We start from the raw sequence: 56,374 nt of genomic DNA, 5'->3' as shown, positions 1-56,374 counted from the left end.
TGGCGCGGCCGGTCAATGTGCGGGTCGAGGCCAGCGTCGCCATCAGCCGCGACGGGGTGGTGCTGTTCGAGGCAACGCGCTTTGCCGACACCGCGCGGCAGGCCGGCAAGCTGACGCCGGTGGATCTGGCCTCCGCCACCGGAGCGGCGGAACGGGCGGCGGAGGCGGTGGCCGAGGCGCTGCGGGCCGCCATCCTTGCCGGCTACCGGCCCGCTCAGCCCGCCATGGTGCGCTGAGCCCGGGCCTTCGACCGCATTGTTTGAGGATCGGCAACGCAGCGTGGACCGGTCCGGCGATTGTTCTGGCCCTCGCCCGGGCCGATATCGGAGCAAACAGCCAGGAGAGCCGACATGTCCCAATACCTGTTCCGCGCCGCCGACGGCGCCACGCCCGACGCCCCGGTCATCTTTCTCTTCCACGGCACCGGCGGCGACGAGAACCAGTTCTTCGAGCTGGCCGGTCAATTGCTGCCGGGCGCGCGCATCGTGGCGCCGCGCGGCGATGTCAGCGAGCACGGGGCGCTGCGCTATTTCCGCCGCACCGGCGAGGGCGTGTACGACATGGACGATCTGGCCGCGCGCACCGGCGCCATGGCCGGCTTCGTGCGCGCGCAACTGGGCCCGGCGCGGCCGTCGCGCGTCGTGGGGCTGGGCTATTCCAACGGCGCCAATATCCTGGCCTCGGTGCAGTTCACCGCCCCCGAATTGTTCGACGCCACCATCCTCATGCACCCGCTGATCCCCTTCGCGCCGCCGCAAGCGGATTTTTCCGGCAGGCGGGTGCTGATCACCGCCGGGCGCCACGACCCCATCGCCCCCGCCGCCGCCACCCAGGCCCTGGCCGATTATTTCGCCGCCAATGGCGCCTCCACCCAACTGGCCTGGCACGAAGGCGGGCACGAATTGCGCAATGAGGAAATCCGCGCCACTGCGGCTTTCCTCGCCACGCCCTGAGCGCCTTATTTCTCACCCCCTCGGATTGAGGGGAATTGCCTATGGAAAAATCTGTGAGGCCGGCCCCTTCGCCTCCCTCCCCCTTGAGGGGAGGGAATGAGGGTGGGGGTTTGGGATCATCCGGGAATCCGATTGATTCATCGAGGAAATTGACGGCGCGGAACCCCCGCCCCTAACCCCTCCCCTCAAGGGGGAGGGGAACGCAACAGCTTCTATTGCGCCTCCAGGCTCACATGTAATCCCCCCTGCTCGGGAGGGGGATGAAGAGACGTTTGGAACCGGACTCCACTTTTCTCCACGATGCTCTATCCTTTTGCCGATAGAACCGATCGGGAGTGCCGCCGTGATCCGAACCGTCCTCCGCACCGCCCTTGCGGCCGTTCTTTTCACCCTGCCGGCGCCGGCGATACTGGCCGCCAGTTTCGATTGCGCCGGGGCCTCGACGCCCTTCGAGCGCGCCATTTGCGACAATCCGGAGCTGTCCGCCGCCGATGAGCGGCTGGACCGGAGCTGGGCCACCGCCATTGGCGGCCTTTCCAAACAGGCGCTCAAGGAATTGCAGGCCGGCCAGCGCCAATGGCTCGATTATGCGCGGCGCGCCTGCACCAGGACCGCCGAGCCGCTGGAGGAGGGCGCCTATGACGAGCGGGGCGTCTCCTGCCTCGTCGAGCTCTTCGACAGCCGCAGCGGCATGCTCGAGGCCAGCCGCATGCTGGAGGGCACGCGCTTTTATCCTCTGGCCCGCCACGCGGCCTGGCCCGATCCCAACGAAGCCGACAATCCCCAATCCTATTGGCCGGTCGCCCATTACGAGATGAGCGTGGCCCAGATCGATGCCGATACCGAGGTTGCGCGGCGGTTCAACGCGCTGGTGCTGGCGCAGGGCGAGCAATTGTCCGGCCTGGTCGAGCCCGGGCAGGGGCCTTTCGGCAATGAGGACGACAGCAGCGACCTCACCGTCTCCATCCTTCCCGCGGAACTGGCCGGCACGGGCCGGATCAGCCTGCGCACCGAGACCTATTGGTACGGCCATGGCGCCGCCCACGGCAATTGGACCGTCTCTTATCTGCACTATCTGACCGGCGAGAGCCGCTGGATGGAGGCGGGCGACCTGTTTGCCGGCGAGGGCTGGCAGCAGGCGCTGCTCGATCTGGCGGTGAGCGCGCTGCGGCAGCAGCATGGCGACATGCTGATGCTGGACGATACGACGTTCATCGCCGACAGCGTTGCCGATCCCATGCGCTGGTCGCTCTCCGACAGCTATGCGCTGATCGTGCAATTCCAGCCCTACGAGGTCGCCGCCTATGCCTATGGCGCGCCCACGGCGAGGATAAGCTGGGAAGCGCTGGAGCCCTATCTCGCCGATACCGCCGATCTGGTACGCTACGGCTATTAGAGCCTTTCACTGTCAAGTGGATCAGCGCTTTCTTGCTCCCCTCCCCCTTGAGGGGAGGGGTCGGGGGTGGGGGTCCTTCGGTGATCCGCCAAACCCACCCCCTCCCCAACCCTCCCCTCAAGGGGGAGGGAGCGCTGGTCGCCGATTCCGTCAAAACATGAAAGCCTCTAGAGCAGTTCAGTTTTTGACGGAATCGGCGACCAGCACTCCCTCCTCGGGAGGAGGGCCGGGGACCTGTCCCCTTCGTCATTGCCGGGCTCGTCCCGGCAATCCACCTTTCCGCATCCCCTTGCGCCGCGCCTATCCCAGCAGGTCGCTCCATTCGGGGTGGCGGCGGAACTGGACGACCACATAGGGGCAGATCGGGGTGATGCGGAAGCCCTCCTCGCGGGCATCGGCGACGGCGGCCTTGACCAGGCGCAGGGCGATGCCGCGGCCCTCGAATTCGGGGGGCACGCCGGTATGGTCGATGACCATGGGCTGGCCGGGGCTTTTCCGGTAGGTCATCTCGGCCTCGGCGCCGGGCGCCAGGCGGATGACATAGCGGCCGCGCGTGGGCCCTTCCTCGCGGATGATCTTGTAGTCGCCGTCGGTCATGGGAAAATCCTTCCGGGAGAAGCGGTCAGGGCAGTCTGGGGCCATATCGGCCGCGCCGCAACCCTCGCCGGCCTCGCCTTTCCTCCGGCGCCCGGCCCTCAGCCCTTCTTGCGGCTCATCTCGATCATGCGCTCGACGGCGGCGCGGGCCGGGGCGGCGATCGGGGCGGGGATGGTCACTTCCTCGCTCATCGTGTGCAGCGACCACAACACGTTTTCCAGATTGATGCGCTTCATGTGCGGGCAGATATTGCAGCCGCGCAGGAAGTCGACCCCGGTGGCCTCGGAGGCCACATTGTCCGACATCGAGCATTCGGTGACCATGACGACGCGGGCGGGGCGGGTCGATTTCACCCAGTCGATCATCGCCGCGGTGGAGCCGGCGAAATCCACCGCCTCGATCACCTCGGGCGGGCATTCGGGATGGGCGATGATGCTGGCGGCGGGATAGGCGTGGCGCAGTTCGGCGATGTCGCCGGCGGTGAAGGTCTCGTGCACCTCGCAGGCGCCGGCCCAGGTGATGATCTTCTTGTTGGTCTTCTTGGCGGTGTTCTGCGCCAGGTACTGATCGGGGATCATGATGACGCTGTCGCCGGCGACGGCCTCGACGATGTCGAGCGCGTTGGAAGAGGTGCAGCACACATCGGTCACCGCCTTCACCGCCGCCGAGGTGTTGACATAGGTGACCACCGGCACGCCCGGATAGCGCTCGCGCATGGCCAGGACGTCCTCCGCGATGATGCTTTCGGACAGCGAGCAGCCGGCGCGGCTGTCGGGGATCAGCACGGTCTTTTCCGGGTTGAGCAGCTTGGAGGTCTCGGCCATGAAATGGACGCCGCACTGCACGATCACCGACTGGTCGACGCGCGTGGCCTCGATGGCCAGTTGCAGGCTGTCGCCCACCACGTCGGCGACGCCGTGATAGATTTGCGGCGTCTGGTAGTTGTGGGCGAGGATGACGGCGTCCTTTTCCTTCTTCAGCCGGTTGATCTGGAAGATCAGCGGCGCGAAGAACGGCCATTCGACCTGGGGGATGCGGTCGCGCATGCGCTCGTAGAGGGCGCCGGTCTCGCGCTCCACGGCCGGGGAGAACTTCAAATCGAAGCTGTCGGCGAGGATGGCCCGCGCCTCGGAAAGCGGGGTTACCGCATTGATCGTCTGCATCACTGGAAACCTCCCGCCGCGACGGGGCGGAACCTAGGGATTTTTGCCCGTCATTGCAATGAATGGCCTTGCACGAACCGGATCGTCCGCCTAACCCTCGCAGCGGACCTTGCCAATCGGGAGACGACGCCATGCCGCAGGACGCCAATGCCATCCGTTCCATCCTCTCGCTCGCCCCGGTGGTGCCGGTGATCGTCCTCGACGATGTCGCCAGGGCGCGGCCATTGGCCGAGGCGCTGGTGGCGGGCGGCCTGCCGGTGCTGGAGGTGACGCTGCGCACCCCCAACGCGCTCAAGGTGATGGAGGAGATGGGCAAGGTGACCGGGGCCATCGTCGGCTCGGGCACGGTGCGCCATGCCGCCCATATGAAGCAGTCGGTGGAGGCCGGCTGCCGCTTCATGGTCTCGCCGGGCGCCTCGCCGCGCCTGCTCGATGCGGCCGAGGACGTGGCCATTCCGCTGCTGCCGGGCATCGGCACCCCCACCGAGGCGATGGCGGCGGCCGAGCGCGGCTATGGCTTCCTCAAATTCTTCCCGGCCGAGGCCATGGGCGGCGCCCCGGTGCTCAAGGCCTTCGCCTCGCCCCTGCCCGACATCACCTTCTGCCCCACCGGCGGCATCGACGCGGCCAGGGCCGGGGCCTATCTGGCGCTGCCCAATGTCATCTGCGTGGGCGGTTCCTGGGTCATGCCGGCCGAGGCGCTCGAGGCCGGGGACTTTGCCCGGATCGAGGCGCTGGCGCGGGAAGCCGCGGCGCTGAAAAGCTAGAGGCTTTCATGTTTTGACGGAATCGGCGACCAGCGCTCCCTCCCCCTTGAGGGGAGGGTTGGGGAGGGGGTGGATCTGACGGATCACCGAAGGACCCCCACCCCCGACCCCTCCCCTCAAGGGGGAGGGGAGCAAGAAGGCGCTGGCGCGGGAAGCCGCGGCACTGAAAAGCTAAAGCCGGCCGGCGTCGGGCGGCGGCGGCGCCTCGCGGGCCGGAGGGAGGACGGGCCGGATGAGTGCTGAAATTCCCGACCACGGGCTGGGCCATTTGCGGGTCGTGCTCACCGCCGGCGCCTATATCGGGCCGGGCCGGGCGGATTTGCTCGAAAAGATCGACCAGACCGGCTCCATCGCCGCCGCCGGCAAGGCGATGGGCATGAGCTACAAGCGGGCCTGGAGCCTGGTGCAGGCGCTCAACGAGGGTTTTGGGGCGCCGCTGGTGCTCTCGAGCCGGGGCGGGGCCGGGCAGGGCGGGGCCAGCCTCACCCCGCGCGGGCGGGAGGTGCTTTCCCGCTATCGCGCCATGCAGGAACACACGAGAAGCGCGATCGCGGCGGATGTGGCGGCGCTGCGGGCGCTGGTCATCGATCCTGCCGGTTGAACATAGCGCTTGCCCGGGGCCGGGTTTTTCGTCATCGATATGTTTGTCAAAACATATCGGAGATCGGCCGTGCTTCGCCTCCTGCTTTCCGCCGCCCTGTTCGTCACCGCCGCCCTGCCGGCCCTGGCCGAAACGGTCCATGTGGCGGTGGCGGCCAATTTCACCGCCGTGGCCGAGGAGCTGGCGGAGATGTTCGCCGCCGAGACCGGCCATGAGGCGGTGCTGAGTTTCGGGGCCACCGGCCAGCTCTATGCCCAGATCACCCAGGCGGCGCCCTTCGGGGTCTTCCTCGCCGCCGATACGGAGCGGCCCGAACTGGCGGTCGCCGAGGGGTTCGCGGTGGAGGGGAGCTTCTTCGTCTATGCCGAGGGCCGGCTGGCGCTCTACGGCCCCGGCCGCGACCTTGCCGATGGCGAGGCGGCGCTGCGGGGCGAATTCTCCAGGCTCGCCATCGCCGATCCGGCCGCCGCGCCCTATGGGCAGGCGGCGGTGGAGACGCTGACCGCGCTGGGCCTCTATGCGGCGCTGGAGCCGCGCCTGGTGCAGGGCGAGAACATCTCCCAGACGCTGCAATTCGTCGAAAGCGGCAATGCCGAGCTGGGCTTCGTCGCCGCCAGCCAGGTGCCGGCCCAGGCGGGCCGATGGCTGGTGCCCGCCGGGCTGCACGCGCCCATCGCCCAGGGCGCGGTGCTGCTCGCCGAGGGCGCGGCCAATCCGGCGGCGCTGGCCTTCATCGATTTCATCCGGTCCGAGGCGGCGGTGGCGGTGATCGAGGCCGCCGGCTATTCGGTCCCCTGAGCGCTGCCGGGCGGGCTCGCGAGCTACAGAAGATTTTGACGCATGGACCTCGTCCCGCTGCTTTCCCCCATCGGCCTCACCCTGGCGCTGGCTTTCTGGGTCACCGTCATCCTGCTCGTGGTCTCGACGCCGCTGGCCTGGTGGCTGGCCCATGGCCGCTGGGCCGGGCGCGAGGTGGTGGGGGCGGTGGTTACCCTGCCGCTGGTGCTGCCGCCCACCGTGCTGGGCTTTTACCTGCTGCTGGCGCTCGGTCCCAGCGGGCCGGGCGGGGCGCTGGCCGGGCTGTGGGGCGCGCGCACGCTGGCCTTCTCCTTTGCCGGCCTGGTCATCGGCGGGGTCATCGCCTCGCTGCCCTTCATGGTGCAGCCGCTGCGCAATGCCTTCGCCGCTATCGGCCTGGAGGTGCTGGAGGCGGCCGACACGCTGGGCGCCTCGCGCCGGCAGCGGTTCTGGCGCGTCGTCCTGCCCCTGGCGCGGCCGGGCTATCTGGTGGGCGGCATCATGGCCTTCGCCCACACCATGGGCGAATTCGGCGTGGTGCTGATGATCGGGGGCAATATTCCGGGCCAGACCAAGGTGCTCTCCATCGCCATCTACGATTTCGTCGAGCGGCTGGAATGGGACAGAGCGCATATGCTGGCCGGCGGCATGGTGGCCTTCGCCTTCCTCGTCGTCTTCGGCACCCTGCTGGTCAATCGCCGCGCCACCGCGCCGCGGGAATGAGCGCTGGCTTCACAGCCGCATTGACGACTAACATGTCAGTTGCTAGGGCAAGCCGGAAAACAGCCGGAGGGCGCAGCGATGCCTGCCATGGACAAGGTGCTCACCGTCGAGGAAATGATGCTGCTGGCGCGCCGCCGCGTGCCCAGGATGTTCTTCGACTATGCCGATAGCGGCTCTTACACCGAGAGCACCTATCGCGAGAACGAGAGCGATTTTTCCCGCATCAAGCTCAACCAGAAGGTGGCGGTGAACCTGGAGGGGCGCAATCTCCGGGTGAAGATGCTGGGCCGCGACATCGCCATGCCGGTGGCCATCGCCCCGGCGGCGACCGGCGGCATGCAGACCGCTGACGGCGAGATCAAGGCGGCGCGGGCGGCGGAGAAATTCGGCATTCCCTTCTCGCTCTCGACCATGAGCGTCTGCTCCATCGAGGACGTGGCGGAAAACACCAGCGCGCCGTTCTGGTTCCAGCTCTACGTGATGCGCGACCGCGACTTCGTCAACCGGCTGATCGACCGGGCCAAGGCGGCCAACTGCTCGGCGCTGATCCTGACCATGGACCTGCAGATCCTGGGCCAGCGCCACAAGGATATCCGCAACGGGCTCTCCACCCCGCCCAAATTCACCGCCCATTCGGTCTGGCAGATGATGCAGCACCCGCTCTGGTGCCTGCGCATGCTCGGCACCGGGCGCCGCACCTTCCGCAATATCGTGGGCCATGTGAGCGGCGATCACGACCTCGCCTCGCTCTCGGCCTGGACCGCCAGCCAGTTCGACCCGACGCTCAACTGGAGCGATATCCGCTGGGTCAAGGAGCGCTTCGGCGGCCCGGTCATCGTCAAGGGTGTGCTCGACGCCGCCGATGCACAGGCCGCCATCGACAATGGCGCCGACGCCATCGTCGTCTCCAATCACGGCGGCCGCCAGCTCGACGGGGCGCCCTCCACCATCCGCGTGCTGCCCGAGATCGTCGATGCGGTCGGCCACAGGACCGAGGTGTATCTGGACAGCGGCATCCGCTCCGGCCAGGACGTGCTGCGGGCGCTGGCCTATGGCGCCAGATCGACCTTTATCGGGCGCCCCATGCTCTACGGGCTGGGCGCGGGCGGCGAGGCGGGCGTCGCCCGGGTGCTCGAGATCATCCGCAAGGAGCTCGACACCACCATGGCGCTATGCGGCGAGCGCGACATTCTCGATGTAGGCCTGCACAACATCTATTCCAACGACATCCCGCCCCGCAACGCCCCCAAACGCGGCTGAAACCCTCAAGCCGAGAGGCCGGCCCCTTCGCCTCCCTCCCCCTTGAGGGGAGGGAATGAGGGTGGGGGTTCGGGATTGTTCGGGAATCCGACTGATCCATCGAGAAAATCGATGGCGCGATCCCCTCAAAGCGCGCGATAATTCCTTCCCTCCCGTGGGCGCAATTGCCCGAACACCGTCCCGGCCAGCGCCTGCAGCGCTTCGGGCGGGACGGCGCCGACAATGGTGCAGGTCACCCGCTCGTCGGCCCAGTAGAGGGCGCTGTCGGGGCCGAAGCGCACCGTTTCGAGCTCGGGGCCGTCGATGCCGCGGGCGGGGGTGATATAGAGCGTGATCCGCTCGCCCTCCGCATTTTCATACATGAGCTGGGCGGCGCGGCCCCCCGCCAGCCCCGGCGCCGGCAGCAGCCGCCCGCCCAGAAAACTCAGCGCCGCCTCGCTGAGATCGGGCGGGACGAGGTCCATGCCCAGCCGGTCGGAGAGCCAGGCCGACAGATGCGCGCCCTCGCTGCCCGCCACCTCCACCGCGTGGCGGCTCTCGGCGGCATAGACGGTATGAGCGCTGACCGCGTCGGCGATCAGCCGGTCATAGAGGGCGGGCGCGGCCGGAACCGGACGCAGCGTCAGGCCGGCGGCGAGCCCCAGGACCAGGGCGGCGGCGATGGAGGCGGCGATGGCCAGGTGACGCCGGCGCCGGCGCGCCTGCCCGAGCGCCAGGCGGTGGGGGTCGAGCCGGGCGGGCACGGCCTCGGCCTCCACCGGCCGGTAGAGCGCGCTGATGGCGTCGCCCTGGCGGCGCAGCGCCGCCAACTCGGCCAGCGCCGCTTCGTCGCCGGCCAGGCGGGCCTCGAAATCGGCGCGGTCCGCTGCCGGGAGCGCGTCGTCGAGATAGGCCATCAGCCGATCGCGGTCGGTATCGCTCATTTGACGGTCCTCAGATGCGGTTCGGCCGGGTGGCCGGTCAGCAGCCGCAGCGTGGCGCGGGCGCGCCCGAGCCGGCTCATCAGCGTGCCCGGCTTGATGTCGAGGATGGCGGCGGCCTCGGCATAGGCCAGCCCCTCCAGCGTCACCAGCAGCAGCGCCTCCTTCTGCTCGAGCGGCAGGGTGTCGATGGCGCGGGCCAGTTCCGCCAGCGCCAGATGGCCGGGCTGGGGCGGGGGCACGCCCGGCTCGGGCAGGGCGTCCAGCCCCAGCGGCGCGGCCCGGCGGCGCCGGCTGCGCAGGTCGTTGCGGTGGAGATTGGTGAGCATGGTGAAGAGCCAGGGGCGCAGGGGGCCGCGCGGGCGGAACAGGCTGCGCCGCGCGATGGCCCGTTCGAGGCAATCCTGCACCAGATCGTCGGCGTGGTCGATATCGTGGGTCAGCGCCCGTGCATAGCGCCGCAGCGCCGGCACATTGGCTTCCAGCTCATCGAGGAAATCGGCCACGCCCGGGCTCCCGGCCTATTCGAGGGCCAGGTGCCAGACGCCGCCGACCCCGTCGCCGGTGATGTCGCCGGGCGCGGCGTCCTCGTACCAGTAATAGAGCGGCATGCCCTTATAGGCCCACATGGCGGTGCCGTCGGTGCGCTCGACCACGGTGAAATCGCCTTCGGGCTCGGCCTCCGCATCGGCAAACAGCGGCGGCCATTTGACGGCGCAATCGTCGTAGCAATTGGAGACGCCCGGCTCGTCATTGTCGAAGATGTAGAGCGTCATGCCATTGGCGTCGGTCAGCACCATCTGGCCGCCGATATCGGTGGATTGGACGGCGCCGTCCAGATAGTCGGCCCCGAGCGCCGGGGCGGCGAAAAGGGCGAGGGCGGCGGCGCCGGCGATGAAGCGGGATGAAAGCATGGGGAAATCCTCCTGTTGCCGAGCCGCGTCGGCGGCTCTGCTCTCATCAACACCGCCGCGCCGTCTTTCATCCCGCTGGAGGCGAAAAAAACCAAGCGCCGGGCCGCCCGGCCGTCTTCACCCCTCCTGCGGCGCCGGCTTTTCGGTCTCGCGCAGCACCCAATAGGCGATGCTGGCCAGCAGCGAATTGATGTTCTTGAGCGCCCGCACCGTCTCGAGATGGATATTGCTGGTGGCGATGGATTGCTGGGCGCCCTCGCGCAGCCGCACCAGATGCTCGGTGGCGCTGGCCCGGCCGGCATCGCCCAGCGAGGCCTTTTCGGCCAGCAGCAGCTTGGCCGAGGCGCGGTCCTCCGACATCAGCACGTTGAGCGCCAGATGCAGGTTCTCCACCACGTGCCGGTGCAGGTCGTTGAGCTCGCGCCAGCCGGCGGGCGAGAACTTCACCTTCTGCTCGGCGCGGGTCTCGGCCAGCTTGACCAGGGTTTTGACCACCGCGTCGCCCACATATTCGAGATTGATGGCGAACTGCGCCAGCTCCTGTCCGCGCAGGGCGTCCGGCCCGTCCGGATGCGGATAGCGGATGCGCGAGAGATAGAGCTTGATATCGGACTGGGCGGCATTGACCGCTTCCTCCAGCCGCTTGATCTCGCGGATCTTTTCCGGGTCGGCGGTGCGGTAGAGGTCCATCACCGGCTCCAGCATGCGCTCGACGATTTCGGCCATGCGCAGCAATTCGCGCTTGGCGCTGGCCAGGGCCAGCACCGGCTGCTCGATCAGCCGGTCGTCGAGCCGCACCGGCGAGATCGACTGGCCGGCCTCGCCCGGGGCGGGGCGTACCAGCTTTTCGGTCAGCCGCGCCATTGGCGTGGTCAGCGGCAGCGCCAGCAATAGCAGCACGGCGTTGAAGGCGAGGTGGAAATTGACGATCTGGTGCGCCGCGCCGGGGCCGAGCCAGTCGCCCGGAATATGGCTGAGCCAGAGCAGGCCCAGCGTCACCGCGCCCAGCGTGGCGCGGAACAGCAGATTGCCCAGGGTGATGCGCTTGGCGGCGGTCGAGCCGGCGCGGGTCAGCACGAAGGCGATGACGCCGCTGCCCAGATTGGAGCCCAGCACCAGCGCCGCGCCCAGCTCGAACGGGATCAGCCCCTGTCCGGCGAAGGCCGCGACCAGAAGGATGAAGGCGACGCTGGAATGGATGATCCAGGTGAAGGCGGCGGCCAGGAGGAAAGCGGTGAAGGGATCGCCGGCCAGATAGGCCACGATATTGGGCAGCACCGGGGCGTCGCGCAGCGGCGCGGTGGCGTCGCCGATCAGGCGCAGCGACACCAGCACCAGGGCGATGCCCACCACGATGCGGCCGGCCTGGCGGATGTCGCGGGTGCGGCCGCGAAAGAACATCATGCCGCCCGCCACCATCAGCAGCGGCATCAGCCAGGCCGGGTTGAGGCTGAGGAACTGCACCACCAGGGCCGAGCCGAGATCGGCGCCGAGCATGGTGGCGAGGCCCACCGACAGGGTCAGCTTGCCGCTGGCGGCGAAGCCGGCGGCCAGCAGGGCGACGGCGGTGGAGCTTTGCAGGAGGATGGCCACGAGGCCGCCCAGGCCCGCCGCCTTGACATGGCCTCGCCTGCCCTGGCTCAGCAGCCGGTTCAGCACCGCCTTTTGCGAGCGCTCCATGCCGGTGCGCACCATGCGCGTCGCCCACAGCAGCAGGGTCACGGCGCCGGCGATGTTGATCAGAACGAGGTACAGATTCATTTCGTACAGGCCTATTTCACCTTTCTTGGTCGTTTGGATAGAGACGTATTCGGGAATCAGATTGTCGACCCAAGACGCGCGATCGGCAATCCCTTTGTTATATAAGGGTTTTATATGGCAATCCTATGCCCTTGAGGTTAAGGATTTCCGCCGGGGCGGCGTTTGTGCCGCGCGTTCCCTTCCGGACCGTCTGGCGGCGCGCGCCCCGATGATGTTATGGCACGCCGCAATAGTTTTTTCGAGGAGCAGGGCATGTTCGTGGTGGGGGGCGAAAGCCTGATCGATCTGGTGCCGGTTTCGGCCGAGCCGGGCGCCGAGCGGCTGGCGCTGGCGGGCGGATCGCCCTTCAATTGCGCCCTGGCGCTGGCGCGGCTGGGCAACGATACCGGGTTCCTCTGCCCCATCAGCCGGGACGAGCATGGCGACCTGCTGCTGGCGCGGCTGGCCGAGGCCGGCGCCGGGGTGCTGCTCGGGGAGCGGGTCGAGGCCCCCACCACAAGGGCGATCGTCACCTTCAACGCCCGGATGCAGGCCAGCTATGTGTTCGAGCGCGGCGCCGACCGGGCCTTCACCCGCGAAGGCCTGCTGGCGGCGCTGCCGCAACGGGTCGAGCTCTACCAGATCGGCGGCTTCTGCCCCATCGAGGCCGAGGACGCCGTGGTGTGGTCGGCGGTGGTGGAGGCGGCGCTGGCGCGCGGGGCGGTGGTCTCCATCGACATCAATGTGCGCGAGAAGCTGATCGGGGACGAGGCCGGCTATCGGGAGCGCCTTTCGGGCTTTCTCGACCGCGCCCATATCGTCAAGCTCTCGGACGAGGACCATCGCTGGCTGGCGCCGGACCGCACCATAGCGGCCCATGCCGCCGAACTGCTCGGGCGGCCCAATTGCGAACTGGTGGTGGTGACGCTGGGCGAGGAAGGCTCGCTCGCCTTTTCGCGCCGGGCCGAGGCGCGGGCAGTTATCTACACCCCCCCGGTCTTCGGCGATACTGTGGGGGCGGGGGACAGTCTCATGGCCGGCATTCTCACCTGGCTGGCCGAGAACGACGCCCTCGCGCCCGGCCGGCTGCCGGCGCTGGACGATGCGGCGCTCGCCGCCATGCTGCGCTTCGGCGCGGTGGTCGCCGGCCTCAACTGCGCCGAGAAAGGCTGCAAACCCCCGACCCGTGCCGAAGTGGAGGCCGTGCTGGCCGAGGCGTGAGGCCGGCCGGCGCTCGTCGATGCGGCTCCGGCGCGCCCCGATGCAGTCGCTTTTGCTAACGATGTGCTGACCTTGGCCCCGGCCTTGCGGCAGCATGCGGGGCCCGGCCGCCTTCACCTCGCAAGCTGTTGATTTCGTGCCCGATTGCGCCGCGCGCCGTCCTCTGCTCAGATCGCGCGTCCCTGCCTGGAGGTTGGCATGAAAAAGCGCTGGTGGGCCGTTCTCGCCCTGGTTCTGGTCGGGATGGTCGCCGGCTCCTACCTGCTCCGCCCGATCGCCGGCCCGCCGCGCGACCTGACGCTGAGCGGCGATGCGGCGCGCGGTCATTATCTGATCAGGCTGGGCGGTTGCGTCGCCTGCCATACCGATGCCGCCAATGGCGGGGCCCTGCTGGCGGGGGGCGCGGCGCTCGAGACCGATTTCGGCAGCTTCGTCGCTCCCAACATCACCTCCGATCCGCAATTCGGCATCGGCGGCTGGACGCTGGCGCAGTTTTCGGCGGCGATGAGCGACGGCATGGGGCCGCAAGGTCATCTCTATCCGGCCTTTCCCTTTGAAAACTATACGCTTATGAGCGATCAGGAGATTGCCGACCTTTATGCCGCGCTGCTGGAAACCGAGCCGGTCGCGGCGCCGGCGGCGTCCAGCCGCATCGCCTTTCCGTTCAATATCCGCACCGCCATGGCCGGCTGGAAGGCGCTGTTCTTCTCGCCGGCCCGTTTCGAGCCCGAGGCGGACCGGTCGGAAATCTACAATCGCGGCAAATACCTGGCCTATGGCCCCGCCCATTGCGTCGCTTGCCACACGCCGCGCAACGCGCTGGGGGCGCTGGACTGGGACCGGGCCTTCGCCGGCTCGCCGGGCGGCACCGGCGGGCGGGCGCCCGCCATCACCGCACCCGCCCTCGCGGCGGAGGGCTATGACGTCGAGACGCTGGCCCAGACGCTCAGGGACGGGTTCACGCCGGGCTTCGATATTCTGGGCGGAACCATGGGCGAGGTGATCGCCGATTCAACCAGCCACTGGACCGACGCGGATCTTTTCGCCCTGGCGAGCTATCTTCTGGCTGAATGATCAAGCACTTGCGCGGATGTCCAACGCTTCGCCCAGCGTCATTTCCGTGTGGCGGCCCCACTTATCCTCGGCCTGCGGAAAGTCGGTACGATAGTGCCCGCCCCGGCTCTCGGTGCGCATGAGCGCGGCGGCGACGACGAGGGTGGCGGAGGTGGTCATGTTGAGATAGGCGCTGGTGACCCATTCGGCGCCCTGTTCGAGCCGGGCGATCTCGCGCAGGGCGCGCCGCAGTCCGTCCGCGTCGCGTTCCACGCCCACCAGCCTGCTCATCACAAGGCGCAGGTCCTGCACCGCAGGGGTGTTGCGCAGCTTCTGCTCGGCCCGGTTGCCCTCGGCCTCGTCCCAGGCGATGCCGCGAAAGGGCGCCAGCGCCCGCGCCGCTTCCAGCCCGCCGATATCCTGGGCGATGCGGGCGCCGAAGACGATGGCCTCGAGCAGCGAATTGGAGGCGAGGCGGTTGGCGCCGTGCAGCCCGGTGCAGGAGGCTTCGCCGCAGGCCCACAGGCCCGGCAGGGAGGAGCGGCCGCGCTCGTCCACCTTGACCCCGCCCATATGGAAATGGGCCGCCGGGGTCACCGGAATCGGCGCGGTCGCCGGGTCGATGCCGGCCTCGAGGCAGTAGCGGGTGACGGTGGGGAAGCGCGCCGATATGGCGGCGCCGAGCGCCTTGCGGGTGTCGAGGAAGACGCGCCGGCCGGCGGCGAGCTGGCGGAAGGCGGCACGGGCGACGATATCGCGCGGGGCCAGTTCCGCATCGGGATGGATGGCGGGCATGAAGCGCTCGCCCCGGTCGTTGACCAGGATGGCGCCTTCCCCCCGCAGCGCCTCGGTGGCGAGGGGCGCCGGGTCGGCGCCGGTGGCGATGGCGGTGGGGTGGAACTGCACGAATTCGGGATCGGCGATCACCGCGCCGGCCCGCGCCGCCATGCCCATGGCGTGGCCCCTGACGCCGGGCGGGTTGGTGGTGACGGCGTAAAGGCCGCCGAGACCCCCGGCGGCCAGCACGGTGGCGCGGGCGCGGATGAAGATGGGCTCGGAATAGCGGTCGCCCAGCCGCCGCCCGTAAATGCCCACGACCCGGCCATCGTCGCGGGCGAGGCTCAGCGCGGTGATGCCTTCGACGACGCGGATCGAGGGCGTCCCGCGCACCCGGGCGACGAGGGCCTGCATGATGGCGCGGCCGGCCCGGTCGCCCTCGACCTTGACGATGCGGCTGGTCGAATGGGCGGCTTCGCGGCCCAGCGCGAAATTACCCAAAGCGTCGCGGTCGAAGGGGGTTCCCCAGCGCGCGAGGTCCTCGATGCGGGCGATGGCCTCGGCGGTGACGGCTTCGGCGGTGCCGTGGTCGACGATGCCGGCTCCCGCCATCTCGGTGTCCTGCGCATGGGCATGGGGGCTGTCGCCCGCGCCCATGGCTGCCGCCACCCCGCCCTGGGCCCAGGCGGAAGAGGCACCGGTTCCCAATGGCTTGGGCGAGAGGACGGTGACCGGCAGGGGGGCGAGCTTGAGGGCGGTGAACAGGCCGGCCAGCCCCGCTCCCACGATCAGCGCGCCGTCGGCATCGAGGGTGTTGTCGAATATGGTCATGTGTGGTCCCCGGCCGCGGGCGAAGCCGCCGCCGCCTTTTGGGCGGCATAGAGCGCGCGCCGGAAACGGGCAAGGGCGGCCGGAAAACAAAACGCCCTCTCCGGCGGGAGAGGGCGAAAAATCCGTCCGGGGGCCGGATCAGGCGCTATAGGCCCTGACGTTCTGGGTCTGCTCGCCCAGGCCCTCGATGCCCAGCCGCATGACGTTGCCGGGCTGGAGCCAGACCGGGTCGGGCTTGATGCCCATGCCGACGCCGGGCGGGGTGCCGGTCGAGATGATGTCGCCCGGCTGCAGGCTCATGAACTGGCTGACATAGGAGACCACCTTGGCCACGCCGAAGATCATGGTCCGGGTGGAGCCGTCCTGGTAGCGCTTGCCGTCGACCTCGAGCCACATTTTGAGGTCCTGCGGGTCGGCGACCTCGTCGGCGGTCACCAGCCAGGGGCCGATGGGGCCGAAGGTGTCGCAGCCCTTGCCCTTGTCCCAGGTGCCGCCGCGCTCGGTCTGGAAATGGCGCTCCGAGACGTCGTTGACCACGCAATAGCCGGCCACGTGCTCGAGGGCGTTCTCCTCCTCGACATAGCGGGCCTCCTTGCCGATGACGACCCCGAGTTCGACTTCCCAGTCGGGCTTGAGGGCGTTCTTGGGAATGACGACGTCGTCATTGGGGCCGATGATGGCGCTGGTGGCCTTCATGAAGATGATCGGCTCCTTGGGGATCGGGGCGCCGGTCTCGGCGGCATGGTCGGCGAAGTTGAGGCCGATGCAGATGAACTTGCCCACATTGGCGACGCAGGGACCGATGCGCTGGCCCTCGTCGAGCCGCGGCAGCAGCCCGATATCGGTGCCGCGGATGCGGGCGAGGCCTTCGGGTGTCAGGGTCTGGCCGCCAATGTCGCCGACAATGCCGGACAGGTCGCGAATGGAGCCGTCGGCGGCGAGGATGGCGGGCTTTTCGGCGCCTTCGGCGCCAACACGAAGCAGTTTCATGGCGGGTCTCCAAAAATACCGTTCTGGCCATACAGGCTGGCATGTCGGCCTGTCGAGGCCGACCTTGGACCGATCCGTCCGGTTTTACGCGGCATCGGGGCGGATGACGCCCTTTTTGAGGATGATATTGCCGTAAAGGCGGCTTTCCCCGGTCTGGACGATGGCGGCGGCCTGGCGCGCCCGCTCGTAGAAGGCGAAGCGCTCGATGGTGGCAAAGCCCATGCCCGGCTCGTGGCGCCGCACGATGTCCTCGAACAGGTCGTAGATGGGCTGGCGGGCGTCCGGATCGCCGACCACCGCCATGCCGATGGCCGCCTCCTCGACGAAATCGTCGAGCGGCATCAGGGTCAGGATGGCTTCGAGCATGTCGGTGGCGGAGATGCCATCGGCGCGGATCGCCGTGGGGCCGAGGAACTCGGCTGGGAAATTGGCGTCGGCGATGACGATCTCGTCGCCATGGCCCATGGCGCGCAGCGTGGCGAGCAGTTCGGGTCCGAGCAAAGGCGGTATGCGCTTGAGCATGATGGGGTTTCCGTGGTTCAGCCGAAGGGGAAATCCGCCGTGTCCGCGGCGAATTCCGCGCCGTCGGCGAACAAGGCGGGGTGGTCGCGGGCAAAGGCGAACAATTCGATCATCACCGCGTCGATATGGGCGCGGATGGCGGCGATCGCCCGGCCCGAATCGGCGGCGAGGATGCCGTCGAGGATCGCCTGGTGCTCGGCGATGGTATGGTTGAGGCGGCGCGGCGTGATGATGAGGCGCCTGGCCCGGTCGAGATTGGCGCGGGCGCGGTCGATGATCGACTTCACCTTGGTGAAGCGCATGGAGCGGAAGATGATGTCGTGGAAATCGACGTCGATCTGGTGGAAGGCGCCGGCGTCGTCCCGGGAGGCGGCCTCGCGCTGGGCGGCCATATTGGCGTGCAGGGCTTGGATGACCTCGGCGTCGTGATTGCCGATCAGGACCCGCAGCGCCTCGCTTTCCAGCCCCTTGCGGATGAGCATGTATTCGCGCACGTCGGCGATCCGCACCAGCGAGACGGCCGAGCCGCGCTGGGGGGCGATATCGACCAGCCCTTCCTCGGCCAGCCGCGCCAGCGCCTCGCTGACCGGAAAGCGCGAAACGCCCAATTGCGTGCAGATCGCGGTCTTGTCGAGCATGGTTCCGGGGGGCAGGGCCATGGTGACGATGGCCTGGCGCAGCGTGTTGGTGACGTCGAGGGTGACGCTGCCGCGCGAGAAAGCACCCTCGGGACGCAGAAAGTCGTAGGAACCGGCTTCCGTTTTCATGCTAACATGTTAGTTAGGGTGCCAATGCTTGACAAGGTCCGTGCCTTTCCGATGCGTGCGCAATCTGGCGGCAAACGATCTTGAGGTAAAGTACCTGGACTCCGGACTGCAAAGGCCCCGCAGATGACTGAAACCATGACCCGCCCAGAGGGCAAGACGCTCGTGCTCAACGCCGCCGACAATATCGCGGTGGCGCTCGCCAATCTCGATGTCGGGGCGGCGACCGCCCAGGGCGTCGCTATCGTGCGGCGGGTTCCGCGCGGCCACAAATTCGCCACCCGCCCCATCGCGGCCGGCGAGGCGATCCTGAAATTCGGCCAGATCATCGGCTTCGCCAAGGAAGGCATCGCCGCCGGCGACTGGGTGCACGAGCACAATTGCGGCATGGGCGGGCCCGACGGCTCGCTGGAGCACGACTACGCCTTCGCCGAAGGGGCGGTGCCGGTGGATTTCGTGCCGGCGGCGCAGCGGGCGACGTTCGAAGGCTATCGCCGCGCCAACGGCTCGGTGGGCACGCGCAACTATATCGGCATCCTGACCTCGGTGAACTGCTCGGCCACGGTGGCCAAGTTCATCGCCGAGGCGGTCAACCGCTCGGGCATCCTCGAGGACTATCCGGAGATCGACGGCGTGGTGCCGTTCGTGCACGGCACCGGCTGCGGCATGGAAAGCCGGGGCGAGGGTTTCGACATCCTCAAGCGCACCCAGTGGGGCTATACGTCCAACCCCAATCTGGGCGCGGCGCTGCTGGTGGGGCTGGGCTGCGAGGTGTTCCAGATCGGCCGCATGAAGGAAATCTACGGCATCGAGGAGAGCGACACTTTCCAGACCATGACCATCCAGGAGCGTGGCGGCACGCGCAAGATGATCGAATGGGGCGTCGAGAAAGTGCGGGAGATGCTGCCCGTCGCCGCCGCCGCGCGGCGCGAGACGGTGGATGCGAGCCATCTGACCCTGGCGCTGCAATGCGGCGGCTCGGACGGCTATTCGGGCATCACCGCCAATCCGGCGCTGGGTCATGCCGCCGATATCCTGGTGCGCCATGGCGGCACCGCGATCCTTTCGGAAACGCCGGAAATCTACGGCGCCGAACATCTGCTCACCCGCCGCGCCGCGACCGAGGAAGTGGGCCGCAAGCTGATCGAGCGCATCCATTGGTGGGAGGATTACACGCGCCGCAACCATGGCGAGATGAACAACAACCCCTCGCCGGGCAACAAGCTGGGGGGGCTCACCACCATTCTGGAAAAGTCGCTCGGCGCAGCGGCCAAGGGCGGCACGACGCCGCTGACCGCGGTTTACGAATATGCCGAAAAGGTCACCGAAAAAGGGTTCGTGTTCATGGATACGCCCGGCTTCGATCCGGTTTCGGCCACCGGCCAGGTCGCGGGCGGCGCCAATGTGCTGGCCTTCACCACCGGGCGCGGCTCGGCCTATGGCTGCAAGCCGGTACCCTCGATCAAGCTGGCCACCAATTCGGACATGTATGCGCGCATGCAGGACGACATGGACATCAATTGCGGCGATATCGTCGAAGGGGTCTCCATCGAGGCCAAGGGGCAGGAAATCTTCGATCTCATGCTCGAAGTGGCCTCGGGTCGGGAAACCCGGTCCGAGGCGCTGGGCTATGGCGACAATGAATTCGTGCCCTGGCAGGTTGGGGCGGTGATGTAGGGCGCCTTATTCCTCCGCGAACCGCACCGCCCCGATATGGGGCAGGTTGCGGTTGCGCTGGGCGAAGTCGATGCCGTAGCCGACAACGAACTCGTCGGGAATGTCGAAGCCGATCCAGCGGGCATCGACCTTGGCCTCGCGCCGCGACGGCTTGTTGAGCAGGGCGCAGACCTCCATGCGGCGCGGATGGCGGGTCTCGAGGATTTCGAGCACGTGCTTCAACGTATGGCCGGTATCGATGATATCCTCGACCACCAGCACGTCGCGGCCGGCGATCTCGCCGCGCAGGTCCTTGAGGATGCGCACCTCCCGGCTCGATTCCATGGCATTGCCATAGGATGAGGCCTCGATGAAATCGACCTCCACCGGCAGATCGATCTCGCGCACGAGATCGGCGATGAAGATGAAGGAGCCGCGCAGCAGGCCGACCACGACCAGCTTGTCGGTATCGGCGAAATAGCGCGAAATCTCGTCGGCCAGCGCCTCGACGCGGGCCGCGATGGCCTTGGCGGAAATGAGCTGGTCGACGGTATAGGGGGTCTGGGTCACGTGCATGGCCTTGCGCTGGGGCGTCATCACCCGGCGTCCGGGTGATCCAGCGGTGTTTGAAGCATCCATGGCTGGCCCGGACAAGCCGGGCCATGACGATTTTCGGGGTTATGCTTCCTCAGCGCGGCAGATCGGTCCGGCCCATCAGGTCGGAATCGATGGCGCGGGCGGCCTGGCGGCCTTCGCGGATGGCCCAGACCACCAGCGACTGGCCGCGCCGCATGTCGCCGGCGGCATAGACGCCCGGCTCGGTGGTGCGGTAGCTCATGGTGTCGGCGAACAGATTGCCGCGCGCATCCAGATCGGCGCCCAGTTCGGCCAGCATGCCCTCCTGCACCGGGCCGGCAAAGCCGATGGCGAGCAGGACGAGATCGGCCCGGATGGAGAAGGCCGAGCCTTCGATGGGCTGGCGCTGGCGGTCGACGCGGGCGCATTCGACGTGGCTGACCTGGCCCCCGGCATCGCCGAGAATGCGCATGGTGCCGGCGGAAAATTCACGGATGGCGCCCTCGGCCTGGGAGGAGGAGGTGCGCATCCTGACCGCCCAATTGGGCCAGTTGGTCAGCTTGTCCTCCAGTTGCGGGGGCATGGGGCGCACGTCGAGCTGGGTCACGGCGATGGCGCCCTGGCGGAACGAGGTGCCGATGCAGTCGCTGGCCGTATCGCCCCCGCCCACCACCACCACATGCTTGCCGGCGGCGCTGAGCTGGACCTCGCCCGCGACGTTCTCCCCGCCATTGCGCCGGTTCTGCTGCACGAGGAAGGGCATGGCGTAGTGGACGCCGGCAAGGCCGCTTCCCTCCACCTCCACCGGGCGGGGGAGTTCGGCGCCGCCCGCCAGCAGCACCGCGTCGTGGTCCTGCCGCAGGCGGGCCAGCGGAATGTCGACGCCGACATTGACGCCGTAGTGGAACACCACGCCTTCGGCTTCCATCTGGGCGACGCGGAAATCGATATGGCGCTTTTCCATCTTGAAGTCGGGAATGCCGTAGCGCAGCAGCCCCCCGGCCCTGGGCTCGCGTTCATAAAGATGGACGTCATGGCCGGCGCGGGCCAGTTGCTGGGCGGCGGCGAGGCCGGCTGGACCGGAGCCGACAATGGCGATTGTCTTGCCGGTCCGGAGCTGGGGCGGCTGCGGCTGCACCCAGCCGGCGCGGATGGCCTTGTCGGCGATGGCCTGTTCCACCGTCTTGATGGCGACCGGCACATCCTCGAGATTGAGCGTGCAGGCCTCCTCGCAGGGCGCCGGGCAGATGCGGCCGGTGAATTCGGGGAAATTATTGGTCGAGTGCAGGTTGCGCGCCGCCTCCTGCCAGTCGCCGCGATAGACCAGGTCGTTCCAGTCGGGGATCTGGTTGTTGACCGGGCAGCCGGTGTCGCCATGGCAATAGGGCACGCCGCAATCCATGCAGCGCGCCGCCTGGTCGGTCACCCGGCTCTCGGCGAGCGGAATGGTGAACTCGCCGAAATGGCGGATGCGGTCGGAAGCCGGCTCATAGCGCGGTTCCTCGCGGTCGATTTCGAGAAAGCCGGTGACCTTACCCATGGCTTTGTCCTATCTGCTTGCAGCGCCGCAGCGCTTTGCTCAACTTTTCTCCGGGTCATCCCCGCGAAAGCGGGGACCTCTGTTTCACATTGCGGGGCCTGCAACGGAGGTTCCCGCTTTCGCGGGAATGACTCGGTGGTTCGGTCTGATGCCGGTGCTATTCCGCCGCCGCCTGCAGGTCCGAGGCGCGCTTCTTCTCCATCTCGAGGATGGCGCGGCGATATTCGACCGGCATGACCTTGACGAAGCGGGGCCGCATCCCGGCCCAGTTCTCGAGAATGTGCCGGGCCTTGGCCGAGCCGGTATAATGCAGATGATTGGAGATGAGCTGGTGCAGGCGCTCGTCGTCGTGCCGGGTCATGTCGCCGGAAATATCGACGCGGCCGTGCCATTCGAGATCGCCGCCGTGATGATGAAGCCGGCGCATCAGGTCCTCTTCCTCCTCGACCGGTTCGAGATCGACCATGGCCAGATTGCAGCGGGAGCGGAAGCTGCCGTCCTCGTCCAGGACATAGGCGATGCCCCCCGACATGCCGGCGGCGAAGTTGCGGCCGGTGGGCCCGATGACGACGACGAGACCGCCGGTCATATATTCGCAGCCGTGATCGCCCGTGCCCTCCACCACCGCGATGGCGCCGGAATTGCGCACCGCGAAGCGTTCCCCGGCAATGCCGCGGAAATAGGCCTCGCCGGCAATGGCGCCGTACAGCACGGTATTGCCCGCGATGATGGAGTTTTCCGGCGCGAACCCGGCCCCGTCGGCGGGGCGCACGACGAGGCGGCCGCCCGAGAGGCCCTTGCCGACATAATCGTTGGCGTCACCAACCAGGTCGATGGAAATGCCCCGGGCGAGGAAGGCGCCGAAGGACTGGCCGGCGGTGCCGCGCAGGGTGATGGCGATGGTGTCGTCGGGCAATCCTGCATGGCCGTGGCGCCGGGCCACCGCGCCGGACAGCATGGCGCCGGCGGAGCGGTCGCGGCTGCGGATGGGCAGCTCGATCCGCACGGGATCGCCGCCCTCGAGCGCCGGCCGGGCCAGCTCCACCAGCCTGCGGTCGAGCACCGCCTCGAGGTGATGGTCCTGGCGTTCGGCGTGGTGGATGGGATCGTCGCCAACGGGCTCGGGCTTATGCAGGAGGCGGGTGAGGTCGATGCCCCGGCTCTTCCAGTGATCGTCGGCGCGGCGCTGGCCGAGCAGGTCGGCGCGCCCGATCAGCTGGTCCAGCCTATGGGCTCCCAGCCCGGCCATCAGCCCGCGCAATTCCTCGGCGACGTAGAAGAAATAATTGATGACGTGTTCGGGCGTGCCCTTGAAGCGCTTGCGCAACACCGGGTCCTGGGTGGCGACGCCGACCGGGCAGGTGTTGAGATGGCATTTGCGCATCATGATGCAGCCGGCGGCGATCAGCGGGGCGGTGGAAAAGCCGAATTCGTCGGCGCCCAGCAGCGCTCCGACCAGGACGTCGCGGCCGGTCTTGAGGCCGCCATCGACCTGGAGGCGGACCCTGGCGCGCAGGCGGTTGAGCACCAGCGTCTGGTGGGTTTCGGCAAGGCCGATCTCCCAGGGGCCGCCGGCATGTTTCAGCGAGGTCAGGGGCGAGGCGCCGGTGCCTCCGTCATAGCCGGAAATGGTGATGTGGTCGGCGCGGGCCTTGGCGACACCCGCCGCCACCGTGCCCACGCCCATTTCCGACACCAGCTTGACCGAGATGTCGGCGGCCTCATTGACGTTCTTGAGATCGTAAATGAGCTGGGCCAGATCCTCGATGGAATAGATGTCGTGGTGGGGCGGGGGCGAGATGAGGCCGACGCCGGGGGTGGAGTGGCGGGTCTTGGCGACGATCCAGTCGACCTTATGGCCGGGCAATTGCCCGCCTTCGCCGGGCTTGGCGCCCTGGGCCACCTTGATCTGGATCTGGTCGGCATTGACCAGATATTCGGCGGTGACGCCGAAGCGCCCGGAGGCGACCTGCTTGATGGCGCTGCGCAAGGGATTTTGCACGCCTTCGGGAAGGGGCCGGTAGCGGTCGGGTTCCTCGCCGCCCTCGCCGGTATTGGACTTGCCGCCGATGCGGTTCATCGCCTGGGCCAGGGTGGTATGGGCCTCGCGGGAGATGGAGCCGAAGCTCATGGCCCCGGTGACGAAGCGGCGGACGATGGCGGCTGCCGGCTCCACCGCGCCGATGTCGATGGCCGGTCCGAGCGGTCTGATGTCGAGCAGATGGCGAATGGCGCGATAGCCGTTTTCGCCCGAGTTCACCCGGGCGGCGAAGCTGTCATAGCGGGCCTGGGCGGTTTCGGGATTTTCCGCCTGGGAGCGGACGGCATGCTGCAGATCGGCGACCACGTCGGGCGACCAGGCATGCTTCTCGCCGCGGATGCGATAGGCGTATTCGCCGCCGATATCGAGCGCCTTGCGCAACAGGGCATCGTCGCCGAAGGCCAGATCGTGCCGCCGCACCGTTTCCTCGGCGACTTCCCTCAGGCCCACCCCTTCGATGGCGGTGCCGGTGCCGAAGAAATATCTGGCGACGAAATCGGAGTTGAGACCCACCGCGTCGAAGATCTGCGCGCCGCAATAGGATTGATAGGTCGAGATGCCCATCTTGGACATGACCTTGAGGAGGCCCTTGCCGACGCTCTTGATATAGCGCTGCACCACCTCGTCGGCGGAAACCTCTTCGGGGTAGTGACCCTCGGCGTGGAGCGAGCGCAGGGCTTCGAAGGCGAGATAGGGATTGATCGCCTCGGCGCCATAGCCGGCCAGCATGGCGAAGTGGTGGATTTCCCGCGCCTCGCCGGTTTCGACCACGAGGCCGGTCGAGGTGCGCAGCCCCTTGCGGATCAGGTGATGATGCGCCGCCGCCAGGGCGAGGAGGGTGGGGATGTCGAGCCGGTCGGCGGCGACCAGCCGGTCGGAGAGGATGATGATGTTGTATTCGCCGCGCACCGCCTCCTCGGCGGCCTGGCAGAGCGCCTCGATCGCCGCTTCCATCCCCTCGGCGCCGTTTTGCCTGGGATAGGTGATGTCGAGCGTTTTCGTCCTGAACTGGTTGGTTCCGATTGCGCCGATGCCGCGGATCTTCTCCAGATCCTCATTGGTGAGCACGGGCTGGCGCACTTCCAGGCGCTTGAGCGTCGACAGGCCCTCGAGGTCGAACAGGTTCGGGCGCGGGCCGATGAAGGAGACGAGGCTCATCACCGATTCCTCGCGGATCGGGTCGATGGGCGGATTGGTGACCTGGGCGAAATTCTGCTTGAAATAGGTGTAGAGCAGCTTGGGCCGGTCCGAGAGCGCCGATAGCGGCGTGTCCGTGCCCATCGAGCCCACGGCTTCCTGGCCGGTCGTGGCCATGGGGTCGATCAGCAGCCTGATGTCCTCCTGCGTATAGGCGAAGGCCTGAAGCCGGTCGAGCAGGGCCGCGCTGGGCTCGGGCGCCTTGGGCGGCACGGGCGGCAGGTCCTCGAGCACGATCTGGGTGCGGGCCAGCCAGTCGGCATAGGGATTGGCGGTGGCCAGCGTCGCCTTGATCTCGTCATCGGAGATGATACGGCCCTGTTCCAGGTCGATCAGCAGCATGCGGCCCGGCTGCAGGCGCCAGCGCTCGACCACGTCCTCGTCGGGGATGTCGAGCACGCCGGATTCCGAGGCCAGGACCACATGGCCTTCCCTGGTCACCAGATAGCGGGCGGGGCGCAGCCCGTTGCGGTCGAGCGTCGCCACCACATAGCGGCCATCGGACATGCTCATCGCCGCCGGGCCGTCCCAGGGTTCCATCAGCGAGGCATGGTATTGATAGAAGGCGCGGCGCTTTTCATCCATCAGCGGATTGCCGGCCCAGGCTTCGGGAATGAGCATCATCGCCGCATGGGGCAGGGGATAGCCGCCGCGCACGAGGAATTCGAGCGCATTGTCGAAGCAGGCGGTGTCGGACTGGCCCTCATAGGAAATCGGCCAGAGCTTTCCGATATCCTCGCCGAAATAGCGCGAATGCACCGAGGCCTGGCGGGCCGCCATCCAGTTCACATTGCCCCTGATGGTGTTGATCTCACCATTATGGGTGGTCATGCGATAGGGGTGGGCCAGCTTCCAGGAAGGAAAGGTGTTGGTGGAAAAGCGCTGATGCACGAGGGCGATGGCGCTTTCGAAATCGGGTTCGGTCAGGTCGGGATAGAAGGCGCCGAGCTGGTCGGCGAGGAACATGCCCTTATAGACTAGGGTGCGGGCCGACATGGAGACGACGTAAAAGCCGTTATCCCCGGCGCTTTCAGGCACCTTATCATAGACGGTGTTGGAAACGACCTTGCGGGCGATGAAGAGCCGGCGCTCGAATTCATCGAGGGTGAGGTCGGGGGGGCGGGCGATGAAGATCTGCTCGATGAAGGGCTGGGTGGCGATTACGCCGGCGGACAGCTTCGAATTGTCGGTAGGCACGACGCGCTCGCCGAGGACTGTCAGGCCTTCGGCGGCGAGGCAATCATGAACGAGAGCGGCGCAGCGGTCGCGCAGGTCCGGGACATTGGGATGGAACACCATCGCCACGGCATAATGGTGCCTGTCGGGCAGGGCGAAAGGCAGCGTCCGGGCGAAGAAGGCATGCGGGGTCTGCACCAATATGCCGGCGCCATCGCCCATCAGCGGGTCGGCGCCCACGGCGCCGCGATGTTCGAGATTTTCGAGGATTTCGAGACCCTTTTCCACCACTTCGTGGCTGGGTCTGTTCCTGATATTGGCGATCATGCCGATGCCGCAGGCATCGTGCTCGCGTTTGGGATCGTAAAGTCCTTGTGCCGCCGGCCGCCCCTTGATGGGGCCGGCGGCCCGGTGTCGTGTGGGGGTTTGGTTCGATCCCGCTGGGCTGATGACCATGATGAATTCCCTTAAACTGAGGCGCGAGGCCGGTGGACGCGAGCGGCGGGCGCATCCCGCCGAAAACTGCGGACAGGTCGGGGTTCGGGTCGCACATCGTACGGCTCGGAGGGCACCTCTGTCCATTCCGGGAAGCGGCTCTGCATCCAAATGGCCGCCTTGCTTCGGGCCCGCATGGGACCCCGCGGCTCCGCCTGCCCTTAAGAGCCTCGGGACCCGCGCATGCGCCCGGCGCGGAGAGCGCGGGCACATGTAATTAAGGCAGGAGTGCTGCCCTAATGCGGCTATTTTGCACGAGTCATGGCTGGCGACAAGCGGAAAAGTTGGAGTTTTAGAAAAAAATATAGGAGATGCAGGAAATACGCATAGGAAAAGTAGGAAAATTTAGTGGGCAGATGGATTAATCTGCTGAATATTTATGCAAAATGGATAATCCGTAGGCATTAATCCTATTTTTATAACGGCATCGGCTCAAATTCCTATGAACATCGATCAGAAAATAGGATTGCTGCGGACGTGCGAAGGCGCGGCCGAAGCCGCGCCCCGGTGCCGCCCTGGGCTGGGCGTCTATTCGAGGTGGGACTTGATGAACCAGAAGTTCTTGTCCAGATCGCGCGAAAAGGCGGTGAGAATATCGGCGGCGTCGGCATCGCCGGCCTCTTCGGTGGCATCGATGTCCTCGCGGACCTGATTGGCCAGCGCGGCGTAGCGCTCGGCCAGGGCCGCCAGATGATCGTCGATCTTGCGGATGTCGGTGGGATAGGCGGCAAGCGTGCTCGTCTTGGCTACGGATTCCTTGGTGCCCAGGGCAATGCCGTCGAGCTGGGCGATGCGCTCGGCGATGATATCGACATGGTTGTCGAGGTCGACGCGCATGGGATCGAGCATTTCATGAACGGCGATGAAGCCGGGGCCGCGCAAGTTCCAATGGGCCTGTTTGGTGATCAGGGCCAGGTCGATGGCATCGGCGAGCCGGGCATTGAGGATGTCGATGACGGCGGACTTGGCATTGGCCTTGAGGGCGATGGAGGGAAGCTTCATGACAAATATCCTTTGACGCTGTGAGGTGCCGGTATAACCGGCCGGAGACTTGGCGGTTCCCGGAGCGCAAGAGAAAGGGCGCAGCTTCCGAAGGAGGCTGCGCCCTTCGCGTTACCGGGAGGTGCCGGTAAGGGGCTTAGTTGACGGACTTGTCTTCGATGGCGGAGGTGCTGCCATTGACCGGAATGGTCCGCGCCTTCTTGCCCTCGGGCAGTTCGCGCTTCAGATCCAGATGAAGGAGTCCGTTTTCGAGGGTGGCGCCCTGAACCTCGACATAGTCGGCAAGCTGGAAGCGCAGCTCGAAGGCGCGCTCGGCAATGCCGCGATGGAGGAACTCGCGCTTGACCTCGCCGCTCTCGGCCGGCTTGGCGCCCTTGACCACCAGGCTGTTCTCCTTGGTCTCGACGGCGATATCGCCATTGGAGAAGCCGGCTACGGCGATGGAGATGCGATAGGCATCGTCGCCGGTGCGCTCGATATTATAGGGCGGGTAGGTCTTGGCCTCCTGCCCCACAAGGGTATCGAGGCGGTTGAACAGGCGGTCGAAACCGACGGTGGAGCGGTAGAAGGGGGAAAAATCGATGGTCTGCATTTCACATTCTCCTTGAGCAACGTGCGTTCTCGGCGAGCGGACCGGACAAAGCCCCCGAAAGCGGCGGGCATGGCGTCCGGCCGGGGCCGGGTCCCCGGAATTCCGGCGGACAGCATTGATGTAGGTGGCGTTTCGGGTCGTTCAAGAGGGGTTTGCCGAGGACGAACGGCAGATGAACGGCAGATGAACGAACCGCTCCGCTGCGGTTCATGAGCGCGGGGCTAGAACCGGCATGCGAGCGCCGCCCAGACCATTCGAGACGTCGCCCGCAACCCCGCGCGGTCCCTTAACCGCCCCCCGCATGGGGCCGTTCGGACAAGAGAAGCCAGCCACCTTCGGGTTGCCGGCTTCTCTTTTTTTACCCTCTGCCATTATGGTCTGGCGCGCAGTCGAGGACGAGACCGGTCGTGACCATCCAAATCGATCCCCATGGGCCAAGGCTGGCCGTTACCCCTGCCAATCCGGTGCCCGAGGGGGTGCGGGCGGGATATTTCGTCACCTCGGACAAGGTGCGGCTGCGCTACGGGCTCTGGCCCCGGGCGGCCGGGCCGCAGCGCGGCACGGTATGCCTGGTGCAGGGGCGCACCGAATATATCGAGAAATATTTCGAGACCATCGAGGATTTTCGCCAGCGCGGCTTCGCGGTCGCCACTTTCGACTGGCGCGGGCAGGGCGGTTCGGACCGGCTGATCGGCAACGGCACGCTGGGCTATGTGGACCGGTTCGAGGACTACTGGACCGACCTGCGGTGTTTTCATGCCGGGATCCTGTTGCCGGATTGTCCGCCGCCCTTCTATCTGGTGGGCCATTCCATGGGCGGGCTGGCCAGTCTTTACGCGACAACGCGCGACCGCATGATGTTCGACCGGGCTTTCCTGTCGACGCCCATGGTGGGGCTTCACGGCATGGATGCGAGCCTGGGGCGCATGGCGGCGCTGGCCGAGACGCTGAGCTTTGCCGGGCTGGGCCGGCTGCCGCTGGCCCGCAGGGGCGACCGGCGGCCCGAGGCCGCCATGTATCCGGACAATCCGCTGACTTCCGACAGGCGACGCTATCTGCGGATGGTCGAGACCATCGCCGCCGATGACGGGCTCTATATCGGCCCGCCCACCTTCCGCTGGCTGGCCACGGCGATGCGGGCCATGCTGGAGGCGCAGCAGGACCGCTTTGCCGGCCGCATCGGCATTCCGCTGCTGATGCTGGCGGCGGCGCGCGACCGGATCGTCTCCACCCCGGCGATCGAGGAGCTGGGGCTGCGGCTGCGCAATGGACGGCATATGATGATCGCCGGCGCGCGCCATGAGCTGTTCATGGAAAGCGACGCCATACGCGGCCAGGTGCTTGCCGCCTTCGACGCCTTCATCACCCGGCAGAGCCGGTAGGCCCCCTCAGGCGGCGTCGATCAGGGCCAGCGCCTTTTCCAGCAATTGCGGAGTGGCGGCGGCGACGACATTGCCGCCCTTTGTTGGCTCGGAGCCGTCCCAGCAGGCGATGGCCCCGCCAGCTTCGCGGATGATGGGCACCAGGGCGGCGATGTCATAGGTGTTGAGATAGGGTTCGATGACGAGATCGGCCTGCCCGGCGGCGAGCAGGGCGTAGCCATAGCAATCCATGCCGAAGCGCTGCAGGCGCGTCGCCGCCTCCAGCGCCTGCCACTTGGCCGCCAGATCGGGGGTGTCGAAGAGGTTCGGGGTGGTGGTGAAGACGCGGGCCGCCTCGAGTTCGGTCTGGCCGCTGGCGCGATTGACCAGCGCCACCTCGCCGCGCCGATAGAGCGAGCGCCCCGGCAAGGCGAGGAACTCCTCGCCGATAAAGGGCTGGCTCATCAGCCCCGCCACCGCCACGCCGTCGACGGCAAAGCCGATCAGGGTGCCCCAGACCGGGGCGCCGGAGATGAAGGCGCGGGTGCCATCGACCGGATCGATGATCCAGCTATAGCGGCTCTCGCCGCTGGTGCCCCATTCCTCCCCGATAATGGCGTGATCGGGAAAGGCCTCCCCGATGACGGCGCGGATGGCGGTTTCCGCGCCCTTGTCGGCCTCGGTCACCGGATCGAAGCCCGAGGCGAACTTGTTGTCGACGGCCATCGGGGTGCGGAAAAGCGGCAGCGTCCTGGCCGCCGCCGCCGCCGCCGCCGCCAGCAAGGTCGTCTCGATGCGGGCAAAATCGATCTCGGGGGCGAAAGACATATCGGAGAGGTTCCTGAGGTGGCGGGACGAAAGCGGGCGCTGGGCAGTTATATCAAACGCCCGTAAAGTTGAAGATGGAGGCGCCGGGCCGGGCACCGCTGCGGGCTCCATCTCTTTGCCGCTATGGCGCTTTTGGAGGATACAGCCGGGTTTTTCCAGCTCGAAGGCCGTTTCCGGCATGATTCATTTTTGCAACAAGCCGCTTTCGATCTGCTGGGGACAGGCAGAGTCGACTTGTGGGACGGGGCAAATAGGTTCATCCAGAAAGGGCATGATGGTCGCCGGAACGCTGGCGCAGGCGCCGCCTCCGGCAAACATCGTTCCTCCCTTGACTGGGGCCGTCTTTGGGGACGGCCCCTTTTTAGGGGCAGCTGCTTCCTATTCCGCCGCCTTTTGCTGCGGGGCGCCATTGCCCGCCAGGGTCACCAGGTCAAGCCCGATCAGGGTCTGGATCAGCCGATCGAGCAGCGATTTGACGTGCTCGAACCCCTCATGCTTTTGCAGCGTCACCTCGTTCATATAGAGATGACGGCTGATTTCGATCTGCAGGGCGTGAACCCCATGCTGGGGCCGGCCATAGGTGCGGGTGCAGAAGCCGCCGGCATAGGGGCGGTTGCGCGCCACCCGCAGGCCCGCGGCGGCGAAGATCGTTTCCACGAGATCGGCCAGGGGCGCGGCGCAGGTGGTGCCGTAGCGGTCGCCCAGGACGATGTCGGGCGCAGCCCGCTCGCCGTGCCGGCCGATGCGCGGCATGGAATGGCAATCGATGAGGACGGCGACACCGAAACCGGCGATGGCTTCGCTCAGCAGCTTCTGCAGGGCCGCATGATAGGGGTGGTAGATGCCTTCGATGCGCATGCGGGCATCCTCGAGGGTCAGGCGGCCGCGATAGATGGGCTTGTTTTCGGCGACGACCCGCGCCAGCGTGCCCAGGCCTGCGGCGACGCGGGGCGAGGCGGTGTTGAAGCGGTCCGAAAGCGGCTCGACGAACATGGTGGGATCGAGTTCCCAGGGCTCGCGGTTGACGTCGAGATAGGCGCGCGGGAAATGAGCCCGCAGCAGCGGCGCGCCCAGATGGGGCGCGCGCCCGAACAGTTCATCGACGAAGGCGTCTTCGGACTGGCGGATCGAGAGGTGGTCGAGGCGCGCCATCTCCAGGAAGCGCGCCGGATAGACCCGGCCGGAATGGGGCGAGTTGAACACGACCGGCGCCAGCAGCCGTCGTGGCCTGATGGTTTCGAATGCCGGTTGATCCCAATAGTCGGACCGCACGCCTGAGCCCCTGAACGGACGGGCTCCCGGCCCGCCAAGTGATTTGCCGTTCTCAAGTGTCACCCGGCGCGGGCGGCTTGTCCAGTTTGTCACGAAAATGCGCGGCAGGGGGAAAACCGTGTGGGCTTGGGCCGCTAACGGTTGCGAAAGCTGCCAACTGGCATAAACATCCCCTTCACGCGACTCACCTGCCGGACCGGCCCAAGGAGTTTTTGATGAAGCGAATTCTGCTCGCCGAAGACGACAACGACATGCGCCAGTTCCTGACGCGGGCCCTCAAGAATGCCGGCTATGACGTGGTGTCCTTCGACAATGGGCTGTCGGCCTATGAGCGGCTGCGCGAGGAGCCGTTCTCGCTGCTGCTGAGCGATATCGTGATGCCGGAAATGGACGGCATCGAGCTGGCACGCCGCGCCACCGAGCTCGATCCCGACCTCAAGGTGATGTTCATCACCGGCTTTGCCGCCGTGGCGCTCAACCCCGACAGCGACGCCCCCAAGGAAGCCTCGGTGCTCTCCAAGCCCTTCCATCTGAAGGATCTGGTGGGGGAAGTGGAACGGCTGCTGGCGGCCTGAGGGGCGCCGGCAAGACCGATGGAGCCGTCAGGATGCGTGCTGAGATCTCGCTGGCGCGGGGACATTCGCATCCGCTGTCCCAGCCACAAGCTGCTGGGCCGACCGCGCCTATGACGCGGCAAGGCTGCGACTAGCTCGCCGAGCGGCAAGCAAAGCCTGTTATTCCATCCAAGACGCCTATCGCGGGCGAAACCATGCCGACTGGGAAGGAAATCGATCCGTCTTTCTGGCCGGCGGCAGACGCTTCCTCCCAAGGCCGGGATACATGTCGTTTTCCCTATCCTTTTCTGAATCTTCGAAAATTGTGAGTAGACCCGCCTCCGCTCCCTCGCTTAGACTTCCCTTTCCGCCAGCCGGGCGGGAACAAAATCAAGAATATTCTCGGAGGTACAATGAAACTCTTTTCCGTGAAGTCGCTGATGGGCGTAGCAGTCGCTGTCGGCATGATGGCTACGGGAGCCGTCGCGCAGGATATGCAGTTCTTCCGCATTGGTACTGGCGGGACGGCGGGAACCTACTATCCGATCGGCGGGCTGATCGCCAATGCGATCTCCAGCCCCCCTGGTTCCCGCGCCTGCGACGAGGGCGGCTCCTGCGGCGTGCCCGGGTTGATCGCCACCGCCGTTGCGTCCAACGGCTCCGTGGGCAATGTCAACTCGATCAATGGCGGAACCCTGGAATCGGGCTTCAGCCAATCCGACGTCGCCTATTGGGCGCAAACCGGAACCGGACTGTGGGAAGGGGAGCCGGCGGTGGAAAAGCTGCGGCTGATCGCCAATCTCTACCCCGAGTCGATCCATCTGGTCGCCCGCAAGGATGCCGGGATCGCCTCGGTCGCCGATCTCAAGGGCAAGAGGGTTTCGCTCGATGAGCCCGGCTCCGGCACGCTGGTCGATGCGAAGATCATCCTCGAGGCCTTCGGGATGAGCGAGGACGATATCACGGCGGAATATCTCAAGCCCGACCAGGCCGCCGACCGCATGCGTGACGGCGCGATGGATGCCTTCTTCTTCGTGGGCGGCTATCCGGCCGGTGCCATTGCCGAACTGGCCAGCCAGCATGACGTGATCCTGGTGCCGATCACCGGTCCGGAGATCGACGCGATGCGCGCGGACTACAGCTTCTTTGCCACCGACAACTTCCCTGCCGGCACCTATAACGGGCAGGAAGCGGACGTACCGACCATTTCGGTCGGCGCCCAGCTCGTCACTTCGGCCGATCTGTCGGACGATCTGATCTATGGCATCACCCAGTCCATGTTCAACAGCACCACGCAGGCGCTGCTGGGCGCCGGCCATGCCAAGGGCCGCTATATCACGCTGGAAAATGCCGTTCAGGGTGCGGGCATTCCGTTCCACCCCGGCGCCGAGAAGTTCTACAGGGAAGCCGGCGTATTGCAGTAAGGTCTCGGGACTCGACCCAAGGGGGACGCGGACGGGAGGTCTGCGTCCCCTTTTTGAATTGACGGGAAATATCCGAAGAGGGAAGCCATATGAGCGAGGAAACCCGGCATCTGTCCGAAGAGGAACTCAAGCGGCTCGAAGAGCAATATGATCCCGAGGCGCGGTTCCGCACCACGCTGCGGCCGGTGGCGATCCTGGCCGGCGTCATCATGTTCCTGCTCTCGAGCTACCACTTCTATACAGCCGGGTTCGGCATTCCGCGCGCTACCTTGCATCGCGGGGTGCATATGGGCGTCTCGCTTTTTCTGGTTTATCTCAGCTTCGCCGCCTTCAATTCGGGCCGGAACAAGACCACGGGCTTCGTCATTCTCGGCGTACCGGTCACGGACTGGATTTTCGCCCTGGCGGCGGCCGTCAGCGCCTTTTATGTGCCCTATGTCTACGACCAGTTGCAGTTCCGCATCGGCAATCCGAACCAGCTCGACATCATCATGGGCACGGTGCTGCTGGTGGCGCTTCTGGAGGCGGTGCGCCGCTCCATGGGCTGGCCTCTTCCGGTGATCGCGCTGCTGTTCATCGGCTATGCCTATTTCGGACAGTCCATGCCGGGCATATTCATCCACCCCGGCGCCGACTGGGCCGGGATCGTCAATCACCTCTATTTGTCCTCCCAGGGCATTTACGGCACGGCGCTAGGCGTGATCGCCACCTATGTGTTCCATTTCGTGCTGTTTGGCGTGATGGCGCAGAAAATCGGGCTGGGGCAATTGTTCATCGACCTGGCCACCGCGCTCACCGGGCGCTTCTCAGGCGGCCCGGCCAAGGTCTCGGTCATTTCCTCGGCGCTGCTGGGGTCGATTTCGGGTTCCTCGATCGCCAATACCGTGACCACCGGCGCCCTGACCATCCCCGCTATGATCAAGATCGGCTTCAAGCGCCATTTTGCCGCTGCCGTGGAGGCCGCGTCCTCGACCGGGGGGCAGATCACCCCGCCGGTGATGGGCGCCGTCGCCTTCCTGATGGTGGAATATCTGGGCATCCCGCTGCGCACGATCCTCATCGCGGCCATCGTGCCGGCCTTCATGCATTTCTTCGGCGTCCTGGTGCAGGTGCATCTGGAATCCAAGCGCCTGGGCATCAGGGGACTGCGGAAGGAAGAACTGCCCAAGGCCTTCAAGGTGCTTCGTGAAGGCTGGCTCGCCTGCCTGCCGTTGATATTGCTGGTCTGGATGCTGATGTCCGGGCGCACGCCATTCCTCTCCGCCTTCTGGGCCATCGTCGCCTGCATCGTTGTTTATGCGATCCAGCGGGTAATGGCCTCCGGGCTGGTCGAGGGCGCCAAGCAATGGGCTGCGGGCATCTATGACGGCTTCGTTGCCGGCGCGAAGAGCTCGCTTTCGGTGACCGCTGCCGCCGCGTTGGTGGGGGTGGTGATCGGCGTGGTGACGCTGACCGGCGTCGGCTTCAAGATCGCCTTCATGGTGACCGGCGTGGCCCAGGAATGGGCGGGCTCGGTGCACGGCTTCCTGTCCTTCCTGCCGTTCGAAGTGTTCAGCATGCAGACATTGGCTCTGCTGTTCACCCTGATCATGACCGGCGTGGTCTGCATCCTCATGGGGTGCGGCATCCCCACGACCGCCAATTACATCATCATGGTCGCGGTGGCCGCGCCGGTTCTGGCCATGATGAATGTCGAGCCGCTGGTGGCGCATTTCTTCGTCTTCTACTACGGCGTGCTGGCAGATGTGACGCCGCCGGTGGCCCTGGCGGCTTATGCCGCCTCGGGCATTGCCGGGGCGAATGCGTTCAAGGCGGGCAACACCGCCTTCCGCCTCTCCATGGGCAAGGCCCTGGTGCCGTTCATGTTCGTCTTCTCGCCCTCGCTTTTGTTGGTGACGGACGACTTCACCCTTAGCGCCTTTCTCTTGGCCTTCACCGGGGCGGTCCTGGGAATTCTCTCCCTTTCCGCCGCGATCACCAACTGGTTGAGAGGACCCCTGATGGCCATAGAGCGGGTGTTGCTCACCCTCGCTGCTTTTCTGATGATCGCGCCAGAACTGATCTCCACGCTGATCGGCGCGGCACTTCTTGGCGGGGTCACATTGCGGCAAGTACTAGCGAGCCGGAATGCAGCCGCTGCGCAGATGGGGCCGGCCTGAGCATTGCTGCTCGGCTGTGGCTATGGAGCACAACTGAACCACCAATATTCTGCTAAGTCATTGAAATAAATGGTGGGTGCGACAGGGATTGAACCTGTGACCCCTGCCGTGTGAAGGCAGTGCTCTCCCGCTGAGCTACGCACCCGCTGCGCAAGGGCAGGGAAGAGAGATGGTGGGCGTGACAAGGATCGAACTTGTGACCCCTACGATGTCAACGTAGTGCTCTCCCGCTGAGCTACACGCCCATCTCTCCGGGACGGAAGGCGTATCGCCGGTCCGGTGGCGCGGATAGACCATAAAAGGGTCGGGGCGGTCAAGTGGGTATCGGGCGACTGTGGATGGCAAGATGCGGGGGATCGGCGCAATGTGATGGTCCGGCGCTGGGATCGGCGGGCGATTCCGCCTATATGCAGGTGGAAACCGGTGGACAAAGGAGCGATGCAATGGATGCCCATGCCTTTTCTGTGACCCGCACCGAAGCGGAATGGCGTTCGAGGCTGACGCCGGAGCAATATCGCGTCATGCGCGATCATGGCACGGAACCGCCGGGAAGCTGCGCGCTGCTGCACGAGACGCGGGAGGGAAGCTTTTCCTGCGCCGGCTGCGATACGCCGCTTTTCGCCTCGACGCTGAAATTCGAGAGCGGCACCGGCTGGCCCAGCTTCAACGATCCCATTCCCGGATCGGTGGAAACCTCGACGGACCGCTCCTTCGGCATGGTCCGCACCGAGGTGCACTGCGCGACCTGCGGCAGCCATCTGGGCCATGTCTTTCCCGATGGTCCGCCGCCCACGGGTCTGCGCTATTGCATCAACGGGGTGGCGCTCAGCTTCACGCCCAAGGCCTGATCCCCGTCCAGGGCTTGATGCGTCTCAGCTTCCCCGCGGCTTGGCCCGGCTGGTGGCGGGGGCGCGGAGGGGGTCGTCCGGCCAGGGATGGCGCGGATAGCGGCCCTTGAGGTCTTTGGCGACATCCTTCCAGGAGCCGCGCCAGAAGCCGGGCAGGTCGCGCGTGGTCTGGATGGGACGGTGGGCAGGCGAGAGCAGCACCAGCAGCAGCTTCACCCGGCCATCGGCGATGGTGGGGTGGCGGTCGAGCCCGAACAGTTCCTGCACGCGGATTTCGAGGGACGGGCCGTTCTCGGCGCCGTAATCGATCGGCAGATTATTGCCCGATGGGGCGCGGAAATGGCTGGGCAGCAGGCGGTCGAGTTCCTGCCGCCGCGGCCAGGGCAGGATGGTGTCGAGCGCCGCGCCCAGATGCGTTGCGCCAATGGCCGCCAGACGGGTCTCCCCGAACAGATGCGGCGCCAGCCAGCCGGGATCGGCGGCGAGTGCGGCGTCGGAAAGATCGGGCCAATCGGCGCCGAGGGTCCGGTGCAGCCAGGTGGCGCGGGCGCGCAGGGCTTTCTGCTCCCGGCTCCAGGGCAGCGTCTCGGGGCGCTTGAGCGCGGCCTCGGCCAGCAGGGTGGCGGCTTCTTCGAGATCGGTGACGGGGGCGGTGTCGTCGGCCAGGCGCAGGGCGTCGAGCCGGCGTTGGCGGCGGGCACGGATGGAGCCGGTCGCAGCGTCGAAAGCGAGACTGGTACGGCTGGCGATATGCGGGCCGAAGAGCGTTTCCAGCTCCGCCGCTTCGAGCGCGGCGGCGGAGCGGATATGGGCGGTGGCGGCGCTGCCGGTCAGGTCGGCGACGACGAGAAAGGGCGCGTCGGCCAGAGCATGGCCGTCCTCGATCCGCGCCTGGCGGCCATTGGCGAGGCGGAAGCGGCCGCGCGGTCCGGCAGGCTGGGCGAGGCGATCGGGGAAGGCGCGGGCGAGATGATGGCCGGGCGACAGCGCCTCGCCGCGCTTGCCGCCCGCCAGACCGGCCCAGCGCCTGGCGAGATCGCGCGCGCTCCCGGCACGCTGCGAACGGTCGGCGCGGAAGCGCTCGAGCCGGTGGGCCAGGTCGATGTCGGTGCCGCCCAGGCCGCGCTCGCCGATGAGCATGGCCAGTTCCGCCGCCGTCTGCGCATCGCCCTCGGCCGCCCCGGCCAGCACCATATGGGCGAGGCGCGGATGCAGCGGCAGGCGCGAAAGCGCCTTGCCCGCCTCGGTCAACCTTCCGCTTTCGTCGATGGCCTCGAGCCGGGTCAGCAGGGCCTTGGCCTCGGCCCAGGCAGGAGCGGGCGGGGGATCGGGAAAGGCCAGCGCCCGGGGATCGGAAACGCCCCAGGCGGCCAGGTCGAGCACGAGCCCGGAGAGATCGGCGGCGAGGATTTCCGGCGTGTCGAAGGGCGCCAGCGCGGCGGTCTGGCCTTCGTGCCAGAGTCGGATGCAGACGCCCGGGCTGGTGCGTCCGGCGCGGCCGCGGCGCTGATCGGCGCCGGCGCGCGAAACGCGGCTCGTGGCGAGGCGGGTAAGGCCCGTCGCCGGTTCGAAGACCGGGATGCGGCGCAATCCGCTGTCGATGACGATGCGAACGCCCTCGATGGTGAGCGAGGTTTCGGCGATGGCGGTGGCCAGCACGATCTTGCGGCGGCCGGGCGGCGCCGGCCGGATGGCCGCGTCCTGCTCGGCCGGGGTCAATTGCCCGTAGAGCGGGGCGAGATCGGTGTCGGGCGGCAGGCTCGCGGCCAGGCGCTCGGCGGTGCGGGTGATTTCGCCCTGGCCGGGCAGGAAGACCAGGGCCGAGCCATCATGCTGGCGGAGGGCCTGCAGCGTCGCTGCGGCGACCTGGTCCTCGAGGCGGGCCAGGGGATCGGGTTCGCGATAAAACGTTTCCACCGGGAAGCTGCGCCCCGGGCTGTCGATGACCGGCGCGCCCCCGAGCAGGGTGCCGGCGCGGGCGCCGTCGATCGTGGCCGACATGACGAGAATGCGCAGATCGGGCCGCAGCGCGCGCGCGTCGAGCGTCAGCGCCAGCCCCAGATCGGCGTCGAGGCTGCGTTCGTGAAACTCGTCGAACAGCACGGCGGCGATGCCGTGCAGCTCGGGATCGTCGAGCAGCATGCGCGTATAGACGCCCTCGGTCACCACTTCGATGCGGGTGCGGGCGGAAACCCGGCTTTCCATGCGCACGCGATAGCCGATTGTCTGGCCGACCTCCTCGCCCAGCAGTCGGGCCATCTGACGCGCCGCGGCGCGGGCGGCGAGGCGACGCGGCTCGAGCACGACGATGCGGCCATCGCCCCGCCAGGGCGCGTCGAGCAGCGCCAGGGGCACGCGCGTGGTCTTGCCGGCGCCGGGCTGGGCGACGAGCACGGCGCCGGTGCCGGCGGCCAATGCATCGGCCAGCGCCGGCAGCGCGGCATCGATGGGCAGGGCAGGCCAGGGCTGGGACATGGAGCAGGGCATAACCGTTTCGGGGGGCGCAGGGCAACGCAGTTCTCGATGCCGGCGTTATGGTTCATGGAGATCGGCAGGTGAGCGGCAGGAAGAAGGGCGAAATCAGGATCGGCGTTTCAGGCTGGACCTATCGTCCCTGGCGCGGAAATTTCTATCCAAAGGGGCTGGTGCAGAGAAACGAGTTGCGCTTTGCCGCTTCCCGGTTCAATGCGCTGGAGATCAACGGCACCTTTTACAGGTTGCAGACGCCGGCCGCCTACCGGCGCTGGGCGGCGGAAACGCCGGAAGGTTTCGTGTTCGCCGTCAAGGGCTCGCGCTACCTCACCCATATGCTGCGGCTCGAGCGCCCCGAAACGGCCCTGGCCAATTTCTTCGCCTCGGGGCCCTTGGTATTGGGCGACAGGCTGGGGCCGGTGCTGTGGCAGTTCCCGGCCTCCTTCCGGTTCGACGCCGACCGTATCGAGGCGTTTTTCCGCTTGCTGCCGCGCGATAGCACGGAGGCGGCGGAGCTGGCGCGGAAACATGACGACCGGTTGCGCGCCCGCGCCGACTACGGCGATGGCGGCCGGCGGAGATTGCGGCATGCCATGGAGATCCGGCATGAGAGCTTTCGCGACCCGGCATTCATCGCGCTGTTGCGCAAATATGGGGTGGCCCTGGTCTGCGCCGATACGGTGGACTGGCCGTTGCTGATGGATGTGACCGCCGACTTTGTTTATTGCCGGCTGCACGGCTCGGCCGAACTCTATAAATCCGGCTATGCGGGCCGGGAGCTCGACCGCTGGGCGCGGCGGGTGGGCCACTGGTCGCGCGGCGCCGCCACCGACGGTCATTTCGTCACCGGGCCGACGCAGGACGGCAGGCCGCGCGATGTCTTCGTGTTCTTCGACAATACCGACAAGCTGATGGCGCCCGGCGATGCGCAGGGCCTGATGGAACGGCTCGACATCCGGTGGGATGCGGAGGCGGGCCGCCCGGCGCATTGAGGACTTGTTCACCGCAGCCCTACGGGCGGGTTCTCCAAATGCGCGGGAACGACTAGGGTGCGCTGCCCCAGAATGCAACCGCCGGAGAGGCGCCATGCAACTCACCCGCATCGCCAACGACCAGATTACCGTGGACATCGCCGCTCTGGGCGCGGAAATGCAGTCGATCCAGACCCGCGACGGGCGGCACTGGCTCTGGCATGGCGACGCCACCTTCTGGACCGGCCGCTCGCCGGTCCTGTTCCCCATGGTGGGGCGGGCGCCGAACGACAGCGTCAGCATCGAGGGAAGGCGCTACCAGATGAGCCAGCACGGCTTCGCGCGGCGCAGCAATTTCGCCCTGCTGGTGGAGGAATCGGATCGCTGCGTCTACCGGCTCGAAGCCTCCGAGGCGAGCCGGGCCATGTATCCTTTCGATTTCCAGCTCGATATCGAGCACAAGGTGGAGGGGAGCGCCGTATCGGTGAGCGCGTGGGTGACCAATCGCGACAGCCGGGTCATGCCTTTCGGCATCGGTTTTCATCCCGCCTTCGCCTGGCCGCTGCCGGGAGCGGGGGCTGCGGCGCATCGCGTCATCCTCGACAATGGCGGCGAGCCGGCCCTGCACCGGCTCTCGGGCGGGCTGGTGGAGACCCGGGCGCTGGCGTCGCCGTTCCGCAAGGGCCGCCTCGAGCTCGACCATGGCCTGTTCGAAGCCGATGCCATGATCTTTCCCCAAGGCGCCGGCGCCGGTCTCGTCTATGGACCCGAGGAGGGGCCGCAAGTGCATTTCACCTGGGACAATCTGCCCAATTTCGCGCTCTGGAGCCGGCCGGGAGCGGGCTATATCTGCTTCGAGCCCTGGCATGGCACGGCGGCGGAAGTGGGCGGGTCGGACGATCTGGCCGAGCGGCCCTATTCGGAACTGCTGGGGCCGGGCGCGACGGGACGCTACGGTTTCCGTGCCGAATTGCGGGGCTGAGGCCGCTCGCCCGGCTATTCCGCCGCGCCGCGCTCATCGCTCAGCATGTCGGGTCCCTCGGGATCGCCGGGTGCGGTCTCGACGCTCAGATCGGGGAAGGCGGCGATGCGCTGGCCACGGAAATCAGTCCGCAGCACGACGAGGCCGCGTTCCTCGAACCAGGTGAGCAGGCGCCGGGCGCGGCTGGCCGAGTGGGTGCCGTAAAGGCGGGCCAGGGTGGCGTCGGAGGGGCAGGGGCCGCCGGACAGCGCGGCCTGGGCGACGACCAGGAAGACGCCCTGCACGTCGTCGGTGAGGGTCTCGGACAGGGCAAGGGCCTGCTGCCAGCCGCCCGAGGCGGCGACCTGTTCATCCGGTGCGGCGCGGGCGACGGCGAGCAGGCGCCTGAAGGCCGGCAAGGCCGGAGGCTCGCCGGGGACGCGGCGGATGCGGCAGCGGACCAGGAAATCCTGATAGAGCACGGCGGTGGTGCGGAAGCCGGCATCGGGATCGCCCAGCAGTTCGGCCATCACCGCAGCGATCAGTTCCTCGCGCTCGGCCTCGTCGATTTCGGGAAAGAGCGAGGTGGGTTCGGCCGGCGCCTCGGCGCGGGCCTTGGCCAGTTGCGCCAGCAATTCATTGGTGGAGGGCGGCGGAGGCGGCGTCGGCCGGCGCGGCAGGGGCCGCGCCAGTTCCTCGGGGTCCATGGTGAAGATGAGGTCGGCGGCGTCGGCCGGTGCTTCGGGCAGCGGGGTCAGCTTGGGACTGGTGGAGCGGGCCGAGGTTTCCACCGGCCCGATGGTGACCGGCAGGGGACGGCGGGAAATGGCCGGGCCCAGGGCGACGAAATGGCCGCGCTCGAGGTCGCGGAACTGCTCGGCCTGGCGGCGGTCCATGCCCAGCAGGTCGGCGGCGCGGGCCATGTCGATATCGAGGAAGGTGCGGCCCATGAGGAAGTTGGAGGCTTCCGCCGCAACGTTCTTGGCCAGCTTGGCGAGGCGCTGGGTGGCGATGACGCCGGCAAGGCCCCTTTTGCGGCCGCGGCACATCAGATTGGTCATGGCGCCGAGCGATAGCTTGCGGGCCTCGTCCGAGACTTCGCCGGCGGCGGCCGGAGCGAAAAGCTGGGCTTCGTCCACGACCACCAGCACCGGATACCAGTAATCGCGGTCGGCATCGAACATGCCGCCCAGAAAGGCGGCGGCGGCGCGCATCTGCTGTTCGACGTCCAGCCCTTCGAGATTGAGCACGACCGAGACGCGGTGCTGGCGCACGCGGGCGGCGATGCGGGTCAATTCGTTCTCGGTGCGGGCGGCATCGACGACGAGGTGGCCGTAACGCTCCGACAACGTTACGAAATCGCCCTCGGGATCGATGACGCATTGCTGTACCCAGCGCGCCGATTGTTCGAGCAGGCGGCGCAGGAGATGGGATTTTCCCGAGCCGGAATTGCCCTGAACGAGCAGGCGTGTGGCCAGCAGTTCCTCCAGATCCATGCGGGCGGTGCCGGTTCCCCGGCCTTCTCCCATATCGATGGCGACCTGCATTGTTTCCCCGGTTGGACGTGTCGCATCCCGAAGGAAAGGCGAAGGCACGGTTGTGATTGATCAGCGCATGGTTAGCACGAACCGTTACCGATTCGGGGCAGTGGGGACAAAGAGGTTCACAGGCATCACTCCGGCTTGCGTGCGATGACGAAGAGCGCGGATTTTGCATCGGGCCGCCAGCGATGCTCAATGGCAAAGCCGGCAGCGGTAATGGCCCCGGTCAACTCGGTCGCGTCCATGACGTCGAGATAGGGCAGCAGGCCCAATCGATTGGTGAGGGGCGTGATCCAGCCCAGCAGGGGCGTGGCCTCGCGGATGCAGGCGGTGCTGGAGACGAAAAAGCCGCCCGGCCGCAGGGCCGCGAACACCTTGGCGATCACCGCCTCCTTGTCGCGCAGCAAATGCAGGATGGAAAGGCCCAGCACCATGTCGAGGCTTTCCGGGACGAGCGCGATATTCTCGATATCGCCCTGTTCGAAGGTGATATTGCCGATGCCGGCCTCTGCGGCCCGGGCGCGGGCGAAGTCGAGCATACGGTTGGAAAAATCGACGGCGCGGATATGGCGGACATAGGATGCGTGGATCACGGCGGTGGAGCCGGTGCCGCAGCCGAATTCGAACAGTTCCATGTCCGGCCGCAGGCGGTGGCGGGTCTCGGCCAGCTTGACCTGATAGGCGTTTTCATCGGCCACGGGCTGGGCGGCGTAGCGGCTGGCGATGGCGTTCCAGAAAGTGCTGGCGGCCATGGTGGAACTCCTTGCGAACGGACGAAGGATAGCGCTGCGCCGCATCAATGGAAATTGCCTATGCAGGCAGATTGCTTATACAAGAACGCATGGATAGGGATGCCGACCGGATCGACTGGAACCAGCTTCGCGCCTTTCTCGCCACGGTCGAGGCCGGCTCGCTTTCTGGTGCTGCAAGGCGCCTGGGGCTGACCCAGCCTACCTTGGGCCGGCAGGTCGCCGCGCTCGAAGCGGCCTTGCAGGTGACGCTCTTCGAACGCGTCGGGCGCAGCCTCAGCCTGACGCAGGCAGGCCGGGACATGCTGGCACCGCTGCACGCCATGAACGAGGCGGTCGAGCTTGTGTCGCTTCTGGCGTCGCGCCAATCCCAGTCGGTCGAGGGGCTGGTGCGGATCACCGCCAGCGACGTCTATGCCCGGCACGTCCTGCCGCCGGTTCTGGCTAGGTTGCGGCGGGAAGCGCCCGGGATCGTGATCGACGTGGTGGCCTCAAACGAGGTGGAAGATCTGATGCGCCGACGGGCCGATATCGCCATCCGCCACGTGCCGCCGCGCGAGGCCGAACTCATCGCCCGGCGCTGCCCCGACAGTTCGGCGCGGCTCTATGCGACCCCGGCCTATCTCGAAAGCGTAGGCCGGCCTGCAACGTCGCAGGCGCTGGCCCTGGCCGACTTTATCGGCTTCAGCGAAAGCGTCGACGTGCTGCTGGGTGAGTTGCGCCGGCACGGCCTGCCGCTGGGGAAGAAGAATTTCCCTATTCTCTCCAATAGCGGGCTGGTCGCCTGGGATCTGGTACGGCGGGGCATGGGAATCGGCATCATGATGGACGTGGTGGCCCGCCGAACGCCCGAGGTGGTGGATGCCTGGCCCGACTTCTCAGGCGTGCCGGTGCCGACCTGGCTGGCCACGCATCGGGAGCTGCGCACCAGCGCCCGTATCCGCCTCGTCTTCGACGTGCTGGCCGACTGTCTTTTGCATCCCGCCGGGGCGGACGACAATTGACACCGGCAGGCGAATGTTCAATCTTGTATGGAAGATTGAACCGGCTGGTTCAGGCCCCCTCAACACCAGACGTCAGACCTTTACCAAATGAAATATGCAATCGTCGGCACAGGTGGCCGGCACCAGATGTTCCGCGACGCCGTTACCCAGACCCACGCCGAAACGGCGGAGCTGGTGGCCCTGTGTGACGTCAATCAGAGCCGGCTGGCGCTGTCGGCCGGAAAGGTTCCCCAACGCGGCGGCAATGGCGTCGCCACCTATCTGGCCGAGGATTTCGACCAGATGCTGGCCGAGCAGCAGCCGGATACGGTGATCGTCACGGTGCCGGACTATCTGCACGACGAATATATCGTGCGCGCGCTCCGGGCCGGCAAGGACGTGATGACCGAAAAGCCGATGACCATCGACCTGGCCCGGCTCAAGCGCATCATCGACGTGCAGCGCGAAACCGGCAGGAAGGTCACCGTCACCTTCAACTACCGCTATTCGCCGGCCCGCACCCAGCTCAAGGAAATCCTGATGAGCGGCACGATCGGGGAGATCACCGCCATCGATTTCCGCTGGTATCTGGACCGGGTGCACGGGGCCGACTATTTCCGTCGCTGGCACCGCTACAAGGACAAGTCGGGCGGCTTGCTGGTGCATAAGTCGACGCACCATTTCGACCTGCTCAACTGGTGGGTGGCGTCCACCCCCAAAACCGTTTCGGCGACCGGCAAGCTGGATTTCTATACGCCGGAAATGGCCGTAAAGCTCGGCCTCGAGGGTCATGGCGAGCGCTGCCATACCTGCCCGGTGGCCGACCGATGCGCCTTCCGCATGGACCTTGAGGCGGACGAGCCGCTCAAGGCGCTCTATCTCGATGCCGAGGAGGATGACGGCTATTGGCGCGACAAATGCGTCTTCGCCGAGGACATCACCATCGAGGATACCATGCAGGTGCAGGCCCAATATGCCTCGGGCGCCTCGCTCAACTATACGCTCGTGGCCTATTCCCCCTGGGAGGGTCTGGAGGTGAAATTCCATGGCACCAAGGGCGAATTGACGCACAAGCATATCGAGGTGCATGGCGTGTTCGCCGGCGGCTTCCGCGAACGGGGCGGCGAGGAAGGGGTCGAGGCCATCACCACCGAACTGCACTTGGCCGGCGAGTTGCCCAGGAAGATCGATGTCTGGACCGGCAAGGGCAGCCATGGCGGCGCCGACCCGATCATGCTGGGTTATCTGTTCGATCCCAACGGCATGCCGGAAGACAAATATGGCCGCGCCTCGGATCAGGTGGCGGGGGCCTGGTCGATCCTGACCGGGATCGCCGCCAACCGGTCCATCGCCCAGAACGGCGCGCGGATCGAAATCGACAGGATGCTCGAGGAAGCGGGGATCACGCTTTAGCGCAAAAATCCTGTGGACTGTCGGCGGCGAGGGGAGCGTTCGGCCTAGCGAGGCTCCAAGGTCGGAGCGGAGAAAACAGGACCATGCCGGTGAAACTGCCCGAAACCAGTTCCGAGACCATGGCCATGCGCGTTGTCGGCGCCTTGCGCGACGACATCGTGACCATGGCGCTCAAGCCCGGCGACGTGATCTCGGAAAGCGACATCGCCGGGCGCTACGGCGTGTCGCGCCAGCCGGTGCGGGAGGCCTTCATCCGCCTGGCGCAGCAGGGCCTGCTGCTGATCCGGCCCAAGCGCGCCACGGTGGTGAAGAAGATCTCGCCCGATGGCGTGCAGCAAAGCCGGTTCATCCGCGAAAGCATCGAGGTGGAGATCATCCGCCGGGTGGCGGCGCAGCCGGGGCCGGAGGCCGCCGAGGTGCTGGCGGGGCTGATCGCCGAGCAGGAGGCGGCTGCGGAAGTGGACGACACCAGGCGCTTCCACGCGCTGGACGAGAGCTTCCATCGCAGCCTGGCGCGGCTGGCGGGCGTGGAATATGCCTGGCAGCTCATCGACGACCACAAGATACAGCTCGACCGGGTGCGCTATCTGACGCTGGGTCGTTCCTCCAAGGAGCGCGCCATCGCTGAGCACAAGAAAATCGCCGAGGCGGTGGGCCGGGCCGATGCCGCGGATGCGGAAAGGGCGATGCGCGAGCATCTGGCGCGAGCCGATGTGCTGCTGAGCCAGACCATCGCGGATTTCCCCGACTATTTCGAATAGCATCGGTCGCATCGGCCGCCTTGCCGGTTTCTTCGGACCCGCCCCCGTGTCTAAACTGGCGGCGGCGCAATATCGGGAGGTAGCGATGAAGACGCGGCGACTGGGCAGGACCGGTTACGAGGTCAGCGAAATCGGCCTCGGCTGCTGGCAGTTGGGCGGCGAGTTCGGGCCGCTGGGCGACGACATGGCCAATGCCATTCTCGACCATGCGCTCAATGCCGGGATCAGTTTCTGGGACACCGCCGACGTCTATGGCGGGGGGCGCAGCGAAAGCCGTATCGGCGCCCATGCCAAGGGGCCGCTGGTGCATGTGGCCACCAAGGTGGGGCGTGCGGGCAGCCTCTTTCCCAACAGATATTCCAAGCAGGGCCTGCGCGAGAGCCTCCTGGGCTCGGCGAAGCGCCTGGGCGTTGCGACGCTCGACCTCGCGCAGCTCCATTGCGTGCCTGGCGAGGTGCTGCGCGAGGGGCGCATTTTCGGGTGGATGGACGAATTGCGCGACGAGGGCCTGGTGCGCCACTGGGGCGCCAGCGTCGAAACCATCGAGGAGGCGCTGTTCTGCCTCGAGCAGCCCGGCTGCGCCACCTTGCAGATCATCTTCAATCTCTTTCGCCAGGATGCGGCCACGCAATTGCTGCCCCGGGCGGCAGAGCGGGATGTGGGCATCATCGTGCGGCTGCCGCTGGCGAGCGGGCTTTTGAGCGGCAAATACGACAAGAACACCCGGTTCGATGAAACCGATCACCGCAATTACAATCGCGATGGCGCTGCCTTCTCGGTGGGCGAAACCTTTTCGGGCATCCGGTTCGAGCGCGGGGTGGAACTGGTGCAGGAGCTGAAGGGACTGGCACCCGAAAGCATGACGCTCAGCCAGTTCGCGCTGCGCTGGATACTCGACCATCCCGAAGTCTCGACGGTGATCGCCGGCGTCTCCCGGCCCGAGCAGATCGCCGACAATGTGGCGGCCAGCGAGCATAAGAGCCTGTTCCCGGCGCTGATGAAGCAGCTCGGCGAGTGGTATGAACAGGAAGTGAAGCCGGAAATTCGCGGCGGTATCTGAGGCGGGGACGGAAGAATTGTTTCCACTTCCAGCCGCCGCGGCACTAGCAGCCGCGGCGGCTGGTACCTAGTTTAGCCGTTCGGCCTGACAAAAAGAGTGTTTCATGTCCCTCCATCCCGCCTTCGAGCTTTTGCGCGACGAGACCATTTCCGAGATCAATTCGCAGGCGCAGCTTTTTCGGCACAGGAAGACGGGAGCGGAGGTGCTCAGCCTCGTCAATGACGACGAGAACAAGGTGTTCGGCATCACCTTCCGGACCCCGCCCGGGGATTCGACCGGCATCGCCCATATCCTCGAACATTCCGTCCTGTGCGGCAGTGAAAAATATCCGGTGAAGAAGCCCTTCGTGGAGCTGCTCAAGGGCTCCATGCACACCTTCCTCAACGCCATGACCTTCCCGGACAAGACCGCCTATCCGGTGGCCAGCCAGAACCTCAAGGATTTCTACAATCTCGTCGACGTCTATCTCGATGCGGTGCTGTTTCCGCTGATCAGCCGGGACACGTTCGAGCAGGAAGGCTGGCATTACGAGCTCGAAAGCCCGGAGGGGCCGCTGGTCTATAAGGGCGTGGTGTTCAACGAGATGAAGGGTGTCTATTCCTCGCCCGATTCGGTGATGCACACGCTGAGCCAGAATACGCTCTATCCCGACACCACCTATGGCAAGAGCTCGGGCGGCGATCCCAAGGCGATCCCGGACCTCACCTATGAGCAGTTCCGGCGCTTCCACCAGGCCCATTACCACCCCGCCAATGCGCTGGTGGTGTTTTCGGGCGACGATCCCCCGGCGCGGCGGCTCGATATTCTCGATGGTTATTTCAGCCGCTTCGAGCCGCAGCATGTCGATGCCGAGGTGAAGCTGCAGCAGCGCTGGAACGAGCCGCGAACCGTGCATGGCACCTATGCCGGCTCCATCGACGGGCAAAAGCGGCGCGACGGCATGGTCAGCCTCGCCTGGATGCTCGATCCGCCCGAAAGCCGCGAGGCAATGCTCAGCAACGGCCTGCTGGGCTACCTGCTGGCCGGCAATCCGGCGGCGCCGCTGCGCAAGAAGCTGACCGAGAGCGGGCTGGGCGAAGGCATGATCGGGGGCGGCATTTCCTCCTATCTGCGCCAGCCCATGGGGGTTTTCGGGCTCAAGGGCATCGATCCGGCGGATGCGGACAAGGTCGAGCGACTGATCCTCGAGACGCTGTCCGAGATCGCCGAAACCGGCTTTTCCGCCGAGCAGCGCGAAGCGGCGCTCAACACCTTCGAATTCAATTTGCGCGAGCACAATACCGGCTCGCAGCCGCGCGGCATGAGCTATATGTTCACCGCGCTGGGCACTTGGCTGCATGGCGGGGACCCGCTGGCGCCGCTGCGCTTCGAGGAGGCGCTGGAGGCGCTGAAGCAAAAGGCGGCCTCGGGCCATTTCGAAGGGGAAATCCGCCGGCTCTTTCTCGACAATCCCCATCGCCTGACGACGCGGCTCGAAGCCGATCCGGGCCAGGCGGAGCGCGAGGCGCGGGCGGAGGCGGAAAAGCTCGCTGCGATAAGGGATGGACTGGACGAGGCGGCGCTGGCCGGAATAGCCGAGCGCACGAAGCGGTTGAAGGCCCTGCAGGAGGAAGCCGACCGGCCCGAGGACCTCACCAGGATTCCGGCGCTCGCCTTGGCCGATCTGGAGCGCGGCATCCGCAAGGTGCCGACCGAGCAAAGCGGCCTTTCGGGGGCGCGGGTGCTCTATCACGACCTGCCGACGCTGGGGATCGTCTATCTCGATCTGGGCTTCGATCTGCATGTGCTGGACAGCGACATGCTGCCCTTTCTGCCGCTGTTCGGGCGCGCGCTCCTGCAGACCGGCACCAGCCGGGAGGATTTCGTATCCCTCACCCAGCGCATCGGGCGGATGACCGGCGGGCTGTCGCAGCACCGGGCCGTGGCGACGCGGCAGGACGAGGCGGGCACCGCCGCCTGGTTCTTCCTCTCGGGCAAGGCGGTGCCGGACCGTTTCCGCGACATGCTCGCCATCATGGGCGACGTGCTGCTGGACGCGCAGCTGGGCAATCGCGAGCGGTTCCGGCAGATGGCGCTGGAGGAAAAGGCGGGCTTCGAAGCGCGGCTGGTGCCGGCCGGAAACGCCATCGTCGACACCAGGATCAAGGCCGGGCTGACCGAGGCGGGCTGGATCGCCGAGCAGATGAACGGGGTGAGCTATCTCGAATTCCTGCGCGATCTCATCTTGCGCATCGATGGCGACTGGCCCGGCGTGGAAGCCACGCTCAGGGCCATGAAAGCGCGCCTGTTCAACCGCGGCGGCATGGTGGTCAACGTGACGGCGGAAGGGGAGCTGTGGAGCCGGGCGCAAAAGGAGCTGGCCCATTTCGTCTCCTCGCTGCCCGACGAGACGGTGCCGGCGGCGGACTGGCGCATCGATCCCGCGCCGAGAAACGAGGGCCTCGTCATTCCCGCCCAGGTCAATTATGTGGGCAAGGGCGCCAATCTCAAGGCCATGGGTATCGAGCTGGGCGCGGCCGCGAGCGTGGCGCTGCGGCTGCTCAACACCACCTATCTGTGGGACAAGGTGCGGGTGCAGGGCGGCGCCTATGGCGGCTCGAGCCGGTTCGACATCAGCTCGGGCAATTTCGCCTTCCTTTCCTATCGCGATCCCAATCTGCTCAAGACGCTCGACGTCTATGACGGCGCGGCGGCTGCGTTGCGCGGGGAGATCGGCCAGGCCGATCTGGTGCGGGCGGTGATCGGCGTCGTGGGCGATCTCGACCGGCCGCAATTTCCCGATGCCAAGGGCTATGCGGCCATGTGGCGTCTGTTGAACGGCACCACGGACGAATTGCGCCAGCAGCGGCGCGATGAGATTCTCTCGGCCAGCCGCGCCGATTTCCTGGCCTTGGCCGAGGCGCTGGAGGCGGTGGCGCGCGACGGGCATGTGGTGGTTCTGGGCGGGCAGGCGGCGATCGACGCCGCCAATGCCCGGCGGCCCGGCCTGCTGGAGATCGGCAAGGTGGTGTGAGCCGGGCCTGCCCTATTGGCTCAGCGCCCGGGCGAGGAAGGGCAGGCTGATATCCATGCGGTAGTCGATGCCGGAATGGTTGTCCGGGAACTCCTCGTAGCGGTGCGCGATGCCCCGCTCCTCCAGCGCCTTGTGGATGCGCCGCGTGCCGTAGAGGATGTTGTACTGGTCCTCGGTGCCGCAATCGAGGAAGAAGGCTTTCAAGCGACCGATGGCCTGCGCATGGGTTTGCACCATGCGGGCCGGGTCCCAGGCCAGCCAGTTGTTCCAGCGCTCCTCGATCAGCTCGCAGGTGTCGAAGGTGACGGGGAGCCGCAGGCCCAGAAAGGTTTCCGGGTTCGGATCGGGGTCGAAGCTGGCGGCCTGGGCCAGCAGCATCAGCACCATGGTGTCCTTGCCGTCGAGCTTGGGCTTGGCCTCGAAAGCCTTAAGCCAGGCCTCGATGGAATTGTCGTGTTTGGCGAGGGCGCGCAGGGTCGCGGGAAATTCGGGGATATAAAGGTTCTCGAAGCCGGCATCGCCCGAATGGCTGGCGGCCGCGGCCCAGATATCGGGGTGCCGCATGGCATGGACGAGGGCGCCGAAGCCCCCAGAGGACTTGCCGAAGACCCCGCGCCGGCCCTCCCCGCCGCAGGCAAAACGGGTTTCGACCGCCGGCAGCATTTCCCGGGTCAGGAAATCCTCGTAATTGCCCAGCACCGGGCTGTTCACATATTGATTGCCGCCAAGGCGTGAGAAACAGTCGGGAAAGGCGACGACGACGGGCGGCATGAGCGCCTCGCCAATGAGCCGGTCGAGGCGTTCCGGAACGTTTTCGCCGAAGGCCCGCCAGGCGGTATGGGCGGGACCACCGGAGGTGAAGCCGACCAGATCGACAAGCAGCGGCAGGCCGGCACCATCATGGCCGTGCGGCACATAGACGTCGACGATACGGGTGGTCGGATCGCCCAGCCGATTGCCGGCAAGCGCCTTGCTCTCGACAGTGAGGCGATGAATGGTTCCGGGGGCGTGGTGGGTCTTGCGCATGGGGCCTCCTTGCTCGGCATGGTTTTAGGCGATGGGGCGGCGATGGCAAGGCCGACCTCCTTGCGGGATTGAACCGGCCGCCGGGCTTCGACGTTGCGGAGGGACCATGGGTTTCATCATCGACCGCGATCTTTACGTGCCGGCCATCGATGCCTGGATCGATCCCGGCGCGGCGAGGCCGCGCGCCATCATCACCCATGGCCATGCCGATCATGCCCGCAGCGGCCATGGGGCGGTGCTGGCGACGCCCGAAACCATCGCCATCATGAAGGCGCGCTACGGCGCCGATTGTGCCGCGCGGTTCGAGCCGCTGCGCTTCGGCGAGCGTCTGACCATCGATGGGACGGTGGTGAGCCTGCATCCGGCGGGCCACATTCTGGGCTCGGCGCAGGTGCTGATCGAGGCGGAGGGGCAAAGGGCGCTGGTGACGGGGGATTACAAGCGCCTGCCCGACCGCACCGCCGAGCCTTTCGAGCCGGTGGCCTGCGACCTGCTCGTCACCGAGGCGACCTTCGGCCTGCCGGTCTTCCAGCATCCACGGCCGCAGGAGGAGATCGCGCGGCTGCTGAAATCGGTGCGGGACCAGCCCGGGCGCTGCCATCTGGTGGGCTGCTACGCCCTTGGGAAGGCGCAAAGGGTGATCGCGCTATTGCGCGATGCCGGCTGGGAGCGGCCGATCTATCTGCACGGGGCCATGATCCGGCTCTGCGAACTCTATGAGGAGCTGGGCGTGCCGCTGGGCAAGCTGCTGCCGGCCACCGGCATGGCCAGGGCGGCGATGGCGGGCGAGATCGTCATCGCCCCGCCGTCTTCCATTCGCGACCGCTGGAGCCGCCGCTTTCCCGATCCGGTCACCTGCCAGGCCTCGGGCTGGATGAGCATCAAGCAAAGGGCGCGGCAGGCGCTGGTGGAACTGCCGCTGGTGATTTCCGACCATTGCGATTGGGGCGAGCTCAACCAGTCCATAATCGAAAGCGGCGCCGGCACCGTCTGGGTGACGCATGGGCGGGAGGATGCGTTGGTCTATTGGTGCCGCCAGCAGGGTCTTGCGGCCGAGCCGCTGGCGCTGCCCGGGCTTGACGACGATGGCGGGGAGGGCGGGGAATGAAGCGTTTCGCCGACCTGCTCGAGCTTCTTGCCCTCACCCCCTCGCGAACCCGCAAGATCGCGGCGCTGGCGCGCTATTTTTCCGAAGTGCCCGACCCCGACCGGGGGCTGGCCCTTGCGGTGCTGACCGGGGAGATGGACATAAGCAACGTCAAGCCGGCGCTGCTGCGCGAGACGGTGCTGGCCGAGGTCGACGAGACCCTCTTTGCACTGAGTTACGACTATGTCGGCGATCTGGGTGAGACCATCGCCCTCATCTGGCCGCATCGGGGCGAGGGGGAATTGCCGCGCCTTCACGACCTCGTGGCCTTGCTCAACCGCACCGGCAAGGCGGACTTGCCGAGGGTGATCGGCGGCCTGTTGACCCGGGCGGCGATCCATGAGCGCTGGGCACTGGTCAAGCTCGCCACCGGGGCGCTGCGGGTGGGGGTTTCGGCGCGCCTCGCCAAGACGGCGCTGGCGGAGATGAGCGGCGTCCCCTTGCAGGATATCGAGGAGGTCTGGCACGGCATCGCCCCGCCCTATGGGGAATTGTTCGCCTGGCTCGAGGGGACGGCCGGGCGGCCCGATATCGACCACACGGCGCGCTTCCACCCGCTGATGCTGTCCAACCCCGTCGAGGAGCGCGATTTCGAGCGGCTCGATCCGCGCGATTTCGCCGCCGAATGGAAATGGGACGGCATCCGGGTGCAATTGGTGCTGGGCCGGGACCGGGCCTCGATGTTCTCGCGGACCGGCGACGACATCGCCGCCGGTTTTCCGGACGTGGTTGAGGCGGCGATGGGGCGGGCGGTGCTCGACGGGGAATTGCTGGTGGGGCACGATTTCGAGCCGCTGAGCTTCAACGACCTGCAGCAGCGGCTCAACCGCAAGGTGGCGAACCCCCGGCAGATGGCGCAATTGCCCGGCTTCGTGCGGCTCTATGACATGCTGTTCGATGGTGACGAGGATATTCGCGCGCTGGCCTGGGAGGGGCGGCGGGAGCGGCTGGAGGCATGGCTGTCCCGCAATCCGCAGACCCGGCTCGACCTGTCTCCGGTCCTCCCCTTCGCCGGCTGGGCGGAACTGGCGGAGCTGCGCCGGCGCGGCGCGGAAAGCCATGGCCACGAGGGGGTGATGCTGAAACTGCGCACTAGTCCCTATGTGCCGGGGCGACCCAAGGGGTTTTGGTACAAATGGAAGCGCGATCCCAATGTGGTCGATGCGGTGCTGATGTACGCCCAGCGCGGGCATGGACGGCGCAGCTCCTATTATTCGGACTATACGTTCGGGGTATGGCGCGACGACGAGCTGGTGCCGATCGGCAAGGCCTATTTCGGCTTCACCGACGAGGAGCTGAAACAGCTCGACCGCTGGATCCGCGCCAATAGCGTGGCGAGCTTCGGGCCGGTGCGCGAGGTCAGGAAGGAACTGGTGTTCGAGGTGGCATTCGACAGCGCGCAGAAAAGCGGCCGGCACAAATCCGGCATCGCCTTGCGGTTTCCCCGCATCAACCGGATAAGATGGGACAAGCCGGCCGGCGAAGCGGCGCGGCTGGAGGATATGGCGGCTTTCCTCGGCTAGGGTATCGGATCGAAAAGTGTACTCGCGGTTTTCAGAAAATCCGATGCGCCAACAAAGAGCCGGAGCGGCGCACTGCGTTCGATGGAACGCACGCCGCTCTCGGTCCGAACCATGGTGGTGCGATATGTCATCGCGGAGCAATCACCAGCGCCTCGTGGCGCTGGAAAAGGAGATGGAAGCGGCCGCGGCGGCGTCCGACTTCGAAAGGGCGGCGAGCCTGCGCGACGAGATCGCGCGGCTCAGGGGCGAAGGCGAGGCGCTGGTGGGCCAGCCGCCGCCGGGCCAGATGGGCCTTGGCACGCATGTCCCCGTCCGCCAGCCGCCCAAGGGCTGGACCAGGCCGAAAAAGCCGGACCTGATGACCAGCAGTCACAAGGGGCGCAAGCGATAGCGCTTCCGCGTCAGCCCGCCTTCTTGCTGAGACCCTCTCCCGCCAGCGCCCTGATTTCGCGCAGTTCGCTTATGGTGGTTTCGAGGTCCTTGCGCTGGCGTTCGAGCAGGGCGATGCGCTCATCGACCTTTTCGACCAGCAGGTGAACCTGCTGGGTGCGGTCGGCGTCGTAGAGGCTCAGATAGTCGGAAATGTCGCGCAGCGAGAAACCGAGGCGCTTGCCGCGCAGGATAAGAATGAGCCGGGCCCGGTCCCGGCGCCGGAAGACACGGGTGGCCCCGACCCGTTCGGGCGAGAGCAGGCCCTTGGATTCGTAGAAACGGATGGCGCGGGTGGAAATGCCGAACTCCCTGGCGAGATCGGCTATGGCGAACAGGTCGCGGTTTTCGGCATCTGGGCGGTTCACGACTTTCCGGCTTTCATCTGGGCGTATTCTTCACGCAGTTCCTTCTTGGACAGCTTGCCGATCAGCGTCTTGGGCAGCGCGTCCTTGAAAATGACCTGTCTGGGCATCTCGATCTTGTTGATCCGTTCGGCAAGGAAGGATTTGAGCTCGGCTTCGGTGAGCGACATGCCGTCCTTGAGCTTGACGAAGGCGATGGGCGCCTCCCCGCGATACTCGTCGGGAACGCCGATGACGTTGACTTCCTCGACCGCCTCATGGGCCATGGCCGCTTCCTCGATGGTGCGCGGATAGACGTTGAAGCCCGAGCAGATGATGAGGTCCTTGATGCGGTCGACGAGGAACACATAGCCGTCTTCGTCCATGTGCCCCACGTCGCCGGTGCGCAGCCAGCCGTCCTGGAACGCCGCCGTGGTGGCCTCCTCATCCTCGTAATAGCCGGCCATGACCTGCGGCCCCTTGACCTGGAGCTCGCCATTTTCGCCGATGCCGACCGGCTCGCCGCTGTCGACGTCGACGAAGCGGATATCGGTGGCGGGCAGCGGCAGGCCGATGGACATGGGTTTGGAGGGTTCGCGCAAGGCGGCGCAGCAGACCACCGGCGAGGCTTCGGTGAGGCCATAGCCCTCGGCCAGGATGGCGCCGGATTTCTTCCCGAAGGCGTGGCGCACCTCGTCGGGCAGGGCCGCGCCGCCGGAAATGGCGACCTCGAGGCTCGCCAGCCGCGCGGGCGTGACGCTGCCGGCGCGGGCCATGGCGTTGAGCAGGGTGGGCACGGCCGGCAGCACATTGGCTTTCGTGCGCCCGAAAAGGTCGAGCAGCGCCTTCAGTTCGAACCGCGGCAGCATGGCCACCGGGGTGCCGTTGCACAGCGGCACGTTCATGCACACCGTCATGGCGAAGATGTGGAAGAAGGGCAGCGCCGCGACGACCTTGGATGGCGGGTAGAACAGGCCACACCCCCATTTGTCGATCTGGCTCATATTGGCGGCGATATTGGCGTGGGTGAGCAGCGCCCCCTTGGGAATGCCGGTGGTGCCACCGGTATATTGCTGCACGGCAACGTCGCTCTGCGGGTCGATGACCACCGGGTCGGGGGCGTCGCCGCGCGCGATCAGTTCGTCGAAGGCGCTGAGGGAGGCAGCATGGGGCGATTTCCGGGGCCTGGCCAGGTCCTTCCGCTTGGCCAGCGAGAACAGCAGCTTTTTCAGCGGCGGCAGCGCGTCGGGGAAATGGCACACGATCAGTT

The 56,374-nt window shown here is 66.7% G+C and carries 48 protein-coding genes, 2 tRNA genes and 1 pseudogene (2 of these 51 running past the window's edge); 26 read left to right on the top strand and 25 right to left on the bottom strand.

The features are described from left to right. From ACFOOL_RS03775 to ACFOOL_RS03765, 3 genes are all read left to right on the top strand, one after another. Positions 1–236, top strand: partial view of a hypothetical protein gene (locus ACFOOL_RS03775; RefSeq protein WP_380094990.1) — the end only. The gene continues 274 nt to the left of window position 1, outside the view; 236 of the gene's 510 nt are visible here — the last part of the coding sequence; its start codon lies off the left edge, out of view; the stop codon is at positions 234–236. 114 nt (positions 237–350) lie between these two features. Next, the gene (locus tag ACFOOL_RS03770) at positions 351–953 is read left to right on the top strand and encodes an alpha/beta hydrolase (RefSeq protein WP_380094988.1); all 603 of its coding nucleotides are present in this window, start codon (positions 351–353) and stop codon (positions 951–953) included. A gap of 343 nt (positions 954–1,296) precedes the next feature. Further along, a complete protein-coding gene (locus tag ACFOOL_RS03765) occupies positions 1,297–2,349 on the top strand; it encodes a DUF3298 domain-containing protein (RefSeq protein WP_380094986.1) in 1,053 nt (350 codons plus the stop codon). 300 nt (positions 2,350–2,649) lie between these two features. Here ACFOOL_RS03765 and ACFOOL_RS03760 read toward each other — a convergent pair whose 3' ends face one another. Beyond that, positions 2,650–2,946, bottom strand: a complete 297-nt coding sequence (locus ACFOOL_RS03760) for a GNAT family N-acetyltransferase (protein ID WP_380094985.1) — start codon at positions 2,944–2,946, stop codon at positions 2,650–2,652. A gap of 98 nt (positions 2,947–3,044) precedes the next feature. Next, positions 3,045–4,109 carry a quinolinate synthase NadA gene (nadA, locus tag ACFOOL_RS03755; RefSeq protein ID WP_380094983.1) on the bottom strand — a complete coding sequence of 355 codons (1,065 nt, stop codon included), beginning with the start codon at positions 4,107–4,109 and terminating at the stop codon, positions 3,045–3,047. 131 nt (positions 4,110–4,240) lie between these two features. Here nadA and eda point away from each other — a divergent pair, with 131 nt between their 5' ends. From eda to ACFOOL_RS03730, 5 genes are all read left to right on the top strand, one after another. Next, positions 4,241–4,876, top strand: a complete 636-nt coding sequence (gene eda / locus ACFOOL_RS03750; protein WP_380094982.1) for a bifunctional 4-hydroxy-2-oxoglutarate aldolase/2-dehydro-3-deoxy-phosphogluconate aldolase — start codon at positions 4,241–4,243, stop codon at positions 4,874–4,876. A gap of 232 nt (positions 4,877–5,108) precedes the next feature. Then, positions 5,109–5,477: a winged helix-turn-helix domain-containing protein gene (locus ACFOOL_RS03745; protein WP_380094980.1), complete on the top strand. Its 369-nt coding sequence runs from the start codon at positions 5,109–5,111 to the stop codon at positions 5,475–5,477. Positions 5,478–5,546: 69 nt separating this feature from the next. Continuing rightward, a complete protein-coding gene (modA, locus tag ACFOOL_RS03740) occupies positions 5,547–6,275 on the top strand; it encodes a molybdate ABC transporter substrate-binding protein (RefSeq protein WP_380094978.1) in 729 nt (242 codons plus the stop codon). A 42-nt stretch (positions 6,276–6,317) separates the two neighbouring features. Beyond that, positions 6,318–6,998, top strand: coding sequence for a molybdate ABC transporter permease subunit (gene modB / locus ACFOOL_RS03735; RefSeq protein WP_380094977.1), 681 nt, complete (start codon positions 6,318–6,320; stop codon positions 6,996–6,998). Positions 6,999–7,085: 87 nt separating this feature from the next. Continuing rightward, positions 7,086–8,258 (top strand): alpha-hydroxy acid oxidase, encoded by a 1,173-nt coding sequence (locus ACFOOL_RS03730; protein WP_380095911.1) that lies wholly within the window; start codon positions 7,086–7,088, stop codon positions 8,256–8,258. Positions 8,259–8,383: 125 nt separating this feature from the next. Here the strand turns inward: ACFOOL_RS03730 and ACFOOL_RS03725 are convergent, their stop codons facing one another. From ACFOOL_RS03725 to ACFOOL_RS03710, 4 genes are all read right to left on the bottom strand, one after another. After that, positions 8,384–9,181, bottom strand: coding sequence for an anti-sigma factor family protein (locus ACFOOL_RS03725; RefSeq protein ID WP_380094975.1), 798 nt, complete (start codon positions 9,179–9,181; stop codon positions 8,384–8,386). Next, entirely contained in the window at positions 9,178–9,684 is a 507-nt protein-coding gene (locus tag ACFOOL_RS03720) for a sigma-70 family RNA polymerase sigma factor (RefSeq protein ID WP_380094974.1), read from the bottom strand. Before ACFOOL_RS03720 ends, ACFOOL_RS03725 begins: the two co-directional genes overlap by 4 nt. A 15-nt stretch (positions 9,685–9,699) precedes the next feature. Then, on the bottom strand, positions 9,700–10,092 hold the full coding sequence (locus tag ACFOOL_RS03715) for a COG4315 family predicted lipoprotein (RefSeq protein WP_380094973.1): 393 nt from the start codon (positions 10,090–10,092) through the stop codon (positions 9,700–9,702). A 117-nt stretch (positions 10,093–10,209) separates the two neighbouring features. Next, positions 10,210–11,853 (bottom strand): Na/Pi cotransporter family protein, encoded by a 1,644-nt coding sequence (locus tag ACFOOL_RS03710; protein ID WP_380094971.1) that lies wholly within the window; start codon positions 11,851–11,853, stop codon positions 10,210–10,212. Between the two features lie 216 nt (positions 11,854–12,069). Between ACFOOL_RS03710 and ACFOOL_RS03705 the strand changes: the two genes are divergently transcribed. Together ACFOOL_RS03705 and ACFOOL_RS03700 are read left to right on the top strand one after the other, a co-directional pair. Continuing rightward, positions 12,070–13,053 (top strand): PfkB family carbohydrate kinase, encoded by a 984-nt coding sequence (locus tag ACFOOL_RS03705; RefSeq protein WP_380094970.1) that lies wholly within the window; start codon positions 12,070–12,072, stop codon positions 13,051–13,053. Between the two features lie 198 nt (positions 13,054–13,251). Then, a complete protein-coding gene (locus ACFOOL_RS03700) occupies positions 13,252–14,127 on the top strand; it encodes a c-type cytochrome (protein WP_380094968.1) in 876 nt (291 codons plus the stop codon). Here ACFOOL_RS03700 and ACFOOL_RS03695 read toward each other — a convergent pair whose 3' ends face one another. The 4 genes from ACFOOL_RS03695 to ACFOOL_RS03680 all read right to left on the bottom strand — a co-directional run bounded on the left by ACFOOL_RS03695 (position 14,128) and on the right by ACFOOL_RS03680 (position 17,993). Continuing rightward, positions 14,128–15,714: an L-aspartate oxidase gene (locus ACFOOL_RS03695; protein ID WP_380094966.1), complete on the bottom strand. Its 1,587-nt coding sequence runs from the start codon at positions 15,712–15,714 to the stop codon at positions 14,128–14,130. A gap of 138 nt (positions 15,715–15,852) precedes the next feature. Next, positions 15,853–16,704 (bottom strand): fumarylacetoacetate hydrolase family protein, encoded by an 852-nt coding sequence (locus ACFOOL_RS03690; RefSeq protein ID WP_380094964.1) that lies wholly within the window; start codon positions 16,702–16,704, stop codon positions 15,853–15,855. An 84-nt stretch (positions 16,705–16,788) separates the two neighbouring features. Continuing rightward, complete coding sequence (locus ACFOOL_RS03685) at positions 16,789–17,226, bottom strand: RbsD/FucU family protein (RefSeq protein ID WP_380094962.1); 438 nt, start codon at positions 17,224–17,226, stop codon at positions 16,789–16,791. A gap of 17 nt (positions 17,227–17,243) precedes the next feature. After that, positions 17,244–17,993 (bottom strand): GntR family transcriptional regulator, encoded by a 750-nt coding sequence (locus tag ACFOOL_RS03680; protein ID WP_380094960.1) that lies wholly within the window; start codon positions 17,991–17,993, stop codon positions 17,244–17,246. 123 nt (positions 17,994–18,116) lie between these two features. Here ACFOOL_RS03680 and ACFOOL_RS03675 point away from each other — a divergent pair, with 123 nt between their 5' ends. Next, positions 18,117–19,667: a UxaA family hydrolase gene (locus ACFOOL_RS03675; RefSeq protein ID WP_380094958.1), complete on the top strand. Its 1,551-nt coding sequence runs from the start codon at positions 18,117–18,119 to the stop codon at positions 19,665–19,667. 6 nt (positions 19,668–19,673) lie between these two features. On the opposite strand, the gene hpt is transcribed toward ACFOOL_RS03675, so the two are convergent. The 5 genes from hpt to ACFOOL_RS03650 all read right to left on the bottom strand — a co-directional run bounded on the left by hpt (position 19,674) and on the right by ACFOOL_RS03650 (position 28,265). Beyond that, positions 19,674–20,243 (bottom strand): hypoxanthine phosphoribosyltransferase, encoded by a 570-nt coding sequence (gene hpt / locus ACFOOL_RS03670; RefSeq protein ID WP_380094956.1) that lies wholly within the window; start codon positions 20,241–20,243, stop codon positions 19,674–19,676. Between the two features lie 91 nt (positions 20,244–20,334). Next, positions 20,335–21,762, bottom strand: a complete 1,428-nt coding sequence (locus ACFOOL_RS03665) for a glutamate synthase subunit beta (protein WP_380094954.1) — start codon at positions 21,760–21,762, stop codon at positions 20,335–20,337. 157 nt (positions 21,763–21,919) lie between these two features. Further along, positions 21,920–26,632 (bottom strand): glutamate synthase large subunit, encoded by a 4,713-nt coding sequence (gene gltB / locus ACFOOL_RS03660; protein ID WP_380094952.1) that lies wholly within the window; start codon positions 26,630–26,632, stop codon positions 21,920–21,922. Between the two features lie 567 nt (positions 26,633–27,199). Further along, positions 27,200–27,673, bottom strand: a complete 474-nt coding sequence (gene dps, locus ACFOOL_RS03655) for a DNA starvation/stationary phase protection protein Dps (protein ID WP_380094950.1) — start codon at positions 27,671–27,673, stop codon at positions 27,200–27,202. 136 nt (positions 27,674–27,809) lie between these two features. After that, the gene (locus tag ACFOOL_RS03650; protein ID WP_380094949.1) at positions 27,810–28,265 is read right to left on the bottom strand and encodes an Hsp20 family protein; all 456 of its coding nucleotides are present in this window, start codon (positions 28,263–28,265) and stop codon (positions 27,810–27,812) included. A gap of 407 nt (positions 28,266–28,672) precedes the next feature. Here ACFOOL_RS03650 and ACFOOL_RS03645 point away from each other — a divergent pair, with 407 nt between their 5' ends. After that, complete coding sequence (locus ACFOOL_RS03645) at positions 28,673–29,647, top strand: alpha/beta fold hydrolase (RefSeq protein ID WP_380094948.1); 975 nt, start codon at positions 28,673–28,675, stop codon at positions 29,645–29,647. Positions 29,648–29,653: 6 nt separating this feature from the next. Here ACFOOL_RS03645 and ACFOOL_RS03640 read toward each other — a convergent pair whose 3' ends face one another. Continuing rightward, positions 29,654–30,454 (bottom strand): inositol monophosphatase family protein, encoded by an 801-nt coding sequence (locus ACFOOL_RS03640; protein ID WP_380094946.1) that lies wholly within the window; start codon positions 30,452–30,454, stop codon positions 29,654–29,656. Between the two features lie 378 nt (positions 30,455–30,832). Beyond that, entirely contained in the window at positions 30,833–31,726 is an 894-nt protein-coding gene (locus ACFOOL_RS03635) for an N-formylglutamate amidohydrolase (RefSeq protein ID WP_380094944.1), read from the bottom strand. Between the two features lie 215 nt (positions 31,727–31,941). Between ACFOOL_RS03635 and cpdR the strand changes: the two genes are divergently transcribed. From cpdR to ACFOOL_RS03620, 3 genes are all read left to right on the top strand, one after another. After that, on the top strand, positions 31,942–32,301 hold the full coding sequence (gene cpdR, locus ACFOOL_RS03630) for a cell cycle two-component system response regulator CpdR (RefSeq protein WP_380094942.1): 360 nt from the start codon (positions 31,942–31,944) through the stop codon (positions 32,299–32,301). Positions 32,302–32,693: 392 nt separating this feature from the next. Then, the gene (locus ACFOOL_RS03625) at positions 32,694–33,704 is read left to right on the top strand and encodes a TAXI family TRAP transporter solute-binding subunit (protein ID WP_380094941.1); all 1,011 of its coding nucleotides are present in this window, start codon (positions 32,694–32,696) and stop codon (positions 33,702–33,704) included. A gap of 89 nt (positions 33,705–33,793) precedes the next feature. Continuing rightward, entirely contained in the window at positions 33,794–35,863 is a 2,070-nt protein-coding gene (locus ACFOOL_RS03620; RefSeq protein WP_380094940.1) for a TRAP transporter permease, read from the top strand. 70 nt (positions 35,864–35,933) lie between these two features. Here ACFOOL_RS03620 and ACFOOL_RS03615 read toward each other — a convergent pair. Beyond that, a tRNA-Val gene (locus tag ACFOOL_RS03615) sits at positions 35,934–36,008 on the bottom strand. A gap of 25 nt (positions 36,009–36,033) precedes the next feature. Further along, positions 36,034–36,108: transfer RNA gene (locus ACFOOL_RS03610), tRNA-Val, on the bottom strand. Positions 36,109–36,306: 198 nt separating this feature from the next. Here ACFOOL_RS03610 and msrB point away from each other — a divergent pair. Further along, positions 36,307–36,711 carry a peptide-methionine (R)-S-oxide reductase MsrB gene (gene msrB, locus ACFOOL_RS03605; protein ID WP_380094938.1) on the top strand — a complete coding sequence of 135 codons (405 nt, stop codon included), beginning with the start codon at positions 36,307–36,309 and terminating at the stop codon, positions 36,709–36,711. 24 nt (positions 36,712–36,735) lie between these two features. Here the strand turns inward: msrB and hrpB are convergent, their stop codons facing one another. Further along, the gene (gene hrpB, locus ACFOOL_RS03600; protein ID WP_380094936.1) at positions 36,736–39,186 is read right to left on the bottom strand and encodes an ATP-dependent helicase HrpB; all 2,451 of its coding nucleotides are present in this window, start codon (positions 39,184–39,186) and stop codon (positions 36,736–36,738) included. A gap of 80 nt (positions 39,187–39,266) precedes the next feature. On the opposite strand from hrpB, the gene ACFOOL_RS03595 reads away from it, so the two are divergent. Together ACFOOL_RS03595 and ACFOOL_RS03590 are read left to right on the top strand one after the other, a co-directional pair. Beyond that, positions 39,267–40,175 carry a DUF72 domain-containing protein gene (locus ACFOOL_RS03595; protein WP_380094934.1) on the top strand — a complete coding sequence of 303 codons (909 nt, stop codon included), beginning with the start codon at positions 39,267–39,269 and terminating at the stop codon, positions 40,173–40,175. Between the two features lie 94 nt (positions 40,176–40,269). Further along, positions 40,270–41,136, top strand: a complete 867-nt coding sequence (locus tag ACFOOL_RS03590) for an aldose 1-epimerase family protein (RefSeq protein ID WP_380094931.1) — start codon at positions 40,270–40,272, stop codon at positions 41,134–41,136. Positions 41,137–41,150: 14 nt separating this feature from the next. Here ACFOOL_RS03590 and ACFOOL_RS03585 read toward each other — a convergent pair whose 3' ends face one another. Both ACFOOL_RS03585 and ACFOOL_RS03580 read right to left on the bottom strand, forming a co-directional pair. Next, positions 41,151–42,662 (bottom strand): helicase HerA domain-containing protein, encoded by a 1,512-nt coding sequence (locus ACFOOL_RS03585; protein ID WP_380094928.1) that lies wholly within the window; start codon positions 42,660–42,662, stop codon positions 41,151–41,153. Positions 42,663–42,787: 125 nt separating this feature from the next. Next, the gene (locus tag ACFOOL_RS03580) at positions 42,788–43,408 is read right to left on the bottom strand and encodes a class I SAM-dependent methyltransferase (RefSeq protein ID WP_380094926.1); all 621 of its coding nucleotides are present in this window, start codon (positions 43,406–43,408) and stop codon (positions 42,788–42,790) included. Between the two features lie 89 nt (positions 43,409–43,497). Here ACFOOL_RS03580 and ACFOOL_RS03575 point away from each other — a divergent pair, with 89 nt between their 5' ends. From ACFOOL_RS03575 to ACFOOL_RS03555, 5 genes are all read left to right on the top strand, one after another. Then, a complete protein-coding gene (locus ACFOOL_RS03575) occupies positions 43,498–44,409 on the top strand; it encodes a LysR family transcriptional regulator (RefSeq protein WP_380094924.1) in 912 nt (303 codons plus the stop codon). An 87-nt stretch (positions 44,410–44,496) separates the two neighbouring features. After that, entirely contained in the window at positions 44,497–45,801 is a 1,305-nt protein-coding gene (locus ACFOOL_RS03570) for a Gfo/Idh/MocA family protein (RefSeq protein ID WP_380094921.1), read from the top strand. An 89-nt stretch (positions 45,802–45,890) separates the two neighbouring features. Further along, complete coding sequence (locus tag ACFOOL_RS03565; protein WP_380094918.1) at positions 45,891–46,562, top strand: GntR family transcriptional regulator; 672 nt, start codon at positions 45,891–45,893, stop codon at positions 46,560–46,562. Positions 46,563–46,647: 85 nt separating this feature from the next. Continuing rightward, positions 46,648–47,622, top strand: a complete 975-nt coding sequence (locus tag ACFOOL_RS03560; protein ID WP_380094916.1) for an aldo/keto reductase — start codon at positions 46,648–46,650, stop codon at positions 47,620–47,622. Between the two features lie 103 nt (positions 47,623–47,725). After that, positions 47,726–50,635, top strand: coding sequence for an insulinase family protein (locus ACFOOL_RS03555; RefSeq protein WP_380094913.1), 2,910 nt, complete (start codon positions 47,726–47,728; stop codon positions 50,633–50,635). 12 nt (positions 50,636–50,647) lie between these two features. On the opposite strand, the gene ACFOOL_RS03550 is transcribed toward ACFOOL_RS03555, so the two are convergent. Then, on the bottom strand, positions 50,648–51,661 hold the full coding sequence (locus ACFOOL_RS03550; protein ID WP_380094912.1) for an alpha/beta hydrolase: 1,014 nt from the start codon (positions 51,659–51,661) through the stop codon (positions 50,648–50,650). A 106-nt stretch (positions 51,662–51,767) separates the two neighbouring features. On the opposite strand from ACFOOL_RS03550, the gene ACFOOL_RS03545 reads away from it, so the two are divergent. The 3 genes and pseudogenes from ACFOOL_RS03545 to ACFOOL_RS03535 form a co-directional block, all read left to right on the top strand. Continuing rightward, complete coding sequence (locus tag ACFOOL_RS03545) at positions 51,768–52,769, top strand: ligase-associated DNA damage response exonuclease (RefSeq protein ID WP_380094910.1); 1,002 nt, start codon at positions 51,768–51,770, stop codon at positions 52,767–52,769. Then, positions 52,766–54,331: a cisplatin damage response ATP-dependent DNA ligase gene (locus ACFOOL_RS03540; protein ID WP_380094909.1), complete on the top strand. Its 1,566-nt coding sequence runs from the start codon at positions 52,766–52,768 to the stop codon at positions 54,329–54,331. The genes ACFOOL_RS03545 and ACFOOL_RS03540 overlap by 4 nt, the downstream gene beginning before the upstream one ends. A gap of 160 nt (positions 54,332–54,491) precedes the next feature. Continuing rightward, a pseudogene (locus ACFOOL_RS03535) lies at positions 54,492–54,582 on the top strand (UvrB/UvrC motif-containing protein); the annotation flags it as partial. Between the two features lie 150 nt (positions 54,583–54,732). On the opposite strand, the gene ACFOOL_RS03530 reads toward ACFOOL_RS03535, so the two are convergent. Then, a complete protein-coding gene (locus ACFOOL_RS03530; RefSeq protein WP_380094908.1) occupies positions 54,733–55,128 on the bottom strand; it encodes a MerR family transcriptional regulator in 396 nt (131 codons plus the stop codon). After that, positions 55,125–56,374, bottom strand: partial view of a long-chain-fatty-acid--CoA ligase gene (locus tag ACFOOL_RS03525; RefSeq protein ID WP_380094907.1) — the 3' portion only. 463 nt of this gene lie beyond the right edge of the window; 1,250 of the gene's 1,713 nt are visible here — the last part of the coding sequence; its start codon lies off the right edge, out of view — the gene reads right to left on this strand; the stop codon is at positions 55,125–55,127. Before ACFOOL_RS03525 ends, ACFOOL_RS03530 begins: the two co-directional genes overlap by 4 nt.

This window comes from Devosia honganensis (assembly GCF_042648785.1).
In the GTDB taxonomy this organism is placed as follows: domain Bacteria; phylum Pseudomonadota; class Alphaproteobacteria; order Rhizobiales; family Devosiaceae; genus Devosia; species Devosia honganensis.
Note: the sequence above shows the minus strand (reverse complement) of the source record. Positions and strands in the feature narration are given on the sequence as shown.

Excerpts from the sequence above, each read along its gene's own strand:
- ACFOOL_RS03770 (WP_380094988.1), top strand. The coding sequence starts at position 351 with ATGTCCCAATACCTGTTCCGCGCCGCCGACGGCGCCACGCCCGACGCC.
- ACFOOL_RS03760 (WP_380094985.1), bottom strand. The coding sequence starts at position 2,946 with ATGACCGACGGCGACTACAAGATCATCCGCGAGGAAGGGCCCACGCGC.
- nadA (WP_380094983.1), bottom strand. The coding sequence starts at position 4,109 with ATGCAGACGATCAATGCGGTAACCCCGCTTTCCGAGGCGCGGGCCATC.
- eda (WP_380094982.1), top strand. The coding sequence starts at position 4,241 with ATGCCGCAGGACGCCAATGCCATCCGTTCCATCCTCTCGCTCGCCCCG.
- ACFOOL_RS03745 (WP_380094980.1), top strand. The coding sequence starts at position 5,109 with ATGAGTGCTGAAATTCCCGACCACGGGCTGGGCCATTTGCGGGTCGTG.
- modB (WP_380094977.1), top strand. The coding sequence starts at position 6,318 with ATGGACCTCGTCCCGCTGCTTTCCCCCATCGGCCTCACCCTGGCGCTG.
- ACFOOL_RS03730 (WP_380095911.1), top strand. The coding sequence starts at position 7,086 with ATGGACAAGGTGCTCACCGTCGAGGAAATGATGCTGCTGGCGCGCCGC.
- ACFOOL_RS03725 (WP_380094975.1), bottom strand. The coding sequence starts at position 9,181 with ATGAGCGATACCGACCGCGATCGGCTGATGGCCTATCTCGACGACGCG.
- ACFOOL_RS03715 (WP_380094973.1), bottom strand. The coding sequence starts at position 10,092 with ATGCTTTCATCCCGCTTCATCGCCGGCGCCGCCGCCCTCGCCCTTTTC.
- ACFOOL_RS03710 (WP_380094971.1), bottom strand. The coding sequence starts at position 11,853 with ATGAATCTGTACCTCGTTCTGATCAACATCGCCGGCGCCGTGACCCTG.
- ACFOOL_RS03705 (WP_380094970.1), top strand. The coding sequence starts at position 12,070 with ATGGCACGCCGCAATAGTTTTTTCGAGGAGCAGGGCATGTTCGTGGTG.
- ACFOOL_RS03700 (WP_380094968.1), top strand. The coding sequence starts at position 13,252 with ATGAAAAAGCGCTGGTGGGCCGTTCTCGCCCTGGTTCTGGTCGGGATG.
- ACFOOL_RS03695 (WP_380094966.1), bottom strand. The coding sequence starts at position 15,714 with ATGACCATATTCGACAACACCCTCGATGCCGACGGCGCGCTGATCGTG.
- ACFOOL_RS03690 (WP_380094964.1), bottom strand. The coding sequence starts at position 16,704 with ATGAAACTGCTTCGTGTTGGCGCCGAAGGCGCCGAAAAGCCCGCCATC.
- ACFOOL_RS03685 (WP_380094962.1), bottom strand. The coding sequence starts at position 17,226 with ATGCTCAAGCGCATACCGCCTTTGCTCGGACCCGAACTGCTCGCCACG.
- ACFOOL_RS03680 (WP_380094960.1), bottom strand. The coding sequence starts at position 17,993 with ATGAAAACGGAAGCCGGTTCCTACGACTTTCTGCGTCCCGAGGGTGCT.
- ACFOOL_RS03675 (WP_380094958.1), top strand. The coding sequence starts at position 18,117 with ATGACTGAAACCATGACCCGCCCAGAGGGCAAGACGCTCGTGCTCAAC.
- hpt (WP_380094956.1), bottom strand. The coding sequence starts at position 20,243 with ATGACGCCCCAGCGCAAGGCCATGCACGTGACCCAGACCCCCTATACC.
- ACFOOL_RS03665 (WP_380094954.1), bottom strand. The coding sequence starts at position 21,762 with ATGGGTAAGGTCACCGGCTTTCTCGAAATCGACCGCGAGGAACCGCGC.
- gltB (WP_380094952.1), bottom strand. The coding sequence starts at position 26,632 with ATGGTCATCAGCCCAGCGGGATCGAACCAAACCCCCACACGACACCGG.
- dps (WP_380094950.1), bottom strand. The coding sequence starts at position 27,673 with ATGAAGCTTCCCTCCATCGCCCTCAAGGCCAATGCCAAGTCCGCCGTC.
- ACFOOL_RS03650 (WP_380094949.1), bottom strand. The coding sequence starts at position 28,265 with ATGCAGACCATCGATTTTTCCCCCTTCTACCGCTCCACCGTCGGTTTC.
- ACFOOL_RS03640 (WP_380094946.1), bottom strand. The coding sequence starts at position 30,454 with ATGTCTTTCGCCCCCGAGATCGATTTTGCCCGCATCGAGACGACCTTG.
- cpdR (WP_380094942.1), top strand. The coding sequence starts at position 31,942 with ATGAAGCGAATTCTGCTCGCCGAAGACGACAACGACATGCGCCAGTTC.
- ACFOOL_RS03625 (WP_380094941.1), top strand. The coding sequence starts at position 32,694 with ATGAAACTCTTTTCCGTGAAGTCGCTGATGGGCGTAGCAGTCGCTGTC.
- ACFOOL_RS03620 (WP_380094940.1), top strand. The coding sequence starts at position 33,794 with ATGAGCGAGGAAACCCGGCATCTGTCCGAAGAGGAACTCAAGCGGCTC.
- msrB (WP_380094938.1), top strand. The coding sequence starts at position 36,307 with ATGGATGCCCATGCCTTTTCTGTGACCCGCACCGAAGCGGAATGGCGT.
- hrpB (WP_380094936.1), bottom strand. The coding sequence starts at position 39,186 with ATGTCCCAGCCCTGGCCTGCCCTGCCCATCGATGCCGCGCTGCCGGCG.
- ACFOOL_RS03590 (WP_380094931.1), top strand. The coding sequence starts at position 40,270 with ATGCAACTCACCCGCATCGCCAACGACCAGATTACCGTGGACATCGCC.
- ACFOOL_RS03585 (WP_380094928.1), bottom strand. The coding sequence starts at position 42,662 with ATGCAGGTCGCCATCGATATGGGAGAAGGCCGGGGAACCGGCACCGCC.
- ACFOOL_RS03580 (WP_380094926.1), bottom strand. The coding sequence starts at position 43,408 with ATGGCCGCCAGCACTTTCTGGAACGCCATCGCCAGCCGCTACGCCGCC.
- ACFOOL_RS03575 (WP_380094924.1), top strand. The coding sequence starts at position 43,498 with ATGGATAGGGATGCCGACCGGATCGACTGGAACCAGCTTCGCGCCTTT.
- ACFOOL_RS03570 (WP_380094921.1), top strand. The coding sequence starts at position 44,497 with ATGAAATATGCAATCGTCGGCACAGGTGGCCGGCACCAGATGTTCCGC.
- ACFOOL_RS03560 (WP_380094916.1), top strand. The coding sequence starts at position 46,648 with ATGAAGACGCGGCGACTGGGCAGGACCGGTTACGAGGTCAGCGAAATC.
- ACFOOL_RS03555 (WP_380094913.1), top strand. The coding sequence starts at position 47,726 with ATGTCCCTCCATCCCGCCTTCGAGCTTTTGCGCGACGAGACCATTTCC.
- ACFOOL_RS03550 (WP_380094912.1), bottom strand. The coding sequence starts at position 51,661 with ATGCGCAAGACCCACCACGCCCCCGGAACCATTCATCGCCTCACTGTC.
- ACFOOL_RS03545 (WP_380094910.1), top strand. The coding sequence starts at position 51,768 with ATGGGTTTCATCATCGACCGCGATCTTTACGTGCCGGCCATCGATGCC.
- ACFOOL_RS03540 (WP_380094909.1), top strand. The coding sequence starts at position 52,766 with ATGAAGCGTTTCGCCGACCTGCTCGAGCTTCTTGCCCTCACCCCCTCG.